General features: G+C 70.3%; 58 protein-coding genes and 1 tRNA gene (1 of these 59 cut by a window edge). 27 read left to right on the top strand and 32 right to left on the bottom strand.

Features of this window, described 5'->3' with window-relative positions:
* Window positions 1-167 precede the first annotated feature (167 nt).
* From ACOTKD_RS30175 to ACOTKD_RS30205, 7 genes are all read left to right on the top strand, one after another.
* Window positions 168-293: a hypothetical protein gene (locus ACOTKD_RS30175; protein ID WP_424892163.1), complete on the top strand. Its 126-nt coding sequence runs from the start codon at window positions 168-170 to the stop codon at window positions 291-293.
* Window positions 294-1,179: 886 nt separating this feature from the next.
* Complete coding sequence (locus tag ACOTKD_RS30180; protein ID WP_424892164.1) at window positions 1,180-1,440, top strand: hypothetical protein; 261 nt, start codon at window positions 1,180-1,182, stop codon at window positions 1,438-1,440.
* A 3-nt stretch (window positions 1,441-1,443) separates the two neighbouring features.
* Window positions 1,444-1,884, top strand: a complete 441-nt coding sequence (locus ACOTKD_RS30185) for a DUF4262 domain-containing protein (RefSeq protein WP_424892165.1) — start codon at window positions 1,444-1,446, stop codon at window positions 1,882-1,884.
* 75 nt (window positions 1,885-1,959) lie between these two features.
* Complete coding sequence (locus ACOTKD_RS30190) at window positions 1,960-2,334, top strand: hypothetical protein (RefSeq protein ID WP_424892166.1); 375 nt, start codon at window positions 1,960-1,962, stop codon at window positions 2,332-2,334.
* Between the two features lie 242 nt (window positions 2,335-2,576).
* Complete coding sequence (locus ACOTKD_RS30195; protein WP_424892167.1) at window positions 2,577-3,383, top strand: hypothetical protein; 807 nt, start codon at window positions 2,577-2,579, stop codon at window positions 3,381-3,383.
* A 479-nt stretch (window positions 3,384-3,862) separates the two neighbouring features.
* Window positions 3,863-4,342 (top strand): hypothetical protein, encoded by a 480-nt coding sequence (locus ACOTKD_RS30200; RefSeq protein ID WP_424892168.1) that lies wholly within the window; start codon window positions 3,863-3,865, stop codon window positions 4,340-4,342.
* Between the two features lie 367 nt (window positions 4,343-4,709).
* Window positions 4,710-5,072, top strand: coding sequence for a hypothetical protein (locus ACOTKD_RS30205; protein ID WP_424892169.1), 363 nt, complete (start codon window positions 4,710-4,712; stop codon window positions 5,070-5,072).
* Window positions 5,073-5,390: 318 nt separating this feature from the next.
* On the opposite strand, the gene ACOTKD_RS30210 is transcribed toward ACOTKD_RS30205, so the two are convergent.
* The 3 genes from ACOTKD_RS30210 to ACOTKD_RS30220 all read right to left on the bottom strand — a co-directional run bounded on the left by ACOTKD_RS30210 (window position 5,391) and on the right by ACOTKD_RS30220 (window position 11,011).
* On the bottom strand, window positions 5,391-5,657 hold the full coding sequence (locus ACOTKD_RS30210) for a hypothetical protein (protein WP_424892170.1): 267 nt from the start codon (window positions 5,655-5,657) through the stop codon (window positions 5,391-5,393).
* A gap of 228 nt (window positions 5,658-5,885) precedes the next feature.
* Entirely contained in the window at window positions 5,886-7,106 is a 1,221-nt protein-coding gene (locus ACOTKD_RS30215; RefSeq protein WP_424892171.1) for a hypothetical protein, read from the bottom strand.
* Complete coding sequence (locus ACOTKD_RS30220) at window positions 7,103-11,011, bottom strand: SNF2-related protein (protein ID WP_424892172.1); 3,909 nt, start codon at window positions 11,009-11,011, stop codon at window positions 7,103-7,105. The genes ACOTKD_RS30215 and ACOTKD_RS30220 overlap by 4 nt, the downstream gene beginning before the upstream one ends.
* 254 nt (window positions 11,012-11,265) lie before the next feature.
* Between ACOTKD_RS30220 and ACOTKD_RS30225 the strand changes: the two genes are divergently transcribed.
* From ACOTKD_RS30225 to ACOTKD_RS30240, 4 genes are all read left to right on the top strand, one after another.
* Window positions 11,266-11,901, top strand: coding sequence for a hypothetical protein (locus ACOTKD_RS30225; RefSeq protein WP_424892173.1), 636 nt, complete (start codon window positions 11,266-11,268; stop codon window positions 11,899-11,901).
* 65 nt (window positions 11,902-11,966) lie between these two features.
* Window positions 11,967-12,347 carry a hypothetical protein gene (locus ACOTKD_RS30230; protein ID WP_424892174.1) on the top strand — a complete coding sequence of 127 codons (381 nt, stop codon included), beginning with the start codon at window positions 11,967-11,969 and terminating at the stop codon, window positions 12,345-12,347.
* Between the two features lie 1,116 nt (window positions 12,348-13,463).
* Window positions 13,464-14,000: a hypothetical protein gene (locus ACOTKD_RS30235; RefSeq protein WP_424892175.1), complete on the top strand. Its 537-nt coding sequence runs from the start codon at window positions 13,464-13,466 to the stop codon at window positions 13,998-14,000.
* A 255-nt stretch (window positions 14,001-14,255) separates the two neighbouring features.
* Window positions 14,256-16,136, top strand: a complete 1,881-nt coding sequence (locus ACOTKD_RS30240; protein ID WP_424892176.1) for a hypothetical protein — start codon at window positions 14,256-14,258, stop codon at window positions 16,134-16,136.
* A gap of 313 nt (window positions 16,137-16,449) precedes the next feature.
* Here the strand turns inward: ACOTKD_RS30240 and ACOTKD_RS30245 are convergent, their stop codons facing one another.
* From ACOTKD_RS30245 to ACOTKD_RS30295, 11 genes are all read right to left on the bottom strand, one after another.
* Window positions 16,450-16,863 carry a DUF6354 family protein gene (locus ACOTKD_RS30245; RefSeq protein WP_424892177.1) on the bottom strand — a complete coding sequence of 138 codons (414 nt, stop codon included), beginning with the start codon at window positions 16,861-16,863 and terminating at the stop codon, window positions 16,450-16,452.
* Window positions 16,864-16,910: 47 nt separating this feature from the next.
* A complete protein-coding gene (locus ACOTKD_RS30250) occupies window positions 16,911-17,243 on the bottom strand; it encodes a hypothetical protein (RefSeq protein ID WP_424892178.1) in 333 nt (110 codons plus the stop codon).
* 141 nt (window positions 17,244-17,384) lie between these two features.
* Window positions 17,385-18,614 carry a PQQ-binding-like beta-propeller repeat protein gene (locus tag ACOTKD_RS30255; protein WP_424892179.1) on the bottom strand — a complete coding sequence of 410 codons (1,230 nt, stop codon included), beginning with the start codon at window positions 18,612-18,614 and terminating at the stop codon, window positions 17,385-17,387.
* Between the two features lie 404 nt (window positions 18,615-19,018).
* The gene (locus tag ACOTKD_RS30260) at window positions 19,019-19,669 is read right to left on the bottom strand and encodes a hypothetical protein (protein ID WP_424892180.1); all 651 of its coding nucleotides are present in this window, start codon (window positions 19,667-19,669) and stop codon (window positions 19,019-19,021) included.
* Window positions 19,670-19,788: 119 nt separating this feature from the next.
* The gene (locus ACOTKD_RS30265) at window positions 19,789-20,208 is read right to left on the bottom strand and encodes a hypothetical protein (RefSeq protein ID WP_424892181.1); all 420 of its coding nucleotides are present in this window, start codon (window positions 20,206-20,208) and stop codon (window positions 19,789-19,791) included.
* A gap of 85 nt (window positions 20,209-20,293) precedes the next feature.
* Entirely contained in the window at window positions 20,294-21,076 is a 783-nt protein-coding gene (locus ACOTKD_RS30270; protein ID WP_424892182.1) for a hypothetical protein, read from the bottom strand.
* Window positions 21,073-21,708, bottom strand: coding sequence for a 2'-5' RNA ligase family protein (locus tag ACOTKD_RS30275; RefSeq protein ID WP_424892183.1), 636 nt, complete (start codon window positions 21,706-21,708; stop codon window positions 21,073-21,075). The genes ACOTKD_RS30270 and ACOTKD_RS30275 overlap by 4 nt, the downstream gene beginning before the upstream one ends.
* Window positions 21,705-22,319: an AAA family ATPase gene (locus ACOTKD_RS30280; protein ID WP_424892184.1), complete on the bottom strand. Its 615-nt coding sequence runs from the start codon at window positions 22,317-22,319 to the stop codon at window positions 21,705-21,707. Before ACOTKD_RS30280 ends, ACOTKD_RS30275 begins: the two co-directional genes overlap by 4 nt.
* A gap of 131 nt (window positions 22,320-22,450) precedes the next feature.
* On the bottom strand, window positions 22,451-22,861 hold the full coding sequence (locus ACOTKD_RS30285; protein ID WP_424892185.1) for a hypothetical protein: 411 nt from the start codon (window positions 22,859-22,861) through the stop codon (window positions 22,451-22,453).
* Window positions 22,858-23,889, bottom strand: coding sequence for a protein kinase domain-containing protein (locus tag ACOTKD_RS30290; RefSeq protein ID WP_424892186.1), 1,032 nt, complete (start codon window positions 23,887-23,889; stop codon window positions 22,858-22,860). Before ACOTKD_RS30290 ends, ACOTKD_RS30285 begins: the two co-directional genes overlap by 4 nt.
* Window positions 23,817-24,422, bottom strand: coding sequence for a serine/threonine-protein kinase (locus ACOTKD_RS30295; protein ID WP_424892187.1), 606 nt, complete (start codon window positions 24,420-24,422; stop codon window positions 23,817-23,819). Before ACOTKD_RS30295 ends, ACOTKD_RS30290 begins: the two co-directional genes overlap by 73 nt.
* Window positions 24,423-24,740: 318 nt before the next feature.
* Between ACOTKD_RS30295 and ACOTKD_RS30300 the strand changes: the two genes are divergently transcribed.
* The gene (locus tag ACOTKD_RS30300) at window positions 24,741-25,082 is read left to right on the top strand and encodes a hypothetical protein (protein ID WP_424892188.1); all 342 of its coding nucleotides are present in this window, start codon (window positions 24,741-24,743) and stop codon (window positions 25,080-25,082) included.
* A gap of 192 nt (window positions 25,083-25,274) precedes the next feature.
* A complete protein-coding gene (locus tag ACOTKD_RS30305) occupies window positions 25,275-25,739 on the top strand; it encodes a hypothetical protein (RefSeq protein ID WP_424892189.1) in 465 nt (154 codons plus the stop codon).
* 102 nt (window positions 25,740-25,841) lie between these two features.
* Here ACOTKD_RS30305 and ACOTKD_RS30310 read toward each other — a convergent pair.
* The 3 genes from ACOTKD_RS30310 to ACOTKD_RS30320 form a co-directional block, all read right to left on the bottom strand.
* Window positions 25,842-25,915, bottom strand: a tRNA-Met gene (locus ACOTKD_RS30310).
* A gap of 54 nt (window positions 25,916-25,969) precedes the next feature.
* Complete coding sequence (locus ACOTKD_RS30315) at window positions 25,970-26,173, bottom strand: cold-shock protein (protein ID WP_424892190.1); 204 nt, start codon at window positions 26,171-26,173, stop codon at window positions 25,970-25,972.
* Window positions 26,174-26,331: 158 nt separating this feature from the next.
* Window positions 26,332-26,613 (bottom strand): HU family DNA-binding protein, encoded by a 282-nt coding sequence (locus ACOTKD_RS30320; RefSeq protein WP_424892191.1) that lies wholly within the window; start codon window positions 26,611-26,613, stop codon window positions 26,332-26,334.
* 417 nt (window positions 26,614-27,030) lie between these two features.
* Between ACOTKD_RS30320 and ACOTKD_RS30325 the strand changes: the two genes are divergently transcribed.
* The gene (locus ACOTKD_RS30325) at window positions 27,031-27,591 is read left to right on the top strand and encodes a hypothetical protein (RefSeq protein ID WP_424892192.1); all 561 of its coding nucleotides are present in this window, start codon (window positions 27,031-27,033) and stop codon (window positions 27,589-27,591) included.
* 109 nt (window positions 27,592-27,700) lie between these two features.
* Here ACOTKD_RS30325 and ACOTKD_RS30330 read toward each other — a convergent pair whose 3' ends face one another.
* The 3 genes from ACOTKD_RS30330 to tap are packed head-to-tail and all read right to left on the bottom strand — an operon-like array spanning window position 27,701 to window position 33,245.
* On the bottom strand, window positions 27,701-30,094 hold the full coding sequence (locus ACOTKD_RS30330; protein WP_424892193.1) for a Helicase associated domain protein: 2,394 nt from the start codon (window positions 30,092-30,094) through the stop codon (window positions 27,701-27,703).
* Window positions 30,095-30,132: 38 nt separating this feature from the next.
* Window positions 30,133-30,714, bottom strand: coding sequence for a telomere-protecting terminal protein Tpg (gene tpg, locus ACOTKD_RS30335; RefSeq protein ID WP_424892194.1), 582 nt, complete (start codon window positions 30,712-30,714; stop codon window positions 30,133-30,135).
* Between the two features lie 23 nt (window positions 30,715-30,737).
* On the bottom strand, window positions 30,738-33,245 hold the full coding sequence (gene tap / locus ACOTKD_RS30340; RefSeq protein ID WP_424892196.1) for a telomere-associated protein Tap: 2,508 nt from the start codon (window positions 33,243-33,245) through the stop codon (window positions 30,738-30,740).
* Window positions 33,246-33,584: 339 nt separating this feature from the next.
* Between tap and ACOTKD_RS30345 the strand changes: the two genes are divergently transcribed.
* The 10 genes from ACOTKD_RS30345 to ACOTKD_RS30390 all read left to right on the top strand — a co-directional run bounded on the left by ACOTKD_RS30345 (window position 33,585) and on the right by ACOTKD_RS30390 (window position 39,430).
* Window positions 33,585-34,142: a hypothetical protein gene (locus ACOTKD_RS30345; protein WP_424892197.1), complete on the top strand. Its 558-nt coding sequence runs from the start codon at window positions 33,585-33,587 to the stop codon at window positions 34,140-34,142.
* 39 nt (window positions 34,143-34,181) lie between these two features.
* Window positions 34,182-34,901 carry a hypothetical protein gene (locus tag ACOTKD_RS30350; protein WP_424892198.1) on the top strand — a complete coding sequence of 240 codons (720 nt, stop codon included), beginning with the start codon at window positions 34,182-34,184 and terminating at the stop codon, window positions 34,899-34,901.
* 75 nt (window positions 34,902-34,976) lie between these two features.
* Entirely contained in the window at window positions 34,977-35,621 is a 645-nt protein-coding gene (locus ACOTKD_RS30355; protein WP_424892199.1) for a hypothetical protein, read from the top strand.
* Between the two features lie 161 nt (window positions 35,622-35,782).
* Window positions 35,783-36,130 (top strand): hypothetical protein, encoded by a 348-nt coding sequence (locus tag ACOTKD_RS30360; RefSeq protein WP_424892200.1) that lies wholly within the window; start codon window positions 35,783-35,785, stop codon window positions 36,128-36,130.
* A gap of 73 nt (window positions 36,131-36,203) precedes the next feature.
* Window positions 36,204-36,788, top strand: a complete 585-nt coding sequence (locus tag ACOTKD_RS30365) for a hypothetical protein (protein WP_424892201.1) — start codon at window positions 36,204-36,206, stop codon at window positions 36,786-36,788.
* 313 nt (window positions 36,789-37,101) lie between these two features.
* A complete protein-coding gene (locus ACOTKD_RS30370) occupies window positions 37,102-37,530 on the top strand; it encodes a hypothetical protein (protein ID WP_424892202.1) in 429 nt (142 codons plus the stop codon).
* 46 nt (window positions 37,531-37,576) lie between these two features.
* Complete coding sequence (locus ACOTKD_RS30375; protein ID WP_424892203.1) at window positions 37,577-38,026, top strand: hypothetical protein; 450 nt, start codon at window positions 37,577-37,579, stop codon at window positions 38,024-38,026.
* A 97-nt stretch (window positions 38,027-38,123) separates the two neighbouring features.
* Window positions 38,124-38,483 carry a hypothetical protein gene (locus ACOTKD_RS30380; RefSeq protein WP_424892204.1) on the top strand — a complete coding sequence of 120 codons (360 nt, stop codon included), beginning with the start codon at window positions 38,124-38,126 and terminating at the stop codon, window positions 38,481-38,483.
* 116 nt (window positions 38,484-38,599) lie between these two features.
* Window positions 38,600-39,040 (top strand): hypothetical protein, encoded by a 441-nt coding sequence (locus ACOTKD_RS30385; protein WP_424892205.1) that lies wholly within the window; start codon window positions 38,600-38,602, stop codon window positions 39,038-39,040.
* A 243-nt stretch (window positions 39,041-39,283) separates the two neighbouring features.
* The gene (locus tag ACOTKD_RS30390; protein WP_424892206.1) at window positions 39,284-39,430 is read left to right on the top strand and encodes a hypothetical protein; all 147 of its coding nucleotides are present in this window, start codon (window positions 39,284-39,286) and stop codon (window positions 39,428-39,430) included.
* 465 nt (window positions 39,431-39,895) lie between these two features.
* Here the strand turns inward: ACOTKD_RS30390 and ACOTKD_RS30395 are convergent, their stop codons facing one another.
* The 3 genes from ACOTKD_RS30395 to ACOTKD_RS30405 form a co-directional block, all read right to left on the bottom strand.
* A complete protein-coding gene (locus tag ACOTKD_RS30395; protein WP_424892207.1) occupies window positions 39,896-40,525 on the bottom strand; it encodes a hypothetical protein in 630 nt (209 codons plus the stop codon).
* Between the two features lie 784 nt (window positions 40,526-41,309).
* Entirely contained in the window at window positions 41,310-41,792 is a 483-nt protein-coding gene (locus ACOTKD_RS30400; protein ID WP_424892208.1) for a macro domain-containing protein, read from the bottom strand.
* A gap of 86 nt (window positions 41,793-41,878) precedes the next feature.
* A complete protein-coding gene (locus ACOTKD_RS30405) occupies window positions 41,879-42,340 on the bottom strand; it encodes a DUF6233 domain-containing protein (RefSeq protein WP_424892209.1) in 462 nt (153 codons plus the stop codon).
* Between the two features lie 992 nt (window positions 42,341-43,332).
* On the opposite strand from ACOTKD_RS30405, the gene ACOTKD_RS30410 reads away from it, so the two are divergent.
* Entirely contained in the window at window positions 43,333-43,887 is a 555-nt protein-coding gene (locus ACOTKD_RS30410; protein WP_424892210.1) for a hypothetical protein, read from the top strand.
* A gap of 45 nt (window positions 43,888-43,932) precedes the next feature.
* Here the strand turns inward: ACOTKD_RS30410 and ACOTKD_RS30415 are convergent, their stop codons facing one another.
* On the bottom strand, window positions 43,933-44,253 hold the full coding sequence (locus tag ACOTKD_RS30415; protein ID WP_424892211.1) for a hypothetical protein: 321 nt from the start codon (window positions 44,251-44,253) through the stop codon (window positions 43,933-43,935).
* 287 nt (window positions 44,254-44,540) lie between these two features.
* Here ACOTKD_RS30415 and ACOTKD_RS30420 point away from each other — a divergent pair, with 287 nt between their 5' ends.
* Entirely contained in the window at window positions 44,541-45,131 is a 591-nt protein-coding gene (locus ACOTKD_RS30420; protein WP_424892212.1) for a hypothetical protein, read from the top strand.
* A gap of 116 nt (window positions 45,132-45,247) precedes the next feature.
* Here the strand turns inward: ACOTKD_RS30420 and ACOTKD_RS30425 are convergent, their stop codons facing one another.
* The 7 genes from ACOTKD_RS30425 to ACOTKD_RS30455 all read right to left on the bottom strand — a co-directional run bounded on the left by ACOTKD_RS30425 (window position 45,248) and on the right by ACOTKD_RS30455 (window position 52,208).
* Entirely contained in the window at window positions 45,248-46,021 is a 774-nt protein-coding gene (locus ACOTKD_RS30425; protein WP_424892213.1) for a Ku protein, read from the bottom strand.
* A gap of 236 nt (window positions 46,022-46,257) precedes the next feature.
* On the bottom strand, window positions 46,258-47,337 hold the full coding sequence (locus ACOTKD_RS30430; RefSeq protein WP_424892214.1) for a hypothetical protein: 1,080 nt from the start codon (window positions 47,335-47,337) through the stop codon (window positions 46,258-46,260).
* 280 nt (window positions 47,338-47,617) lie between these two features.
* Entirely contained in the window at window positions 47,618-48,304 is a 687-nt protein-coding gene (locus ACOTKD_RS30435; RefSeq protein ID WP_424892215.1) for a DUF6882 domain-containing protein, read from the bottom strand.
* Window positions 48,305-48,482: 178 nt separating this feature from the next.
* Entirely contained in the window at window positions 48,483-49,106 is a 624-nt protein-coding gene (locus ACOTKD_RS30440) for a hypothetical protein (protein ID WP_424892216.1), read from the bottom strand.
* A 399-nt stretch (window positions 49,107-49,505) separates the two neighbouring features.
* On the bottom strand, window positions 49,506-50,099 hold the full coding sequence (locus ACOTKD_RS30445; RefSeq protein WP_424892217.1) for a DUF7711 family protein: 594 nt from the start codon (window positions 50,097-50,099) through the stop codon (window positions 49,506-49,508).
* A gap of 40 nt (window positions 50,100-50,139) precedes the next feature.
* Window positions 50,140-51,312 carry a hypothetical protein gene (locus ACOTKD_RS30450; protein ID WP_424892218.1) on the bottom strand — a complete coding sequence of 391 codons (1,173 nt, stop codon included), beginning with the start codon at window positions 51,310-51,312 and terminating at the stop codon, window positions 50,140-50,142.
* A 230-nt stretch (window positions 51,313-51,542) separates the two neighbouring features.
* Window positions 51,543-52,208, bottom strand: a complete 666-nt coding sequence (locus ACOTKD_RS30455) for a hypothetical protein (RefSeq protein WP_424892219.1) — start codon at window positions 52,206-52,208, stop codon at window positions 51,543-51,545.
* A 203-nt stretch (window positions 52,209-52,411) separates the two neighbouring features.
* On the opposite strand from ACOTKD_RS30455, the gene ACOTKD_RS30460 reads away from it, so the two are divergent.
* Window positions 52,412-53,320 (top strand): TnsA-like heteromeric transposase endonuclease subunit, encoded by a 909-nt coding sequence (locus ACOTKD_RS30460; RefSeq protein WP_424892406.1) that lies wholly within the window; start codon window positions 52,412-52,414, stop codon window positions 53,318-53,320.
* A 66-nt stretch (window positions 53,321-53,386) separates the two neighbouring features.
* On the opposite strand, the gene ACOTKD_RS30465 is transcribed toward ACOTKD_RS30460, so the two are convergent.
* Window positions 53,387-54,400, bottom strand: the 3' portion of a protein-coding gene (locus ACOTKD_RS30465) for a hypothetical protein (RefSeq protein WP_424892220.1). The gene runs 804 nt beyond the window's last position; 1,014 of the gene's 1,818 nt are visible here — the last part of the coding sequence; the start codon falls outside the window, past its right edge — the gene reads right to left on this strand; its stop codon occupies window positions 53,387-53,389.

Here is a 54,400-nt window from a genome sequence, read left to right on the forward strand (position 1 = left end):
AAACCGCCCGGGGCCGGGAACCCCACCCCCCTCCAACCCGGCCCCGGGCACCCCCCACACCGGCACCGGCGGCCCCCGGGGCGGCCCAGCCCCCGGAACCAGGCAGCCCCCGGGCCGAGCATCCCCCGGGCAGGGGCCCCAGCGCCCAGCCAACCCCAGGAGCAGCAATGGACACGTCCTCGTGGCTGTGCCCGAACCGCCCCTTCGGCCACCGCTGGACCACCCGCCCCTTCCCCGAGATCCAGACCCCGCACTGCGCATACTGCGGAACACCCAAGAACGACACCGCGTAGCTTCGAACACACCCAACACCAACACCCCGCCGGGACTGTGACCCCAGACCCCGGCCACGACCAGGCTCCTGTAGCTCAGGCAGGGACAGAGCGGCCGTAAAACGGAACGGCGTCATGGTGGGACGGTTGCGGATGCACCGGGACCGGGCCCTGGCCAGCCAAAAGCACCAGGGTTGGGGAACCTCAACGAGAGACCGTCCAGCGGTCTCGAACCCCCGGCAGGGAAGCGCGTTGTCCAAGCCCACCTACTCGGCACGGGTTCGAATCCCGTCAGGAGCACCAGCCAGACAGCCCTAACGCCCCCATGCAACCAGGGGCGGAGGGCTCCGGTCCGGGACCCATCGCGGACCGGCCGGAGGACACCCTCCACACCCCCAAACCCTCGGCCCCGGGGCAACATCCCCACCCGCGGGCCGGGCCCCACGCCACAAGCCGGCCCCACCCTCACGGGCCAAACCTCAGCCGAAGCCCCCACTGGCCGGAAGACACCTGGCCCTGGAGAGACGGAGCAATTCTGATGGCCATCTACCGACCCGGCGAAGTCAACTGCGGGTTGTGCAACGAACCAACGGGCGTACTGGTTGATGACTGGACAGGGCCGACTCGCGACGAAGGCTGTGGTTACGTCGCCTCGGTCGCACCTTGTCTGCGTTGTCAGGTACACAGCCTCGGCACGCTGGACCGCTGTCCAGATGACTGTCCCGATTGCGCCGAGAACGACGATATTGCGCCCTGAGGGGTTCTCCCCGCAGGCCTGAGTCCTATTCCCAAAGCCGGAGAAGCGATCCGGCCACACCTACGACGTCTTCCGATGACGCCCAGCCCTCGCGCATGCAGGTCGGATGGGCCTCACCTATCACTCGATGACCTCTCTGGAGGATTGATCATGGCCACCTTTCGCGTGCGCCCCCTCGGACACGGCTGGTCACGGACCGCCCTTCCCGACGGCGCCAACAGCGCGCAAGAGCAACTCGTCACGCTCTTCTTCGATGCTCTGGAGACGGTTCCCGAACTCAGGGACCTTCCGCGCGACCCCGACGTCTATGACGTGCGGACAGTCGGTGACGGAATCGCGGTCTACCACCCGGATGTGTATCAGCATGTCTTCCGTGCCGAGCCCGTGCGCGCTGACGGTCAGAGGCGATGAGTAATGTTCGGTGAGTTCATGGTGAATTATGTCGCTCGACTGCGACGCGTGATTTTCAAACACGGGTTTGCTGTGCAAGCGGTTCTCGGTGATGGAGATTCGGCTCCCTTCTGCTACACCATTGGGCTGCACAAGTCGCGCGGCTATGAAGTCGTGATGACAGGTCTCGACGTTAGAACCCTTCAGAGCATCATCCATTCCGTTGTTGACAAACTCAGTGCCACGGAGCCAACTCCTGACGCGCCGTTGGATGGCCTTCTTCCCAACGATTATCAGCTGCTCATGCGGCGGGTCGATTCGTTGGACGAATTCTCCATGTTGCGGGCGGTGTACGGGGCAGAGGTCGCTGTGCCGTTCTGGCAAGTAGTGTGGCCTGACCGCTACGGGGTTTTCCCGACGGAGCCCGCTTGTTCACTTTCGCTGGAAACTCAGCCACTTTTCTAGCTCACGCTCAGCGTTTCAGTTCAGTATCTATTGCGTTGGTCTTCACTACCGACGGGACTCCAGAGGAAAACTTCCATGAGTAAACCTGAGCCACGAAACACAATCGATGAGTTGCGGGATTTCCTCGCGTTCGCGGTGCCGCTACGTTCCGCCGAAATGGCTCACAACCTCCGGCGATGGGGGCACTCGCGGGACCAGGCTGCGACTTGGCTCCAGGGCGAGGCGCAACGTGCCGGGGTGAGCGTGGGCACTTCGGGCGATGTCCTGCAGTTCGCCGACGGTCGGCCTCGCAATGGCCGGGCGCAGTGGCGGGTCGCACGCACGGCCGGCGACCTGGCCAGTGGTGTTGCCGCGGCTTGTCTGCTGGCGCAGTTGGAGGGCGAGCGGGGTGTCATCGCTCTCGGCGACTACTACGGGGTTGCGGACGAGCTGTCCTGTCGAGAGCAGTAGGGGCCTCGCTGTGCGGTTTGGAATCGCGGTATTCGGCCAATCACCCGGCATGAGTGCGGGTTATGCGCTTAGGTGGGTTCGGTTGCGGGAATCCAGCACCGCAACGTCGGTGCTTTCACCGGATGTTGGGGTCCACGGGGAGGGGACGGTAGTTGTCCAGCGGGCGTGTGCGGTTGAGTGGCGGGTCGTCTTGGCAAACCGATTTCCGGCGCCGTACGACAGGGCGTCCGGTGCGGTCCGCTATGGAGATCGCGACGATCCGGCGGGATTTGAATCACACTCTGACGGAGCTGGGGCGGGCGGTCGACAAGCTCGCCGTGGCGCGGGCGGCTGACCTCTATGCCCTGGCCTGGCAGCAGGCCGCGCAGGCACCGCCGAGCGAGACTCGGCAGCAGCGCGCTCGGTTGGCGGAGTACAAGGAGATCCTCTCTTCTCGTCGCTGGCAGGAAGAGGAGCGTCGGCAGGCTGCGGATCAGTCGTCTCAGCCGGTGCTGGAGCAGGAGCCCCGTACGGTGCGCCGACCGCGTCCGTCGGCCAAGCCAACTTCGGGGCGCCCGGCGGTGGTGTGGTCTTCGGGCAGGGTGCCGGAGCAGTCCATGCCGTCGAGCCGCGGTTCACGACGGCGGCCAGCAGCGCGGACCGACCCCGCGGCCACTGCCTCGCGGCGGTCAACGCAGGGGCTGGAGCCGGCGCTGCTGGAGTCCGGTGCGCTGTGGGAGATCGCCACTCAGTTGCGGTCCTTTCTGGAGCAGGTCGCGCAGGCCGGGACCATGACGAGCTGGCCTGCGATTCGAAAGCGCCTTCCGGCCCTGCCTCGTCTGCATCGCGACGACGAGAGTGTCGTTCTGTGGCTGGTCGATGAGGAGCGCCGCGACGGCGAGCCGCTCCTCGCAGCCCTCGTCACCGTCGGAGACCGGCAGATGCATCCCCGTTTTCCGGCGATCGCTGAACAGCTCGGCTTGTCTACCGGGCAAACCCCGGCGCAGCAGCGGGCTGCGTGGGGGGTCGAGGTCTTGCGGGCGCATCAGCACTGGCGTCACCGTCGTTGAGTCACGGCGCGCTGGCCAGAAACACTCGGGCAGCTGAGACGTACGGCGGGTGCTGGAGGGCCGTGACCCGGGCCTGTATTGCTGGAGACCGTCGTCCTGTCGAGCTGGTCATCGTGGACGACGCACTTTGCGCGGAGGTCCGGAGGTCCTGGTGCAGACCGGTGGTCCCAGCTGGTCCCAGCCCGACGGCTCAGTACGTCTGTATGCGGCGTGAATGGATGGCGGGGGTGGAAGGGGCCGCCGGCAGTGGCTTCCCAGGCTTCATGCCGCTGGTGCAGGGGGAGCCGGCCGACCGCTGGATGTGTGTACGTGGCCGACCCGCCGCCTGCGCCTGCTTTCCGATGTGCACAGGAGCGATGGACACGTGTCGAGTGGCGGCTTGCCCCAGCTTTCGTAGGCGCCGACGCGGGGCGGCGCCTACGAACCCATGGTCCCTGGGGTAAGCACTCTAGGAATCACACGGCTCGTAAGGTAAGCGTGTGGACATTGAGGAGCAGATCACTGCGTCGCGGAACTGGCAGCCGGGCGACGCGGGGCCGCGTCCGTACGACCCGGATTCGGCCAGCATCATGCGTATGGCGGCCTTCCTTGAAAGCGCTGCGCGCGTGATCAAGCAGGACCCCGAGGTCTCCGCGGACTTCCATCGTCGTATGGGCAGCGACCCCGAGCAGTACCGGGACCTGGCCTCGACGGACTCCGGCCGAGAACATCTGGCGCGGCTTCTGCAGAAGGACCCGGGATTGGAACTCTTCCTGGCGTCTACCGAGCAAGGGCAGGAGGCACTCGACCGCGTCTATGCCGGAACCGGCGGAGGTGGTGCGATCTCGCCGGAGGCTTACGATCGGATACGTGCCTCCGGGCTGGCCCTGGTCCGAGATCTGCGAGCGCAAAGGCGCGCCCGTGACGCGATGCTCCGCGAGTACGAGCGGCAGCAGCAGCTGGGCACCGGGCAGGCGTAGGAGGTGTGGCGGCCCCGCAACGACGTGCGAATGGGCCACGGGGCCGCCTGTGCCCGCGCGTCCTGTCTGTCGCGGGTACCGCGACCATACGGCCAGCCGCTCTTGCACGCTGCTCGGTATCGCCCAGCCGAGTGTGTCGCCTGGTGCTCGCCACCCGGGGTTCGCGGCGGTCCTCGGACGTGCGTCATGCCCCACCGCGCCGGTCGCCGTTGTTCCTCTGACCCTCTGCACGGCACCTCGCATGAGCGAACCCGGCTCGGGCCGGCCCTGGAGGGGCCCGTCAGGTGCTGCGGACGTTCGGCACTGTCGGGGACGGCGGCGGGCAGCCGCCGGTAGCGTTATCGCAGAGCGACATGGAGGAGGAGTCATGACCGGCCTTCCGCACGACCTGGACGAGGAAGCCGTCGTCCGGAGGATCACTGCCCAGAAGGCAGCCTTCGCCGAGCTGGACAGGGAGCAGCGCGAGTACCGCATCAGTGGCCCGGTCCGCGTCCGTTTCGGCGGAGAGGATTTTGAGGTTCCCCTCACGGCGAAGGACGTCCGGGCAGCGCTCGACTCCGAGCGGCAGCTCGTGTTCGACGAGGAGTTTTCCGCTGCTGGGCCAGGCAGGGTGGGCTCGGTCATCCGCAAGTGGGCGCTCGAACTGATTCCCGGTGACGAGCTGGACCGTGTGGACATTCTGCTGCAGGCCGAGCGTCAGGCCAGCGTTGCTCCGGCGGCCGCCGCGTGAAATATCGCGTCGCCTACGCACCGCTCGCCGAGGAGGCCTTGGGCAAGCTGCCTGAACCGAAGGCGTTCCGGGCGCGTGTGGAGGCCACGATCGGGGCGGACCCGTACGGGCAGGCATCGAGCCAGGTCGGGTCGGACAGGGATCGTCGCGAGGCCACTGTTTCCGGGGTGATCTTGCGCTACGTAGTCTCGGCGGGAATTCTCACCGTGACCGTCGTTCGCTTGATCCCCCCGCCGTGAGCCATCGGCGTGTGCGAGGTCCAGGGCGCGTGGAAGCGCTCTCGTGTCCGGTCCGGAAGACAGATGGTCGGCACCCGGGTCAGTGTCTTGGGATGCCGGCGGAGACGACCGAGTAGCCGGGGTGGCTCTTCCACTGGTCGGCCATGTCCATCAGCTGGCCGAGGAAGCGGCCGGCTTCTTCGGAGTCGCCGGCTTGGACGGCGCTGGCGTAGTTCTGGCTGAGGTCGTGGGCCTCGTGCCATGACTCGACGTAGGCGTGATGGCCCTGTGGGTGCTGCTCGTCCCGTTGCTCGTCCTGGCGGTCACGCACGAACGTGTAGACCCGTACGCCGGTCTGCAGATCCACGGTTCTCCCTCGCTGTCTGGGCGGGCGACGACTGTACCGCCTGGCGTTGCGCACATTCTCTCCGTGGCGTTCCCGGGGGCCGGCGTCGGGCGGGCGGCCAGCGGTCAGCGTCCCGATCGCGGAGGACGCCGATACCGACCCCAGTCGCTGCTCGGGCACCGGTCCCCTCGTCGGGGCTGATGTGTTCATCCCGCAGGAGGGATGCGGCGACCGCAGCACTCGGTCAGGTCATCTCGCTGCTGGTCGGGCCGTGCGGGCCCGGCGGGCAGCCTGGTACGCCGCGACCGGATCGGCGGAACATCCAGCGGCAGGACGCCATTCTTCGTTGAAGGAGGTGAAGGGAAACCACGCGCCGTCGGGCCCTGGGCGCAGCTGGATGCCGGCGGTGGTGTCGGTCAGCGTGCCGTCGATGATGTCGATGCTGCTGAGGGCGAGCAGGCGCGAGGCCCGGATCGCTTCGCGCGCGTGTTCCAGGGTGGTGGTGGGTGTCGGGGTCGGGGCGTGGGCAGCGTGGGCGCCGGCTGGTCCGCCGTGGCGGTAGCCGATCATCATCGTGCGCAGGGTGGATTCGGTATGGCCGGTGGTGTGGGCGACGTCGGGGAGTCGGCGGATTCCCTCAGGAGTGGCCAGGATGCGTACGGCGTCAGCGAGGGGATCGTGGGGCTGTCCTGTGGCGCCGGCGCCTGTCAGGAGCGCGCGGGCGCGGTCGGCGGCGTCTTTGGTCATCCACGCCAGGTCCTGGGCTGAGGGGCAGGGGGCGGGCGGGTCGTCCAGGGTGTCGGTGATCGGGGCGACGGTGTCGAGGTCGGGCTCGGGCGTGGGCTGCTGTGGGGGGCGGTTGGCCCATAGGGAGTAGAGCTGGTCGGCGCGGACGGTTCCGCTCGCGTCTGCGGGGAGGGAGCCGGGGTCGGTGTCGGTCAGGCGGTCGCGCACGAGGGCGGCGAAGGACCGGGTGGGCATGCCGCGTGCGGCGAGCAGGACAGATGCGGTGCCGGCCAGGCGTTCCGCGATGGCGTGGCCGAGGGCTGCGCTGTGGTCGCAGACGCGGCCGGTTCGGCCGGTGGGGCAGGAGCAGGAGAAGGAGATCTCGTCGGCGCTGGGGACGATGGCCATGCCGCCGGCGTGGCCGGGGTCGGCGATGGCGGCGGGGACGCGGTTGGCGAGGAGGTCGGCGACGGCTTGGGGGATGTCGGCGAGCCGGTCGGCCAGGGTGTGCCATTGCGCGTCGGTGAGTTCAGGCAGGGCCAGGACAGCCTTGTGCGTGGCTTTCTTCGCGCCGATGGCGGCGGCGAGCTGGCCGGGGGCGGCGTGGATCTGGCCGACGGCGCCGTTGCGGTGGAGGTTGAGGCCTTTGGTGTAGGAGCCGGATCCGCCGGTGGCGAGGTGGAAGTTCTGCTTCCACGCGGCGACGAGGGGGCTCATGCTGCGGGTGTTGCTGGGGCTGGTCATCGGGTCCCCTGCAGGGTGACGAGGGCGGCGAGCTCGGTGTCGTCGAGGTCGGCGAAGGCGCTTTCACCGGAGGTGAGGACGGCTTCGGTCAGGGCCCGCTTGCGGTCGAGGAGTTCGGCGATGTGGTCTTCCACGGTGCCTTCGGTGACCAGGTGGTGGACCTGGACGGTGCGCTGCTGGCCGATGCGGTGCGCGCGGTCGGTCGCCTGGTCCTCGATGGCGGGATTGAACGGGCGGTCGAAGTGGACGACGTGCTCGGCCCGGGTGAGGTTGAGCCCGGTGCCGGCGGCCTTGACGGACAGGATGAACAGCGGGGCCGGGTCGGGGTCGTGCTGGAAGGCGTCGACGAGGTCCTGGCGGCGGGCCGGTGGTGTGCCTCCGTGGAGGAAGTAGACGGAGTGGCCGCGGGCGCGCAGGTGGTGCTCGAGGATGCGTCCCATCTGCACGTAGCCGGTGAAGATCAGGGCGGCTTCGCCGCGGCTGGTCAGGGTGGGCAGGAGGTCGTCCAGGGCGGCGAGCTTGCCCGAGCGGCGTGCGAGGGCGGCCGGATCGGTGTTGTCCAGGGGTTCCTTGAGGTAGAGGGCTGGGGTGTTGCAGATCTGGCGCAGGGCCTGGAGGAGCTTGAGGACCAGGCCGCGGCGGGCGATGCCGGTGCTGGTGGCGATCTGATCCATGGTGGTGCGGACGGTCGCCTCGTACAGGCCGGTCTGCTCGTCGGTGAGGGCGACGATCCGGTGGTGGTGGACCTTGCCGGGGAGCTCCGGGGCGATGCCGGGGTCCGACTTGCGCCGCCGCATCATGAACGGACCGATAAGCCGGGCGAGCTGGGCGGCGGCCGGTGAGGCGGGGTCTTTCTCGACGGCGCCGTAGCGGGCGCGGAAGGCGGCTCGGGTGCCGAAGAGCCCGGGGTTGGTCCAGTCGAGGATGGCCCACAGCTCGGTGAGGTTGTTCTCCGCGGGCGTGCCGGTGACGGCGAGTCGGGCCGTGGTGGGCAGCCGGCGCAGCGTCTTGGCGGTGGCCGATGCCGGGTTCTTGATGTGCTGGGCCTCGTCGGCAATGACGAGGCCCCAGTCAATGCCGGCCAGGGTGGTGGTGTCGCGGCGCAGGGTGCCGTAGGTGGTGACGATGACGGTGTCCGGGCCGAGGGTGTCGGCGTCGAGGGCCCGGTCGGTGCCGTGGTAGCGGACGACGGTGGTGGTGGGGGCGAAGCGGGCGATCTCGCGTTGCCAGTTCGTCATGAGGGATGCCGGGCACACCACCAGGGTCGGCCCGGCGTCACCGGCCATGGTCTCGGCGCGGTGGAGGTGCAGGGCGATGGCCGTCAGCGTCTTGCCGAGCCCCATGTCGTCGGCGAGCAGCGCTCCGAAGCCCAGGTGAAGGGTGTGGGCGAGCCAGGTGAGGGCGCGCGCTTGGTAGTGGCGCAGCGTCGCTTTCAGGGCGGCCGGTGGGGGGACGGGCTGGGGGCTGTCGGGGGCGTGGCGCAGTGCGTCGACGAGGGTGGCGAGGGTGCCGGCGGGCCGGGCTTCGAGGGTTTCGCCGTCGAGGGTGAGGGTGCCGGACAGGGCGGCGGCGAGGGCGTCGAGGGAGGGCAGGGGCGCCAGGGTGCGGTTGCGGGCGCGGCGGGCGGTGGCGGGGTCGATGAGCAGCCAGCGGCCGCGCAGCTGGATCAGCGGCCAGGCGGTCTCGGCGAGCGCGGTCATCTCCTGCTCGGTCAGTGGCTGGCCGTCGAGGTTGACGTGCCAGCGGCAGTCCACCAGCCGCTTCAGGCCCAGGGCGCTGCCGGGCGTCGGTGCGGTCTGGTTCTCGTGGGTGCCGATGACGGCTGTGGTGGTGAAGGCTCCGAGGAGGGAGTCGGGCCAGTGGAGGGTGATGCCCGCGTTGGCGAGCGGGGCGGCTGCGGTCAGGTGGAGCTCGGCCAGGTCCTTTGCCGTCAGGGTGGTGCGGTGGGGGCGTTCCTGCGCGGCGAGGTCCTCGAGCGGCGGGAAGAGGCGGGCGGCGCGGCGCAGCGCGCGGCGTACGCCGGGCAGGAGCGCGGGGGTGAGGTCGCGGTGGGGGGACGTGCCGTCCCAGATGCTGATCGCCGGGACGGTCTCGTCTTCGCCGCCGGTGGCGAGGTGCAGGGTGACCGGCGCGGCGGGGACCGGGTTGTCGGCGTCGGGCTGTTTGATGCGCAGCACGAGGCCGGGGACGGGGTGGGGGTCGGTGGTGTCCTCGATCGCGTCCGCCCACGCCCACATCTCCGGTCGCGGCGGAGTGTGCTGGCCGGCGGGGCCGCTGTAGGGGCCGGGGCCGAGAACGACGGTCGCGCCGGGGGTGCGGAGCATGGTGTCGGCGACGGCGTCGAGCAGCGTCCACACGGCCGGCTCGGGAGCGGTCACGCGCAGGGGAGTGCTGCCGGTCAGAAGGCAGTGGCCTTCGGGGGCGAGCTGGGCGGCGACGGCGGCGACGGCCTGGCGCAGCGGCTCGGTGATCGGGCCGGCGCGCCAGCAGTCCTGGCCGTCGGCGGTCAGAGCGGGGTGAACGCGTTGCTGGGCAACGCACTGCAGGGCGAGGCGGAGGGCGTGCCGCCATCCGGTCACGGACGCGTGCTCGTTCGCGCCCGGTGCGAGGAGGGCCGGCAGGGCGAGGCCGAGGGGGACGGCGATGCCGGTCACCGTGGCGCGGCGCGGCATGATGCCGCTGGGGCCGGGCAGGGCGAGGGCCCGGGTGACCGGCTGGAGCGGCGGGGGCAGGGGTCCGGTGTCGGGGAGCGGGGCGCCGTCGGCCTTGAAGACCATCCAGGTCGTGCGGGCAGGGTGGCGGGAGGGCAGCAGGGCCAAGGCCGCACCCTGGTCGAGCGCCTGCTCCAGGATTCCCCGCGCGCGGAACAGCTCGGGAGCGCTGGCCATGGGCGGTGGTGGGAGCTCCTGCTCCAGCGCGGGGGCGGAGCCGGTCAGCGGTATGACGGCCGGAGCGGGGGGCTTGGGGCTTGCGGCCGGCTCGGAGGGCGAGGGCGCGGCAGTGGGGGTGTCGTCGGTGGCCAGATGCTGCTGCAGCTTCTTCAAGAGGCGGTCGGCAGCGAGGGCGCGGGCGCCCTGCTTGCTCGGCGCATCCCCCGTGCCGGTGAGCTGCTGCTGGCGGTGGACGGCGGTGACCGTCGCGGTGAAGCGGGCGGGGGCGCTCACGGTGACGCGGAAGTCCGGCCGGGTGATGTGGCCGGCCTGGGCGTATTCGTTGAGGACCATGAGGGGATTACGGCCGCCTGCGAGCGCCGCGCCAGGGGCGGTGCCTGTGGGCGGCGCCAGGGGCGGGAGATCCGGGTCGTGGAACCCGTTCCACGTCTCGGCGGCGTGCTCGGCGAGTGGGTCGGGCAGGTCGGCGAGCGCGGCGATGAGCGACGCCATGGCCTGCTGCCGGGCGCCTTTGCGGGTGCGGGACCGCTGGATGCTGCCGCTCGTCTCGCGGCCGTCGGAGGCGAACGTGGCCTGAGCGGCGAAGGACGGCTCGCCCGTGGTGTCCTGCCCTTCGCGGACCGTTGCTGAGGGCAGGCGCAGGACTTGGGCGTGCATGGAGATGATGCTGGGCGCCAGGGCCGGGCTGGCGGTGACGGCGGACAGCGCGGCCCTCCGGAGGGCGGCCCACGCGCCGGTGTCCGAGGTGGCCAGCAGCAGCCGCAGGTCGGGGACCGCGAGGTGGCCGCGGGCGAGACGGCGACCGGCTTCGTCGGCGACCAGAGCGACCAGGGGGCCCGAGGCGTTGTGGGCAGTGGCCCGCTGCAGGGTGCGGTGGAAGGCGTCGGTATCCAGCACCTCCAAGGATGAACCGACAGCGCTCTGGCCGGTACGGGAGTGCGGGATGCCGGGTCCTTGCGTGCGGGTGGCGCGCGAGGTGGGGGTGATGACGTGCTGGAGACGGTCGATGGACAAAGAGAACTCCCCCGGGGACCGGATGCCGTCGATACCGTTTTTCATTGTCGCTTGAACGTGCGTCAGCCCGAGCAGCCACACAGGAATCCGTGGCGAGGCTCACCGGCAGGGCTCTGATTCAGGGAGGATACCCCCACTCCCTGCGTTGCATTTCTCTATTTTCACGCGTACTTTAATCCTATCGAGCCGGACACTCCGGCACTCCCCCTCATCACGGCTGCCCGCTTGCGGCTGCACGGAAAGGCGAACTTGTCATGCCCTGGGAAACTCACAGCTTCACCATCTCCGCCCCCACCCTCCTGACGGACGACCCCGCCACCAACACCCTCGCTGCCGCACTGACGGCGATCGAAGACGAGCTGGGCGAGCGTCAGGGATGGGACCGCCCCGCGCGGTTGTTCACACTGCGCGCACTGCCCGGCGGGCGCGTGGAGGCGGCATTCGTCCCCGAGCGCCTGTGGAACCCCGGTGACGACAACCCCGCCGATGCTCTGTGGCGACGAGCGGGCGCGCTTCCGCCTGTCCCGCCCATCGTCCTGCCCGGCGACGTATACGGGGCGCGCGTCAGCGCGATCGGGTTCATGTTCGAGGGCTGGAGCAGGCGCGCCGACACGGAACTGCCCGAGCCGCTGGCACAGCTCGCGCAGCGGGGCGCGCGCGTGAACCACATGCTGCCCAGCAGCCAGGAAGTCCGGCTCGTGCACGCCGTCGATCTCAACCAGCGCACCTTCCACATCGTGCGCAACCGGGGCGAGCAGCCCCAGGTGCACGCCGCCGGTCAGCGCGGCGGCAACTCCACGGAGATGCAAGGCGTCATTCCCGCCGCCCTGTCCCGCATCATGCACGCCATGCGCCGCCGGGTCCGTGTCTTCCCCGGCCAGCCCGCCTGACCACTCTCCGCCCTCTGGCCGCCGGGCAGCGAGCCCGGCGGCCTCCGCCAGCACCGAGGACTGCCATGTATCCCATGCTGTACCGCTTCATTGCGAGCGGCCCCACGCCGGAAAGCGCGTTCGCCGCCTTCGCCGCCGAGGACGCTGCCCGGCCCCGTGACCCCTTCCACCGCCGGGCGGACCTCACGAAGGTCAAGGGTGTCGTGGTCGTCGCGGACCGGGCGCCGCTCCGCGCCATCGAGGCGGGCTACTTCGGCGATTCCTACACCGCGTTCGAAGGCGCCGACGGCGGTCCGCTCAAGGAGGAGGACGCCGACTGGCTGGCGGACCGGCTCATTGAGGACGACGACCGCCGAATCTCCGGTACCGCCGGAGCGCTGCTATTGGACGACCCCATGGCCAAGCCGACCTGGCTCTTCTTCGGCTGGGCCGTCCAGGCCGACTAGCGCACGGCTCCTCTCCCCCAGGCTTGCGCCAACACGTCCAGGGGCTTCTCACGCTAACCGGCCTCCCATCCGGCTAGGGGGTCCCGGCCCGGGGCAAGCGCGCTGCCGCCCGGCCTCGCGCCGGGCCTGCCCTTCGCGGGCGTCTTCCCCTCCCCCAGATCTGTTCGGCCCGGACGACGACCGCGCCCGCGCCATCGAGGATGTGGCCGACTGCGCTCGCGCGCGCTTCGGCCCCGGGGCCCTCAAGCCAGCCGCCTTCGCCGGGCGGCCCGGTATGCGCCGCAGCCTGCGCCAAGAGCGGCGGGCCCCAGTTCACTCGTTCGGCCGACCATGGAAGTCAGTGACCAGCCTGGGCCGTGGCCGGCCGGGTCGTCGTTCTCGCGCGGCCCGACAGGCCCGGCTATGGTGGTGCCAGACGTTGCGGCACCACCTCGGTGGCGCAGCGAAGCCCGACACCATGGGCGTGGCGCCGGGCTTCAGGAAGTTCTACCTCGTGGTCCCCCGCCGGATGTATCCCGGCGGGGCACTCACAGTGTGTGCCCCACCTCCAGCCACCACTTAGCCACTGCCCCGGCGACCGCCGCCGCAATGGCGATGATCAACCGGAGAAGCCAGCGGAGGCCGGCCCTAGTGAGGCGGGCACGGCTTTCCTTCCTTTGTGCGTGACGGCCCATGATCGCGCCGTTCTTCCGGGTGGGCGTACGCCCACGGTGGTCGGGCCTCCGGCTGGAGAGCCCGGCCATGGGCGCGGCCGCTCCGGCGTGCCAGGGCCGCGCCCCAGTCGGGCTCGCCGCAAGGGGCGGCCGACCGGCTGCGAGCGTCCCGGACAGGCACATCGCGGGTGTCACACGAGGTGGATGCTACACGCGACCGTCTGGCGACGCAGCGTGAACACTGGTGCGGGTAAGACTCCCCGTCACCGGCGCCACCTGGCCGTAGGGCGGAACGCTCGAAAGCGCCCAGCCCCCGCCAGTCTCGACACACGCGCCGGGTCGACCGTCACCTCGCGCCACCCTCGCGGCGCGGGGCATGGGCACCGGCCCGTTCGCTGGGCCAGACGCGCCGAGGGCCGTGCCCAGACGCAGGGGCCCGGGTGCGGACGCGGAAGCTTGGGGTGTGACGATCAGGAGCGAGCACCCTGTGGGGCCGGACGCGATCTGTGCGGCGCTGGCCGCCCTGGGCGCAGCGCCGGTCCTTGACCCAGAGATGTGGCCGGAAGGACCGCAGGATGAGGATCGCGTGCGGCTGCTGGGCAGTCTCCTGGCGAAGGTCGAGCTCGAGCTCACCGCGGCCATCCGGCTCGGCGACCAGGAGCTCGACGATCTCGCCGATGCGGTCTTCGGCTGGCTGGACCAAGTCGGGACCGAGGGCGCTCTAGCGACCAATGTGCTGCTCAACCGCTTGCAGCGCACGGCGGTGCAGATCGTGGGCCGCGGCGAGGATGAGGAGACACCTGCCGGCCGGGTGGCGGCCTGGGCGTGTGTGGTGGCCGCGGTGGATGCGCTGAGCGCCGAGCTGAACTTCCAGCAGGGTGATGTCGAAGGTGTCCGGCGCGCTCTGGGCCGGACGGAGACGGCGCTCATCACGGTCCTGGAGGGCATGCACGACCTGCGCGTGGCCATCGGCGACGCCGAAGAGGAAGAAGAGGAGTAGCCGCCCGGGTCCAGGTGCCGTGGGAGGGATGGCTCGGCGTTGCGCGGGCCGATGCGTGCGTGGGACGATCCTGGCGGTTTTCGGAGAGCCATGCCGTACACGTTGCCGCCGGCCCGGTGACGTCGACATCGCGGCAAAACGGGGCACGGCCACGCCGCAGTAACAGGTGGAAGCACATCTGGCGACATGACGGTGCTCGTTTTCTTCGACTTCCTTCGCTGCGCAGGGCCGGATGCTGTAGCGGAAGGACTTCTTGTGCCGAACGACGTGTTCAGGGACCGCGCGCGCCTGCGGATCCAGTCCACCGGCGAGCCGCATGCCACCGCCAAGTCCGAACTGCGGGCCTTCGATGCGAACGCGCCGGTGATTCCGCCGGCTGCCGATCCTCAGCAGGCGCTGTTCGAGGCTCAGGTCTTCGCGCGGTTGGTCCGGGCGTTCGGCGGCCTCGTACCCGCCTCGGTCTCCGCCGTCGGCCGGTTCGGCCTGCGCCATGTCTCTCCCCGGCCCAATGAGCTGGAGGTCCGGGTTGATCCGGAGGCACTGCCCGATGTGCTGGGGGTGCTGGCGGGGCACAACAGCCCGGTCATGGCGTCGTACGGGGTGCCCGGGCTCCGATGCCGCTACGAACGCCGCCGGCTCATGCTCCGGCAGCCCGGGCTGTGCGGCCGCATCGTTCTCGCCCCGGTGCCACAACCGGCGTGGGCGAAAGCCCTGGAACGCCTGGAGAAGGGCGTGCCGCCCCGGTCCCGCCTGCTGTTCACCGATTCGGATGACTGGACCCCGGACGAACTCGACGCCCAGGACGCGGACGAGGAGCAGCTGGGCGGCTACGCCGGCTACCTGTCGGCCCTGTTCCGGCGCGTCGCCACGCTCAGGGATCAGGAGCTGCGCGTCTGCCTGGACCAGCGCCGTTTTGAGGCGGTGGTGGACAGTTCGGGTGCGGCCCTGCGGCCGTGGAGCGGTGCCCAGACTCCGGTCGAGCTGTTGTCCGCGGACGAGGCGGACGATGCTGCGTCGGCCGGGCCGCTCGAGCAGGATGAGGGGAGCGTCCTGGAGCGGGGGCTGCTGCAGGAAGTTGCGCGTTCGGCGCTGGAGCGGGCCGCGCATCTGGACGCCGTCGGTCCGGCGGGTGGTGAGCTGTTCGCACTCGTCGACCCCCGGCAACTGCCGGCCGAGACGACGTCGGCGCTGCGTCCTGACGTGGAGGCGGTGATCAGCGAGCGGGACGGACGACTGTGCGAGATGCCCCTCGCCGCGGAGTCCGGAGACTACCTGCGCATGACCTCCAGTCGGCATCTTGTGCCGGTGGCCGGGTATACCGAGCAGGAGCGGGAGACGGCCCGTGCGTGGGTGGTGCCGGTCGACTTCACCGATCGGACCGACCCGGCTCTCTTCGCAGCGCCGCCGGCCCGGCGGATGCCCAACGGTGATGAGCTCTTCGGGTTCGACTCCCCCGAGGAGCTATGGGCACGGACCGCCGGCGCGCGCATGGGCCCGTCGGTCCTGGCGCTGCTGTTCCTCCGCCCGCAGGAACGCCCTCCGCACCCCGACAAGCCGGAAGGCGAGATCGGGGGATGGCCGAACGCCATCGTGCTGTCGCGGTCGGGGCAGTACGTCAACGCCTACCGCATGCCCACCGGGTGGATCGAAGTCACCTACCGCCGCATGGGCGACTCCCGCTTTCTCGGCGACGACGTCGCACACGAGGTGTGCCGTCAGCTCTTGTCCCTGCCGTCCCCGGACGAAGACGTGGTCAAGCCGAGCTGGGCATGGGTCCTGCTGTGGATGGAAGCGCTCAAGGGGCGCCGGGCGCCCCTTGAGCCCAGTCGGGCCACCCCGCCGGAGCGCCTCAACGACTACCTCTACGGGCGTGTGGCGCTCGAGGGGCAGGCCGCCTGGCAGCCGGTGTGGGAGGCCGTCGAAACCGGCCGACTGCGGCAGTGGCGGCTGGGCACCGAGGACGTGGCCTGGCGTGACGGGCCCGGGTTCCTGGTCTTGCTGACCCACCTCATCGACGACGTCGTCGTCCGGGTCGAGAGGATGCTGGCGGAACCCGGGCGGTTCACTGACCAGGGCGCGGCGTACGTCCGCGAGGTCACCACCGAGCTCGGCCTGGACCTCGGAGCGCCCCAGTAGCGTGGCCGCCACTGGCTGGGCATCCGCCGTGTGGGCCGCTCGTCGCCGCCGGCACCGGGCGCTGCCCAGCTGGGCGCACCGGGCGGCCCGGTGGCGCCGCGTCGGCCCGCTGCGGAAGGCTCGGTGGGCGAGCCTGGCTAGTTGGTCCCGTCGGCCTTGTGTGCCTCGCCATGGGTGGAGTGGTCAACGGTGCTGCATCGGGGCGACGCGTCCGTGTCCTTGGCTGCGGCCGGGACTGTGGACAAGGCCGGACAGGCGGGCTCGACGCCGTCGGGGATGGCCATCTTGGCGTTGCTGCCGTAGAGCTGGGCCGTCAGGCGGCTCCGGCCGGTTCCGCGTGCCGGTGTGCAGCATCTCCAGGGCCTGCGGGTTTGGGGCACTGCGCTGCCTGGAGGGGAGAGGGCAGGGCGTACCACGCGGCGCGGGCGTATTCCGCCGCAGTGGTTTGCGGGTGGTGGATCGCGGTGATCGCGGCCAGTATGGCCGTGTACCGAGGGTCGGCGGTGACTTCGTCCGCCTCTTCGAGGAGCTCGTATTTGGATGGGGAAGCCAGGGCTTCGGTCTTGATGAACCTCTTGCCTCCGGTCGTGCCGTGGTGGTCGTGCTCGACCAGACACTCGGCGCGGCCGTCGTCGCCGATGGCCAGCACGCGCAGCTGGCGGTCCCGGTCAACCATGTCGCGCGCGAGGTCCCGGTAGAGCTGTCCGGGCCGCACGGTTCGCTTCATCGTGTTCCCTCTCCTGGTCTGCATATTGCGTCTGGGCTGGTTGATGCTCATGCGGCGCCTTGCTCGACAGCGTTGAGGGAGGCGGCCTCGGCCGTGCACACGTCGAGGACGGGGCCGGTGAGCCGCCCCGCCTTCCAGGACTCGCGCAGGCCCGCGTCGAGAAGGTCCGCTCGGGTGGCCAGCAGCCTCATCGTCCCGGCAAGGCAGCCGGTCACGGCGGCATCGGGGGTGACCACGCTCAAGGTGCCGGCACGGTTGGCGACCAGGACGGAGCGGTCCCAGTCGGGGTCGGAGGAGAGCGTGGTGAGGGCTCGCAGGTGGTCCGGCTTCACGACGACGGGCGCCCAGCCTGTCTCGGTGGGCGTGTTCTCAGCGGTCATCTGCTCCCCCCTACGCTGTCGGGCCGTCCCCAGGTTGAAGGCTGCCTGGTCGGGCTGAAGAGAGCGTAGCCAACCGGGAGGCGCAGCCCGCGGGCTCTTTCAAGGACAGCACGGGCACTGGAAGCGCCAGGTGTCGACGACTCACAGATGGACAGCCTGGATCGCCTTGCCGGCGATGCCATACATGACGCCCGATATGACCTCGAAGCTGCCTGAGTAGGAGTCACCGGTAGCCACGCGCCACGTCGGCTTGCCGGTGCGGGCACTGTAGGCCCACCATGCCGAGCCATGTGCGACGATCACGTCCTCGCCGGCTGCACAGGGGGCCGACCAGCATGTCTCCAGGCGATCGGTGCGCCACAGCTTCTTGCCGCTGTCCGCGGACAGCGCGAGCACGTAGCCACGCTCGCCCCCCATGCCGAACAGCTCACCCAGCAGGTCACCAGCGCTCTCATGACCGAGTCCCTCTCCCGATGTGAGGAAGACGCGCCCGTCATGCTGGACGGGGATGGGGCGGCAGACGTCGTTGGTGACGGTCCGCCGCCAACGCTGTTCACCGCTTGCGGCGTCGTAGGCGGCGAGGTCACCACGGGAGGTGCAGACGTACACCGTGCTGCCGTCCTTCGTAGCGGTGATCACCCCGTCCATGGCGTCCGCCCGCCACCGGCGTTCACCGGCTTCGGTGCTGTAGGCGCACAGCCGGTGCTGTTCGTCGAGCAGGTAGACGGTGTCACCGTCCGGCGCGAGAGCGACGGCGTCCTCCTGGCCGAAGGCGGGAGCCTTCCAGCGTGCCGTGCCCGTGCGAGGGTCCAGAGCCCCGACGGGGCGGAGGTCGCTCTGCCCGCCGGCGAGCTCACCGGTGCGAGCCAGGAGAAGCTGCTGCTTCGGCAGTGCCATGAAGATCCTGGAGGGCGGGGCCGTCCAGCGCTCGCGCCCGGTGTCGGCGTCCAGGCCGCACAAGACGCCGGGCGCGAAAGGCCCGTCGTCGTCGGTGCTGGCCATCAGGTGGACACAGACGGTGGAGCCGAGTACCACGGGCGTCCATGGAGTCCCGGTCCCAACCGGCCCGGCAGACCACGACTCCTGCCCGTCCTCCGCCCGGTGCGCCCGCACCACGCCGTCTTCGGTGACCTGATACACGGTGCCATCGGCCACGGCAAGGGGCCCGCTCTCCCGGTACTCCTTGCCCAGCTGCACCTTCCAGCCGGCCCGCCCGCTCGCGGCATCCACGGCGAGGAGGCGGGGAGGGTACTCGGTGGAGGCGAAGAATCTGTGTTCGTCGCGAGCCCAGTCGGAACGCAGGTCATCGTCGGCTTCGAAGGTCCACAGTGGTGTGCGCAGTGGAGGGGCCGGGACGTCCTCGTCCTGCATGAGTTGCCACCCCGTGCAGGTGCCGGCGCCAAGGGCGCCGACTGCTGCGGTGAGCAGGAAGGCCCGTCGCGACGGGCGGCGTATGTTCGGGGTCAAGGACACGCGCGCCTTACCTTTCAGCTTGGTGTTGACGAGCCGGCGGGGCTTGTGGGGCCGGACTGGACCTGAGCGGCGCCGGCAATCTTGAGCGCTGAGGCTGTCCGGAAGGGCCGCGGGAGGGAATCGCCTGCGGCTGCCGGGCAACCCGTGCGAACCTGAGCACACGGCGACCAGGCGGCTCGGCAACCAGGAGCTCGACGGCCTCGTCACCGCGTTCTTCAGCCAGTGGGAACCCGTGCATCAGCTGCTGTTTCACCATGGATGGCCACGGCGGCTGCCGGGCTTGGGCTTGTCGGGTGGCTGGCTTACTTGTTCGCGTTCTTGGCTGCCTCGTCTCCCGCTGTGGCTGTGGCGCGCTTGCCGTCCTGGACCTGTTGCAGGCGCTTGAGTGTGGCGGCCAGCATGTCCTGCATGCCGGTGGTGTCCTCCCCGGCGCCCTGCAACGTGATCCGGATATTGACGGTGCCCGAGCGGATGAAGCCGTGGATCTCGTTCTCGCTCAGCCCGGGGTTCATGACGAACACGGACTCCTCGCCCACCGGCTTCTTCGGAGCGCGTTCCTTGTTCGACTCCGTGCCTTTCCACGCGGTGTAGGCGCTCTTGGCGTCTTCAGGCGTGTCGAACTGGCAGATGTCGATGTCCATCATGTTGTCGGTCGAGCCGTCGTAGATGAACCACGCACTGCCGCCCCTCATCCATCCCTTGGGAGATGCGCCCTTCTGCTCCGACTTCGTGCAGTACTGCCCCTCGCTGGTGACGCGCTTGCCCTTGTAGGGCTCCCACCGGGGAAGCACTTCGCCGGCGCCGGGAAGGGCCTGGGTGATCTCGCCCTGTTCGAACTGCTTGGTGAGGGGCTTGCCCGCTTCGTCTTCCGAGTCCGTGGAGGAGCAGCCGGTCAGGGCAGTCAGACCCAGGACGGCGGTGAAGGCGGTGGCGGCGATACGTGTGCGTGACATGGACATACCTTAGATTGTGGTGATCGATGAAGAGATAAGTCGGTTTCTTGGAACCGGAGGGCACCGGGCGCAGTACCTGACATTCGATAGTCGGCAGCGGCCCGGCCCGGGGACCGCGTTCAGGCCACGGCCGCCAGATAGCCGGCCGCCTGCTGCCTGGCGTCCATCTGGTCGAACAACGCCTGTTGTACTTCCCTCGCGGTCAGCTCCCGTGCCGCCTGGCCCACGGGGAGGCCCCGCGAAACGGCTTGGCCCCGCCACTGCGGCCTCTGCACGTCGAGCTCGCTGTAGTCGCCGGCCACTGCTCGCATGTTGTCGGCCACGGCTGCCGCGGTACGCAGGGTGGCCCGGTAGTAGCGGTCGACCGCCTCGGGGACCTGGTGCCCGTGGCATTCGCCGCACACCAACGATCGTGTCCCGTCCGTACGGGTGCCCCAGACGTAGGGGCGGCGGTCGTGTTCGACCAGCACACCGCAGAACAGGCAGGGGCGCGGCTTGGTCGTCTCCAGGAAGGCGATGTCGAACAGGACAACGGACATCACGCTGGTCTCCTTCTACAAGGTGCGGTGGTGCGGTGCGGTGCCCTGCCGTGGCGGCGGCCGCCGGTGGTCCAGTCGGTTGTGCTCACGCGCTGGGCGCGGGCGGCAAGCTCCGCAAGACGGCGGAGAGCGCCTGGTGGTCGTGCGGGGCTATACGGATCAGGAGGTGCGCCAGGGCGTAGCCGTGGGCGCCGCTCAGGCGATCGGTGCGGGCGTTCAGCCAGGCGGCCACGGCGTTGTGCAGTGCCCGCTGGGTGTCCCCGGGCGGGGCGGACAGGCGGTGCCGGCCTTCGGCCACCGCCGTGTACAGGCGGACTGCAGCCGTCCAGTCGCGTGCGTGGAGCGCGAAGAAGGCCTCGAATTCTGCCGCCAGGACGGTGTGGGGGTGGTCGTCGCCGAGCTCGGCGCGTACGTATGCGGCCATCCGGCTTGCGGCGACCTGCGCGGCGCGCCAGTCGGTGGCGCAGTGGGCGGCGCGGACCGCCTCCACCATCGGGTGCTGGTTGAGCGCGCCGTCCAGCCACCGCGAGTCGAAATGGTCGGGCATCGCCGGCTGCGGGTGAGTGGGAGCCGGATCCAGCCGTCCGTCCGGGTACACGATGTAGGCCGTGATCGTGCCGTCTTGCTGTCCGACGCTCACCCGCACCGGCCTGCCCAGCCGCTGGGCCTCGGCCTGGGCCAGCGGCCATGCGGCGTGCATTGAGCCCATCAGTGCGCCGGTCCCGGCCGCGGGGGCGTTGGCGCCGTGGACGGTGCCGTCGGACAGCACGAGGATCGTCAGGTGCAGGTCGGCCGGTATGTCCGCGGCCGAAGGCAGGGGCAGGGTGGCTATGGGGGTTGCTTGCTTGCTGGCGCGACGGAATCTCACTGCAGGGTCACCTCTGCTATCGGGGTCCAGGTGATGTGCCGACGGTCGTGGGACTGGGCGACCAGGCACAGGCGATCGGCGCGCAGGACGACCGGCTCGCCCGGGTGGTCGGACAGGGCCTGCTTCAGTTCGCGCCGGTCGGCGCGGACGTCTCCGGTGGTGCCGTAGGCGAGGGAGACGTGCGGGTAGTAGACGGCGGGGATCAGGGGATAGCGGCCGCCGGTGGCTTCGGCGTCGACGCGGGCCGTGATTTCCCACAGGCGGCGCGCGGGCTCGCCGGGTCGGGCCGCGCACTCGACGGCGACCGTGCCGACTCCCGGGCGATCGAAGGTGAGATCGAACGCGGCGACGTCTGCGCACTCCTTGGCGACCCGCTCGACGATGTCCGCGATCTGCTGTTCGCGGTATTCGGCGACCGGGCCGGCGTGGAGCACGGTGCAGTGCAACCACGGCGCGGCCACGGGGGCCAGCCCGGGCCGGTGGGTTATCGCCCGGTACGGCGCCACCAGCTTCTTGTGCACGGTCTCGGTGTCGAAGAGCAGGTGCCAGTGGAGGTCGGCGCGCCCTGCGGGCCAGGCGTTTTGGCGCGACTCGACGCCGGCGAAGAAGTCGTTCACGAGCGTCCCGCTCATCGCGTCCTCCCGTCGACAGCAGCGAGGTCGCCGACACGGTGCACAGCGTCGAAGCCTTCGCTGCGCAGTTGTCCGGCCGTGGGAAGCTGCGGGTGGAGGTCGCGCAGCACGCTCGTGGGCACGACGCGTGCGCGGTTGGCGTTCTGGGCCTGGGCCGTCTCCAGGGGGATGTCGAACAGGATCGCGGTGGTGGGGCGTTGCCAGTAGCGGGCGCGGGCCAGCAGGCCGGCGCGGACGTGGGGGTAGATGTTGGTCGCGTCGACCAGGGTGGTGAGGCGGCGGGCGAGGCGGGCGTCAAGGAGCAGGGTCTGGATCTGGGCGGCGACGGGGGTGGCGGACTGGTCCGTCATGTCGTCGGTCGCAGCCAGGCGGTATTCGTCTAGGGACACCCGCCAGCTGGCCGGGTAGCGGGCGGCGAAGCGTGATTTTCCGCAGCCGGGGATGCCCACCAGGACGACGAGGGTCCCCGGGTCGAAGGGGAAGGGGCGGGCCGAAGGCGGGGCCTGCGCGGTCGCGTCGGTGGCGGTCTGGCGTGGCGCGGCGCGATCTGCGTCGAGGGTGGGAAGGCCCCGCTGCCGGCGGGGCGTGTACGGCGTCAGGTGGGTTGTCACGTGCTGCTCCCAGGGTGGTTTTCCGCTCTCACCTGCTACAGGTGTGCGGAGAGCGTGCGGTGTGACAGTGGGAGCGCACGAGTTTTCCAGTGGCCGTGGTGCGGCCTGTGCCTACGGGGAGTCGGGGAATATCAGTGTGGGGATGTGCGGGGCGTGGCCGAGAGAGTGGCGGTGTCGGTGCCGTTGGCTCCGGAGAGATCCCGGGCGATCCGCGGGTGCAGGGCGGCGCAGGCTGCGTCGATGCGTTCCCACTGTGGTGCCGTCAGGTCGGGCAGTAGTGCTCCGAGGTGGTGCAGTGCGAAGGCGACGGCTGCGGGGACTGTCTTGCCGAGGAGGTTGCTGATGCCGGCCTGGTGAGCGTCGGCATGGAGGTCGCCGCCGCCGGACAGCCCGTGTGCGAGCTCGTAGGCGTACGCCGCCTCTTCGGTGAGAGTGGTGTTCGCGAGCGAGCGCGCCCCGAAGTCGCAGTCCGCCGTGGCCAAGAGCTGGTCGATGGCGGTTGCGGGCACGGTGTCGCCGGTGATGGTGGTGGGATCCTTCATGTCTGGATAACGGCAGGTCTGGCAGGGGTGACACGCCGGGTTCGGGCGCCGTCGGAGGTGGCCGCGGTGCGGCCGGGCCGCGCGGGCTCGGCGCGTTCGGCGTGGCCATCTCGGGTCCTGCGGGAGGTGGCGATCGCGGTGATCAGTGCGGTGGCGGGCCAGAGCACGAGTCCGGCGGCCAGCATGGTGAACCCGGAGGAGCCGGCGTGGCCGGCGGCGAGCAGCAGGGTGGTCGTGTGGAGAGCGCCGGCGGTCGAAGCCAGGTCGGCGTGCCAGGAAGGACGCTGCAGCATGTGCTGAACGGTCCGGCGTACGGCGCTGGAGCAGGCGACGAGCAGGGGGCCGCCCAGGACAGCCGTGGCGATCTCCGCCCACCACATCGTGGGGTGAAGGAGTGGGAGGGCTACGGCTGTGCCGGAGGCGAGGAGCAGCGCGGCGAGCAGGCCGGCGGTCGTGATCCGCAGTTCTCCCGGACGGGTCGGCTGGGGCGGGTCCAGGAGGTAGAGGGTGCTCAGGAGTATGCCGCCGAGGGTGCCGATCGTGGTCGGCCACGGGGAGGGCAGGGTAGTGGTCCAGGCGAGTTCGCCGGCGAGCGCGGCTGCGGTGACGGCGCCGGCCCAGAGGGCGGTGGTGCGGGGGCCCAGGCCACGGCGGCGGCCGGCGGCATGGGGGGTGTCCACGACGGTGGGTACGTGCGGCCGGTGGGGTGTGGCGGTCGGCGCTGCGGCGATCGCAGCGAGGGCGGAGTGCAGTTGGGTGAGTCGGTCGAGGGTGTTGGCGGCGGTCGGCCGGCGGGCCGGGTCCTTGTCCAGGAGCTCAAGGACCAGGTGCTCGAGCTCGCGGGGAACGTTGGGGCGCAGGGTGGACAGGGGGGTGGGGGTTTCGTGTAGGTGCTGGTGGAGGATGTGCCAGCTGGGTCCGGTGAAGGGGGCGGTGCCGGTGAGGAGCTGGTGGATCAGGCAGCCCAGCGCGTACAGGTCGCTGGGGGCGCCCGCGTTCTTGTCGCCGCGGACCTGTTCGGGGGCCATGTAGGCGGGGGTGCCGAGGGGGCGCCGGTGACGGTCAGGGTGTGGCTGGTGGTGTCGGTGAGGCGGGCGATGCCGAAGTCGCACAGTAGTGCGGTGCGCCGGTGGTCGATGAGGATGTTGGAGGCCTTGACGTCACGGTGGGCGATTCCGGCCTGGTGGGCGGCGAGCAGGGCCTGGCTGATCTGGGTGGCCCAGGTCAGGGTGTCCGCGAGGGAGAGCGGGCCGGTGGTGAGGTCGCTCAGGGGCGGGCCGTTTACGCGGTCCCTGGCGTGGACGAGGGTGCGCCGGCCGCCGACGTCGGCGGCGCCGTGGTCGTGAACGGTGACAACGTGCGGGTGGGAAAGGCGCTGGGCGACGCCGATTTCCCGGCGGAAGGCGGCCTCGCGTACGGCACCGCCCTCATCCAGTTTGATGATCTTGAGTGCGACCCGGTGGCCTTCCTGGAGGTCGTCGGCGCTCCATACCTCGCCCATGCCTCCGCTGCCGATCGCGTCCACCAGCCGGTAACGGTCGGCCACCGTTGTGCCGCGCATCGTTCCTCCCGTTCTTCGTTCTCCGCCCCGAGGCTGGCCGCCCGGGTGCACCGCCGGCCGTGGAGGCGAGCGGGTGGCGCGGAGCATACGTAAACGGTGCAGGGCCGCCCGATCGAGCGGTCTGGTGACAGGCCGATGGCCCTCATGGTGTCCCCGGTCTCGCCGTAACGACAGGGTCCACGGAGGCGCGCGCACCCTGGGGCCGCTTCGCGGGGAATCGGCCTTCCTGGTTCAGGAATTGGCTGGTCGGCTCCCGAAGGCTTCGCCATCCGGACGAAGTCGACGCTGCGGGTCGGGCCGGGCCGGTAACGTGCACGGGTGGACGAACTGCAACTGGACGCCGACGGGCATCCCCTCGGGCTGACCGGGGAGGAGTCCCGCCTCACCTCCGACTATCTCCAAGTCCTCGACCTGGTCTCCCGCGCCGCACAGGCCCTGGAGCGCGGGCAGTGGACCTTCCTCAAGGAGAAGGCCGAGGATCTGTCCCAGGCAGCAGCCGACCTCGCAGGGTCGGCCGCCAAGGCCGCGGAAGACGTGACGACCCCGCGGACCGGTTCCGTCCTCGCGGCCGTCACCGCCCGCGGATGGGAGCACCGGGTGGTGCGCGGGCTGCACCCTGGTCCGTACGCGCAGCCTCGAGATGATGATCCCGCGCGCTGACGCCGGCCGGGGCTCTCAGACTCGCCGGGACGTGGCGAGGGTCTCGGTCACGTTCTGGCCTAGAGGCCCGGCCGCCACTTCGCTCCCCAGATCCTGTGGCGCGTGCTGTCGGCCCATTGTGGGGCAACGCGGACGCCGTCAGCACCAGCACGAAGGGCGGGTACGGTGAGCCGACGATCGCGCAGGGGTGCGGTGCCCGACCTCGTGGTGAACGGGCTGCGGCCGGAGATCACCAGGGACGAGAACGAGGGCCCGGACCGGTTCATGCTCGAGTGCCCTCGGTGTGGCGTGGTAGGCCGGTACCCCTTCGCGCTGCTCGCACGGCGGGCGTTCGAAGCGCACGCCGACGAGGAGCATCCAGTGGTGGAGAGCCCGCTGGACCAGGTTCGTGCGCTCGTTGATCTGGCTGAGACCGCGCCGGGGCTGTGGGAATGTGAGCTTGGGTTGGAGACCTACGTAGTGCGACAGCGCGCCAACGACCGGTACGAGGTGGAAGTGGTCGGCCGCCGTGCCACGATCGATGCCCAGCTGAGCACCCTGGATGATGCACGGATCGTCATCGGCGGCCGCGCGAAGGTGATCGGCGCTGCCCTGGCCACAGCCGCGGCCATCCAGCTGCGCCACGGCGCGCCGGTCAATGCCGTCCCCCTGGAGTGATGGCTGCCAGCGCGGCAGGGCCTGGTTCGGCTGCGCGGTGTCACGGTGGCGCAGGGCCGGGGAAATGCGGAAAGACCCGGCCGGGGCCGGGCCTCTCTTCAGTAGCGGGGACAGGATTTGAACCTGCGACCTCTGGGTTATGAGCCCAGCGAGCTACCGAGCTGCTCCACCCCGCGTCGGTGCTGCCACTCTACACAGCAGTCCGTACAGGGCGTTGCGGGGGTGTGGTCTCAGCCGCGGACGATGTTCTCGGCCTGGGGGCCCTTCTGGCCCTGGGTGATATCGAAGGTGACCTGCTCGCCCTCGGTCAGCTCCCGGTATCCGTTGCCGGTGATGTTGGAGTAGTGGGCGAAGACGTCCGGGCCCCCGTTGTCCTGGGAGATGAACCCGAAGCCCTTCTCGGCGTTGAACCACTTCACGGTGCCGCTGGCCATGCTGATGTCCTTCGATCTCGCCGGGCGGGCCCGGCTGGGATGAGTGCGGGGGCCCTCCTGTACGGGAGGGCGCCCGGCGTCCGTTCTACCCCAGCCGTGGCCCGGGCATCCGGCCTTCCGCCCGCGGCGAACCGTGGACGCCGGTCCGGGAACGAGGGCTACTTGCCCTTGGCGGCTTCCTTGAGCTTCGAGCCGGCGGAGACCTTCACGCTGTAACCGGCAGCGATCTGGATCGGCTCGCCCGTCTGCGGGTTGCGCGCGCTGCGGGCGGCACGGTGGGTGCGCTCGAAGGTCAGGAAGCCGGGGATGGTGACCTTCTCGTCGCCCTTGGCGACGACCTCGCCGACGGTCTCGGCGAGCGCGGCCAGAACGGCGTCGGCGTCCTTGCGGGTCACCTCGGCGCGCTCGGCCAGGGCGGTCACCAGCTCACTGCGGTTCATGGGGGTGGTACTCCGTATCTGTGGATCGTCCCGACCGCACCACGGGCGGGACAGGTCACGGGTAATCCTGTCATTGACCTCTGACAGTGCCGCATAACCGGGCGCGTGCCGTGGACCACAGCTGGCAGCGTGCCGGAGGGTCGCGGTGCTCGTCGCGGTGCGGTTTCGGCCTTCTTCCACAGGATGCGGTTCTGAGTCGGCCCCAGCCACCGCCGGCGGACCAGGCCGCAGCCGGACCTCGTCCGGTCCGGCCCGGGAGCACCCCGGCGGCCGGCCCGCGCGAGGACGAGGGTGTGCGGCCGGTCTGAGAGCCCGGGCATCGGTTCCGCGCCTCCCGGTCCGGTCTGCGCAATCCTGCCCAGCCGGTCCATGCCGCCGGTACTGTCCTTTGAGGTCCCATCGAAGGAGAAGAAGCGGATGCCGCAGCCGCCGAAGGACACGAGCGCCGAGGTCCTGGCCGAAGTACGGGAGCTGTGCCGCAGGTTGGCTGCGAGTGACTTCGAGGACCCACAGGTCCGCCCGCGGCTGGACGTCGCTGCCGCCTGCCTCTGGGCCGCCTACGGGCTGACCTGCCGGGTGACCTGCGGCGCCCCCGAGAGCACAGCGCGCCTCGAACGCGCCCAACACCACTACCAGGAGCAGGACATCCCACTCCATGAGCAGCTCCAGGAGCTGGTCGGTCAGATCACCAGCGAGTTCACCGACCTGACCGGCGAGCACCAGAATGACCCGCAGACCCGCGGCCTGCTCGATGCCAGCGCCGACAGCCTGCGCGCCGCCATGGGGTTCCTCGTCTCCGTGCTCGGCGACGTGCCCCCGCGCCTGGGCGTGGACCTGGGCAGCGAGTACCTACGGCGCGCCGATGACGCCTACCGTGATCTGCGGGGCACCCGCGGGCCCGCTGGAGCCGACCCGGTCCACGTACACCTTGAGATCGCGAGGGACATCACCCGGGACCTGGCAGCGGCACCCCGCTGAACCACAGACGCCACCCAGCCAAGAGCCCCCGGCCGCCACCACCCGGCCGGGTGAGGGCAGGCGGAAGGCGTCACTCCGGCACGTGCGTGCGTGTCCGCACGCCGGACGCTCACTGGCCCGCGTCGCCGCCGGGCTGGGCGTGTCGGGTAAGACCGGCTGCGGTGACGGCTTGTAGGTGTTCGGCGGGCAGGGTGTCCCAGCGTTTGCGGAGGTTGTTGAGCCACTGGCCCACCTTGTACACCTCGCCGTCGAGGAGGACGGTGTCGCGCTGGCGGATGTGGACGTGTCCTTCGCGGGCGCGGAAGGCTTCGACACCGGCCAGGCCCTTGTCGAGCTGGCGTTGCTGGCGGGCGGCGCGGCCGGCGGGCTGCGGGGGTTCGTCGGGGGCGGGTTCGGTGGGGGTGATGCCGAGTTCGGCGATGAGCTGTGCCTGTTCGGGGTGGAGGGTGTGGAAGGTGAGGCTCTGAGTGCGGACCCATTCGCCGAGGGGTTCGTCGTCGTCGGTGAGGAAGTCGCTTGGTAGGTCGTCGAGGGTGATCCCCGCCTCGGCGTAGGTGCGGGCGGTGTAGTAGAGGCGTTGCCAGCTGATCGGCCACGGGGGGTTCCACCAGGGGTCGAGCTCGGCGAGAGCGGTATCGGTGGCGTCGGGCGCGAGTCCTTGTGCGGCGCGTTCGCGGGCGGTGCGGCGGCGGTTGGTGAGCCAGCGGCCGAAGGCGTAGTCGCCGATCGTCTCGTCGGTGGGGACGGCGAGGTGGCCGTGGCGCTCGGCCCACTGGCGGGCGTGGAGCAGGCCGCGTTCGGCTGCCTGGGTGCGGAGGTTCCAGATCATGTGGATCTGTTCGAGGGCCTTGATCTGGCGGGGCTCGAGGGTGCCGGCCGCGTGCGCCTTGCGCATGCGGTTGATCCAGCGGCCCAGGGCGAAGCCGTGCTCGTCGTCGTGGAGCTGGGGGACGTCGAGGTGGCCGTACGTCTCGTAGTAGGCGGTGGCGGCTTCCAGGCCGCGGCGGAAGGATGCCTCGCGCGGGTGGAGGACGCGCAGCCGGAAGGCCTGGGCGATGGTGTCGGCGGGGAAGGGCCGGTCGAAGGCGACGTCGACCGGGACGGTCTCGATTTCTTCGTCGCCGGGGATGGTGAGGGCGGGCTGCTGGGGGACGGCGAGCCGGTCGGCGATGCGGTCGTCGTGGGCGCGAAGGGCTTGAAGGACGCGCCAGAGCGGCTTGTAGAGGTTGGAGTTCAGCAGGTCGTCGGCGTCCTCGCCGGGGGCGACGTAGACGGGGACGATCAAGGTGGCCTTCTTGCCCTGGCCGGGCTTTTGCCGCAGGGCGCGGCCGACGGCCTGGACCGTGTCGACGATGGATTCCTTGGGGTCCGCGAAGATGACGGTGTCGATGGCGGGAATGTTGACGCCTTCGCCGAGGAGGCGGGCGTTGGCGATCAGCGTGCGGTGCGCGGGCTCCGAGCCGTCGCCCGGTCGGCCGTCGAATCGGTCGAGGAGGTGGCGGCGCACGGCGGGGTCCATGGTGCCGTCGATCGCGGTTGCCCACAGCTCGCCGGGGTCGGGGCAGGTGGTGCCGGTGTCATCGAGGGCGTAGAGGCGGGCGGCGGTCTTGGGGAGGGTCGCGGCGAAGGCGTGGGCGTCGGCGCGGCGGTGGTGGAAGGAGACGGCGCGGCGCAGGTCGAGTTTGGCCATGGCGCGCAGGACGGCGATCTGGAGGGCGGCCTGGCGCAGTTCAGCTTCGGTGGCCCGGTCGGAGATGCCGAGGCGGGTGCGGATGGTGGTGTGGTGGACCTCGGTGACCACGATGCGGTAGTCGGCCAGGAGGTCCATGTCGATGGCTTCGGCGAGGGGGAGGCGATAGCAGGTCTCGCCGTAGAGGGCGGGGTCGTCCATGGAGGCGACGAGGGTGGGGTCGTCGTCCTCGCCGGGCTCGCCGGCGGACCAGATCCGCGGGGTGGCGGTGAGGTAGAGCCTCTTGTGTGCGGGGACGAGGGCGTCGTCGTGGACGGCGGCCCAGCGTTTGCCCAGGTGACCGCTGGTGCGGTGGGCCTCGTCGACGGCGATGCACGACCACGGTGGCAGGGCGTAGTCGTGGTGGGCGGTCACGACGCGGCCCAGGGAGTGGTATGTGGCGAAGACGGTGAGGTCGGGATGCTGGTGGGCGGTGGCGGTCAGGACGGCGGGATCGGTGGTGTACGGAACTGGCTCGGCGGTGTTCGGGCGCTTGGAGCACAGGGCGAGGACGGGGCTGGTCATGCCGGCGATGCGCCAGTCGTCGATGGTTTGGGCGAGCAGCTCGAGGGTGGGCAGCAGCACCAGGCGGGTGCTCTGGGGGGCGACGCGGGCGGCGATGCGCGCGGCAACGTAGGTCTTGCCGGTGCCGCAGGCCATCACCACGCTGGTCCGGGCCGTGTGCCGCAGCGCGGTGTGGGCGGCGTGGACGGCCCGGGATTGGTGCGGGAACAGCCGCACGCGCGGGACGTGGGCGGTGGTGGGTGCGGCCACGGTGGTCGTCAGCCTTTCGGGCGCGGTGGGCTGGTGGGTTAGTCGGGCAGGCCGAAGCGGATGTGGTCGATGTCGGTGAGCTCGACCTGCTGCAGGGTCTGGGCGCGGGTGCCGCCGTCGGTGAAGTAGTCGTCACGCAGCCCGTCGGCGACGATCTGAGCGAGGTCGTCGTCGCTGGCACCGGCGTTCTTGGCCTCGTAGAGCTGACGTGCGACGTCGGCGTCCAGACGGCGGGTCAGGCGCCGGTAGCGGGGGTCGTTGGTGGTGCCGCGGGGGGAGGTGAAGCCGAACTTTCCGCGGACGTCGACCTTGATGCCTTTGGTGGTGATGGCCTCCTGGAGGCGGCGGGCGCGGACGAGCGGCTGCCAGAGCTTCTTGACTTCCGCCTCGATGACGGCGGCGGTTTCCGGTTTGGCGGTTTTGATCTCGTTGTCGCGGTAGCGCTCGACGGTGCGCTGGCTTTTGCCGATCTTCTCGGCGACGGCGCGGGCGGCCTCGGCGCGGCTGAGGTCCTTCTCCTGCTTGAGGAGGAAGCGGATCCGGGCGCCGAGGGTCTTGGGGATCGGCTGGGAGAAGGCCGTGTCCGCGGCTTCCTCCAGGCGGTCTTCGAACAGTCCCACGATGGGTCACGGTTCCTTATGTCTCAGGCGGCCAGCACGAGGCTGGCGTCCTTGATCTCATTGGCGATGTTCACGTTGTCGGCGAGCAGGTCCAGCGCCCAGGCCATCGTCTGGGAGCCCTGGTGCTTGACGGAGCCGGGGGTGACACCGAGGCGGAAGCCTCCGCGTACGGGCTGGCCGTCGGGGCCGAGCAGGATGGGCAGCGGGGAGAGGCCGTCGGCGGCGTAGACGACGCAGTCGGTGTTGACCGCGAGCGGGTACCGGTTCGCGGTGTTCGCGAGGTTCCACATTTTGCGGTGCATGTTGATGCGGGCCTTCGACAGGATCATGGCGCGGATGTCGGGCCGCCAGGTCTTGCGGTGCAGGGCCGGCCACGGGTCGCCGAAGACGTAGTCGAGGCCGGTGGGGCGCTGGCGGAGCTTGCCGATGCCCGACTTGGCGGTGGACTTGATGGCGTTGGCCAGTGTCACCAGAGCCGGATCGCCGTCCTTGTAGGCGGCCATCGCGGCGAGGAACTCCTCGTCGCTGAGGTCGGCGGTGACGCCGAGGCCGGCCATCGTGGTCAGGTAGGCGGCGCGCAGTCGCTCGTACCAGGGCTGGAGGTAGGGGCTGTGAGTCTCGCGGACCCAGGCTTCCAGGGGGCGGACCTCGGCACCGAGTTCGACGGCGTAGGCGACGGTGGGAGTGGCGTACCAGGCAGGGCCTTCGGGGCGCTGGCCGCTGGGGGTGAAGGGATTGGGCAGGCGGGGGTCGAGCTCAATGTGGGAGAGGTCGACGTACCAGGAGCCGGGCAGGTCGGGGTCGAAGTGGGGGTTGCGGGGGCGGTGGATGGCCGGGCCGGTGCCGACGTGGAGGCGGCGGCAGGCCGCGAGGAAGGCGACGGAGACGTCGAGGGCGACGACATTGGGCCGGGCGCGCTCGTCGTCGGTGATCAGATCGACGGGCCGGACCCAGATGCATGCCTCCTCGTCGATGGCCTCGTTGGCGGGCCGGCTTCCCTCCTCGGGGTAGTCGGCGGCGACCAGCGGGTGCTCGTCGGGGGCCTCGCACGGGGCCGGGTCGACGACGGCGTTCAGGGTGTCAGGCACCAGGGCCGAGACGTACTTGCTCTTCTCCTCGTCCCAGACGGCCTTGGTCGGCGGGCGCAGCGCGGTCATGAGTTCCTCGGCGGTGACGGCGACCGTGCCGCGGGGGGTGATGACCAGGTTGGCGAAGGAGCCGAGGAGCCGGGCGAGCTCGGCGGCGGGCAGTGCGCCGGCGTCGCCCCAGGCACGGGTCTCCAGGGCGTTCCAGGGCACGAGTGCGAGCTGGACGCAGTGGCGCTTGCCGTCGAGGCGCTTGAAGATCCTTGCCCAGGGGCCGAAGCCGGACTTGGTGAGTTCCCATCCGGCGCGGGTGAGGTTCTTGACGGCCTTGTGGTCGGCGGGCAGGCGGAGGTCTTCCTGGTCGTCCAGGTGGGTGGGCAGGCCGAAGTGCGCCACGGCGGATTCGGTGAGCACGAGCAGCGGGTCCTGGTCGAAGCCGTTGTCGTGGAGCTTGGCGGAGCCGAGGCGGATCTTCTTCTTGTCCAGGGCCCAGGTGGCCAGGGCTTGGAGGGTCTTGGCCGGGCAGGCGACGGTGCGGCCGTCGACGAGGTGGGCGGTGAGGGTGGCGTCAGTGATGTCGAGGACGGCGAGCGGACCGTCGGCGTGCTCGGGTGCCACCTGGTGCACGGGCGGCTTGGGGGTGGTCCTGCGGCGGGACGCGGATGCGGGGGCTGCGGTTCGCCGGCGCGGCGGGGCCGCCACGCGAGTGGGCTCGGCGGCCGGGGCAGTTTGCGTCGGGGCCGGAGCAGGCGTGGCGGAGACTACCGGAGCGGAGGCGGGGGCCGCCGTGACCGGCGCCGGGGCGGCAGGCACCGGCGAGGCGGGGGCCGGGGCTGCGGGTGCCGGTTGGGTGCCGCACCGCGGCATGCCCATGCGGGCCATGACCTCCAGGTAGATGTGGCGGGGTCGGCCGGCGACGATGTACGGAGTCGGCTGGCCGCACCGGGCGCAGGGCCGGGTAACGCCCTCGGGCAGCTCCATCCAGGAGCCGGGAGCGTCGTATTCGGGCTCCGCGACGGCCTCCGGTACCGGGGAGTCCTCCCACGTGATGTCGGGCGGCTCCTCGATGTCGTAGTCGAGCTGCGGCTGGGACTCCTCATCGGGGGTGACGACGGCCGTCTCCGGGGCAGCCGACTCGGGCAGCGGGGCCGAGGAGTGTGTCATGTCGGCGGCGCGGGCGAGTTCGGTGGTGAAGTGGGCCAGGAGCCGCGCGTAGAGCTGCCCGGTTCTGCCGCGCGGGGTGCGCGGCGGTTCCTTCTCCCAGGTCCATACCGTCTCACGCGACACCCCCAGCGCGTTGCCGAGCTGGGTCTTGGACCAGCCCCACTGCTCACGCAGCCGCGTGCGCTCCGCCGGATCCGGCAGCGGCGGCACAGGCCCTTCCAGGGAGACCTGCGCGAGCACGGCCAGCTCGGGCGCAAGCGCCGTGTCCTCAGGGTCGGGCATCGTCTTCCTCCACTCGCCGATCTAACGCGAATCTAACGTATCGATGTCGCCACCTCGCGTCAAACTCTAGCTCGAAGCTCACGTGTATTTTGATTATTGCAATTCTATATTTCTACGTGTATCTTCATTCGAAGGGCCAGGGAGCGACCCGCGAGCATCCAGGAGGAACCTCTTGTCCAAGTCGGGCTTCGTCGCCTCGGCGGCCGAACGGCTGCGCGACGGCGCCCACATCGGCACCCGCGTGCGCGGCAAGGTCGCGCGCTTCATAGAGCAAGCGGCCTCGTGAACGGTCACGACGTCCCGCCCGCCCTCACCCGATCACCCCGGAGAAACCCCCTCATGCCCCTCTTCACCCCCGGTACCACCGACCACGACCCCGCCATCCTGCTCCCTAACCGCCACGACAACTCCTCGGGACTCCCAGTGGCCAAGTGCCCGTGTGACAACACCCCGAGCGTCCGGGACGGCAGGCTGGCCAACCACTTCCCGCCCATGTGGCAGGGACGCCCGGCGACCCTCAAGGACCCGTTCTGGCCGGGCACGGCCCTGTGCCGCTACAGCGGCCGGACGGTCACCCTCGCCGCTGCCCTGGCACGCGACGAGGCACAGACCCCCGAGGAGCGGAAGACCGCTCTCACGGTGCGCGCCAACCCCTCCGCGTGGCTGGGCCTGCTCGACTGGGTGCCCTTCGAGGACGTGAAGGCCGGCGACCGCATCGGCTTCACGGATACCGAAGACGACTACGAGCGCCGCTTCGTACGGCACGAGCGGGAAGGCGTCGTGGACCGCAAGGGCGCCACCTTCGTAGCCGTTGCCTGCGTCCCCGACGCCCTGGGCGACAAGACCCGTCTGAAGAAGAAGGACTGGAAGGGCCTCCGCGTCCGCCGCAAGCACTGACCGCCCCACCCCGCCATCGACCACGAGGAGACCCAACCCATGCAGCTCACCACAGATACCTCCGCCATCGCCATCCCGGCCGACTCGCTCGATACCCACCACGTCACCGACCGCCAGGGCGCCGTTCACACGGCCCTGTTCAACTCCTACACCGGCTTCCTGATCGATCTCACCTGTGGCGCGGGCCGCTACCAGGCCGTGCACCCCTACGAGAAGTTCGACCCCGCCCGCCTCACCGACGCCCCGCTGTCCTGCCTCACCTGTGCAGCAATCGACGCCGGTGGCCCCAACGCCCCGCGGAGTGTCGCCGACACCACCCGCGAGCTGGCCGCGAGGGTTCTCGCGCACGCCGACCGCCGTGGATACGCACACGGGAAGGACAACGAGGCGCTGCGTCGCTCCTTCGTCGCCCTCGGTCTGGACACGCCCGAGAAGCTGTACCCGCTCGTCCAGGAGCACTTGACCGCCGCCATGACGCAGCGCGCGCTCACCGTGCCCGACGGCACCCCTCGCGTGCTGGTCAAGTACACGCGCTTCACCGGCGGCACCCTCATGGTCCCGGTGGGCGTCGGTGACCGGCTGATGCGTGACGGGGTCGCCAGTGGAATCTGGTACACGGGCAAGGTCACGGCCGTCGAGGAGCGTCCGAACGGCGTCGTGGTCACCGTTCTGGAGAAGGATTGGCCGCACCCGCGCGAGTGGAACGCTGCGGACGTCACCCGCTGGTTCTTCAAGCTGGACCGCGGCCCCCGGGCGTGATCGGGCCGGCCGAACGCGCAGGCCCCGCCCGCCCCGCCTGTCCCCCGTTTCCCGACCGCACGGAGCACACCGATCATGACGCCCCGACCCCACCTCCCCGCCGAACCTGGCGAACCGGCCGCCCCCGGGTCGCTGATCGTCGTGGAGGACGACGACATCCTCATGCGCCGCGGCATTGACCACTACGCCCCGTCCGCACAGGGGCACGTGATGGAGGCCGCCAAGGCACTGGAGGACTTCCGGCTCGGCCACGGCCCCGGTGCCCTGGAGAGCGCCGAGGCAAGCGCAGACCGGGCCATCACCACGTTCCAAGTCCGTACCGGCGAGCGGGACGTGGCCGCGTGGCAGATCGCCGTCACCTTCATGGTGGAGCTGAGAGCCGCGCGCTACAGCGCGGACCGCATGCCGGTCTTCGACCCGGCCCCACCCGTACCGTCCCTGTTCACGTCGGTCAGCCCGATGCGACTGGAGAGGATCAGCCACGAGGGGTATACCCGCATCCTCGACGCCGGCCGCGGGCTGGACCGGGCACGGCGTAGCGGCAAGGAGTTGGACATCGTCCGCACCCAGCACGCCATCGGCGAAGCCGCCCGGCTACTCCACGACGAACTGGACGGCCTCTCCCTGCCACTGTGGGTGCTCATCTGCCGCTTCTGCGCTGAGACGTACGGGGAGAACCTCCGCCTGCGCAGGTCCCTCGGCCGGGCCGGCACCGGCTGAAGTCCGGTCGGCACATGCACCCGCGGGATGGTCGGCCCGCCCCGCAATACCCGGCCCTTGTTCCTTGTCCCTCTTCTCCCCTTCGGCGGCCCATCGGCCGTGACGGCCGGGCAGACCGACTCGTCTGCGCCGCCTCCGCTTCCCGAACGGATACTCGCCCGATGCCCACCATCACCGGCCCCCGTGACTGCCCTTTCCTCGTCGAGATCAGCGGCGCCGGGTTCCGCCACGCGGCCCTCCACGCCACCAGGCACGCCGCCTACACCGCCGCGCGGGCGATCCGCGAGCGCGCGCAGGCGGGTGAGCCCGTGGTCTTCACCGACCGGTTCGGACATACCGGCGTCTACCTCGTCCTGAGGATCGCCGTGCTGCGCCGTAATCCGCTGACGGGAACCTTGCTCTCCCACGCCCGCAACTGGCGCCGTAACGCCCCGGCCGAGGACGCGTTGACCACTCTTCCGGACGACTGGCACGACGAGCCCTTGCCCGCCCAATGGCGGACCCCATAGGGCTCTTCCCCTCTGGCGCACGAAGTTCGCGTACGGGGGACGGGCGGGCGGTGCGGGGGCGACAATGGCGGCCATGTCACTTTCTCTGGCGCGCTGCGTGGAGGCGATCGCCCGGCTGCTGGATGCCTGCGGACCGATGGAGCCCGTACGGCTGGGACTGAGCGCCCGGGACGCACAGGTGGAGGTGCACGGCAGCGAGCCGGCCGCGCGGGCAAGCCTGGACCGGCTGGCCGCGATGTCGGGTGGAACAGTCGCCTCGCCGCCTGGTGGGGACCTGGCGTCCGTGACGGCCGACCTCGACGACGGCCTGGTGCTGGTCGCCGGCCTCGCCGAGCCCGTGGAGAGCGCCGGAACCTCGGGCCGCACGACGTCGACAGCGGGTGCCGCCGCGCTGCTGCGCACGCTGGTGCCCTGGGCGCACGGGCTCGACCAGGACGTGCTGCATGCGGCAGAACTGTGGGTGGACGACCAAGGGCACGCCTTTACCGTGCGGCTGCTGACAACCGCCGGGCAAGGAACCGATCTTGAAGCGGTCGCCGCAGCCGCTGGCAAGGGGCTCGGCCGGCTCAGGACACGGCGCACCGACAGCGGCATCGACGGCGCGGGGCGCCTTCCGTGCGGCCGCATGGTGCAGATCGGCGTCGTCCGCCTCTACTAGAGACCTGCTTCGCGATGCCCGGATTGCTGCTGGTCTTCTCGTACGGGCGCTACTTCTTCTTGGCGGCACATGGCGGGCGCGCCGAGCCGCGCGGCCGGCCAGCCGACTGCCGGGCCTGACGCGTCCTCTGGGCTGCTGAAGAAGCTACCGAAATCCTCCGTGCGGACTGACGCCTTCGCGTACGTTGCATTTCTCGATTCTCGCATGTAACATAGTTCTTGTTGGGGGCGAGGAGCTCCCTCCAACAGAACCCCGACAGCGCTGCCTCACGCGCGTCGACCCCCCTTCTCCCCCGCTTCCCGAGGAGCCTCGCATGCGCGGCATCGACATGCCCACCGCCCCCGAGACCATCCGCAGCCGGTTTCTCGCCTATCACGCCGCCTGGCTAGTACGGGCCGAAGCCGAACGCGGCGGCTGCGCAGGCCCGGAGATCCAGTCACTGGCAGCACTGCTCATGCGCGTGGAGAACGGAGAGGGTACTCCTGAGGTCCGCGTGTACTGCTTCTCCGACAGCGGCACCGGCTGGATGAAGCGAGCTGTGATCACTGCCGGGCTGTCCATCGACGGCACCCACATCGCCGCACACTCGCCCGTCACCTACGGCCCGGCGCGCAGCCGCGACGGGCGCCTGAAGGCCCACGAGTGGATCAAGCGCCGGATCTGGCGCAAGGACCCCAAGCACTCCCAGCTCGTCGTCGACGAGCGCGTGCCCGTCCGCTGGGAGACCGACCCCCGCCCCTGAACGCCGCCCAACCCTCCCCATCCCCGTCTCTTGAAAGGCACTCCTCATGAGTGACCGCCTCGAATGGGCCCACACCACCAGCAAAGCCGAGCTCCTCTACCCCGGCACGGACGTAGATGAGGCTGTAGTCGACCCCGGCGAGATCGCCGTCGCCATATGGACCGGCAGCAACGGCATCGCCCTCCACGGCCCCAGAGAGCAGCTGCGGGACCGGCTACTTCAGCTGGCCGCCGCCGTCCATGACGCTCCACCGGTGCCCACCACCGAGGCATGCATCTCGGAAGACGTCGACCCGCGGCGGTGGGAGCCCGGCCTCCCCTTCGAACTCGTATCTCGCCCCACCACCTTCCCAAGCATCGCCAAGTGCAGGTACACGCACCGGCCCGTCACCAACGACCCCCGCATGGCCACCTGTCTGGACTGCATCGACCAGTGGAACCGCGAGGACCCCAACACCCACCTCAGCCTGTCCCACCCCATCCCCTCGCTGTCCTGACACTCCGCCCTCCCGCATCCGCCACTCCCCCTCTCATCCGGGCAGGAGCGGCTGACGGGAGAGCCCCTTTGTCCTCTCGTACTGCAGAAGGTTCTCCATGCCTGCCACAAGCGCCCACTCCACGCCGCGCCGCCGCCCCCTGCCTCCGATCGGCACCCATTACGCGCTCACGTCACCCCTGTGGCGCTACCAGGTGCTGGGGGACCGCAAACCCCACACCCACGAGGTCACCCACCACCTCGACGGCCGTGTCGCCTTCGACGGCGACACCGAGCACACGTTCTCCACGTACTGGATCAACAAGTACATGACCCGGTGCCAGCCCGACGGCTCTTCGCTGGACTCCTCGTATGTCGAGCGGCAGCGGGAAGAGCTGCAAGGCCAGAACACCACCGCTGCCGCCCTCCCCTCGCTCGACAAGGTGATCGACCAGTTGATCAAGGGCGCCCAGGCATAGCGGTCTTTCAGTCGCACCCCATCATCCCCACACATCGAGTGTCCGTCCGGGCCGTCCCGCGCGGCCCGGACACCGAGAAAGGCTCCACATCCATGACCAGCGTCATCAACACGACAGTGGCTGACACGCTCTACCAGGCGCTGTTCGATGAGGCATCCGCATGGGCATGCGACGACGCCGACGACCAGGCCGCGCTCGACGCGATCGGCGCGGCGGCCACCGCCCCTGCCAAGCTCCGGGTGCTCCAGCGCTCCTCCCTGGTGCCCTCGGCGTTGTGCGAAGCAGCTATCGACGCCTTGATCGCCCTGGACCCCGGCACCTATGCGGACGCGCCGCCGACCGCCACGCCCCTGACCCCGGCCGCTGCCGCCCCTGTAGCGGGCGCACCTGCCGCGCTGCTGCCGCCCGAGGTCCGCGACAGCATGCGCCGTGTCATTGCCTACTGCTGGGACAGCGAGGAGCAGGACTTCGCCGAGCAGGACCAGGACGGCCGCGAAGCCCACATCTTCACCTCGCTGCGCCGGCTGAAGACCTACCTGGACCAGCCGTCGGCATAGGAGGCGCCTCCGCCTCACCGGGCCCACTACCCCGTCTTCGTTGCCTCCAGCTCCAGGAATATCCCCACGCCTTTCACCGATCACAACAACGTCTTCATCGGCTCGACCGACGACACCCACCCCTTCGTCTTCCTCAACCGGCCCGTTCCCGGCGGCCACCGCATCCTGACGTCGGCCGGGTTCAGCCCGCACGAACACCTCGGCCGCACGGTCTACCTCCTGCCGCCCGAGGACTGCGGCAGCGTGGCTGCCGAGCGGGCCGGTACCGCGATGACGCAGCTGCTCCCGCACACGCTGGACATCGTCGAACTCGCCTGGACCACCAGTCAGGGCACCCTTCCGGCCAGTGGCCCCGAGGCCCGTATCCGGATCTGCGGCAAGTCACCCTGAACTGACCTTCCCCCGAACACCCGTCACAGCCCTGCCCGCGCTGACGAGCGCAGGGCAGGGATGCGCTGTTTCCAGCGCCAAACAGGAGGGTCCAGCCCGCCGGGCAGAAATGGCGGAGCTCTGTCGCGTGCGGCCGGCCCGCTCGCCTCGGTCGTCGCCGGACACAACCACGTTTACGCGGCCGGGGAAGCAAGCACGGGGCCCGCATTTCGCCCGTCGCGACGCACGAGCCCGCGTTGCGGATCGGTGGGGACAGATGCCCGCACCGCGAACGTCCGAGCCAGTGGCGGTGCCCCTCCGCCAGAGAGACCAGGCTCGGCAGAGGCCGCTGTACTGGAGGCTGACTCGCAACCGTGCGTGCGGCTCTGGGCCAAGGCACACGACAGGATGCGCCGACAAGACGCCAGGTCCGCGGCCAATGGCCCGTCCGCGGAGAGGGCCTCTCCGTAGCCCTGCCGAACGCCGTCACCGCCCATGCAAACCCGCATCCAAGGTTCTGGCCCGCGCGAGCCTTGCCTTGTGTTTCCACCCTGTCACGGTTTCCCGCGCTATTGAGTCGTAATAGAAATCGAACCGCAGGGCTTGAGCCTCTTGCCCGCCGGGATACAGCCTCACGTGGGCGCCACCGACAAGCTCTCCAGTTGCCGGGTCTTCGCGCTGGAAGTACGGCTTGTAGAACCCAAGGAAGCGATTCTTCGCATGCACTCCAATCCAGTTATCAAATTCCCCTGGAGGGGTTACCACAGCTGGCGCCGCAAGAATGAGCAGACCAGTTCCCGAGGCGGCCCAGTATTTGACTGGATCGACCGCGTTTCGAAGAAGCTCGAACACGACTAGGAGGATTCCGGCATAAATCAAGACGATAGCCGTTGACCAGAACGTGATCACCTTAAGTTCCAGTGCGCGGAGAGCTACCACCGGGTGCGAAACGCACGTCGCCTCCTCAACCAGATAGGCTATCAGCGCCACGAACATAAATGAGGCACCCACTGCCAATGCGACCGTCCCGTAGCCAGCCTGCAGGAACCCTGCTACCGCCACCCCTAGCAGCCTCAGCCCCCAGTCCCTCGCTTGGCAGCTCCTCTTGGAGACCACGAGAACTCCTCAGCGGCGATAGCAGTGAGGTTGCTTGTGACCGCAGCACCACGTCAACTCGTCAGGCATTCTCTGATAGGGGGATTCAGGGACCTCCCTATAACACATCCCGCCTTCTGCGGCCATCCTCAGATAGCCCATTGCAGCCCTTACGTAGAAGGCGGGGCTTCCCCGAGTCTCTATCCAACCATCAGGAACTGCCCGCTCAAATCCGGATTTCACAAGACTCCCAGCTGAAATCCCTGATTCGATCTCATCGAGCCTCTTCATTACGTCATGAAGCTCTGCCGAAAAATTTTCAACTACGGGAGCCATGAGCGCTTCGTGATTCGGATCCCAAACTTCGGATGACAACTTCCTTCCACTTCCTCGAACATCATCGGAGTTCGGGGCCACGGGACTTCACCAACTTTCTGCTACTTGACCATAAAAGAGACACTCCACCTACGCCCTCTTACCTTCACGCTAAAACCCGCCTCCACGAACCGCATTTCGCGACATGTTCATGAAAAGCCCAGGTGAGAGGTCAAGAGGGTCCGGTCCTTCGCCCGTGCATCACGACGAGGCCGCATTACCGGAGGCCCGCCGTCCCTTGCCCGCCCGAACCAGCCGACGGCTTCGACGGTGCCTCTCAGCCAGGCTGCGGGGGTGTCCTACACACGTCGCCCACGAGCGAGTGAAATCCCGGGCTCCCCTGCGGCCAGGTCCGTTACGGTCCGGAACGGGCTTCTCGTCCCGGCACGGGCCCGTGAACCGACATGGCTGGGTGCCCGGTCGGCGGCGGCTACTGGAGGTCGTAGACGGTGACCGGGACGCGCTGCTCGGTCAGGCGGTGGGCAATGAGCGGTTCGACCTTCTCCCATCGGCCGCCGGCGAGCCCGCACCCGATCCGGGGCATATGCACTGATGCCGACAATGCCCGTGCCTGCTCCGACAGCGAGGCCAGAGCCTGGTCGATGGCGTCGTACCGCACGGGTGCCTCGGTGGTGGTGCGGCTGCGGATGCCATGCTGTCCCACCAAGTTGGCCACCCACAGGTCGTCTTCGACCTCGACGAGCTGGATGGCGCCCAAGCCGAAGTCGTTGGTTGCGCGGTCGCGGTACCACTGGCGGTAGGCCGCCTGCGGCTGCGGCCACCGGCTGGAGAGGGCGGCCACGAAGCCCGCGCCCCATCGGCCGGCGTCGTTCACCACGTGGGCGATGATCTTGGACCCCGGCTCGGGTGGACGGGTGGCGTCGCCGTGCGTGTAGACGATCTTCTTGCTCATGGGCCGACGCTATCGACCGGGTGTGACACCGCCGCCGGGGACGAGTTCAAACGTGACGGGGGCGGATGCCGTTTCGGCGACGGTGGTCAAAAAAGACGGCCGAGAACGATGTCGGGGCGGCAGACCGCACAGGTGACGGCCTCCTCCGGGTCGGCCAGCATGCGCAGGGCCTCACGGTCCGTGGCGAGCTGCTGGGACATGCCTGCCTGGACGCAGTCGAGTCGGTGCACGACCACCTCGTGGCTGCTCCCCGGCGCAGCCTCGGACAGGCGCCAGCGGCGGCGCTCTTCGACCGGGGGCGGGTCCAGGACCGTGTAGTCCTCGCCGGCAATCGGCTGGACGTCCGGGTAGGGGGCGGAGAAGGGGACCTCCAGGACATCCCGGACAGGGCCGCGCGGGGTATCGCGCCGGTTCGGGAGGGTGAGCACGAGTTCGTACCACCACGTGCCCCTGAAGTAGCGGCGCCCGGTGACCCGCGCCTCCAGAACCTGATCGTCGGCGAGGCAGACGAGCGCGCGGGGAAGCCGATCCCGGGGAATGCCGTCCATATATCGAATATTAGTTCCATTCGCATGCTCTGGACGGAGTGCCGGTTCCGGCCTATCAGGGGCGGCCCGAGACCAGCCGCCAGCTCCCACCACACGCTCGCCCGGATTGGCACGCCTGGCGCCACACCGTCCGGCACCTGACCGGCGGCCAGGCCGGAGCTCGCGCACGCTGAACCGCCGCGGCGCCCCGGCGCCCTTGTCCACTCGGCCCCCGGCCAGACGATGACCTGGGAGCAGCCTCGCTACTCCCGTCACCGCCACTCCCCTCGCCGGTGAGCGGCGCACCACGGCCATCCATGACGGGCGGGGCCGACCGGTGGTGTCCGTCCCTGACGGCATCATGGGGACCGGAGCCGCAGGACAGCCCTGCGTGGCTGCGGCGCGATACAGAGGGGAGGCAAGGTGGTAGACGCCCCGGCAGGCTTCCCTGTGCTCGTCGGCGACGAATGCCCTTCCGACCTCGGCCACAGGCCCGACGCCCGGGCGGCCGCCGTGCGGCAGGCCGTGGCGGGGCTTCGGCAGATCCGCGAGATCACGAACCCGTCAGCGGGCCGCGCGGTAGATGTCCCTGCGCAGTGGGAGCGTCTTCAGCCCCTGCGGGCGATCGCTCTCGCCCTGGAGACGGCCGGGATTCCCGCATCCGCCGTCGGTCCCGACGGTCGGCGCACCGCGACCGGCTACCGCGTGAGCTGTTGCGACGGAGTCGTCCGCGTGGAATGGCTCGGCCCGCCCGGCAGCAAGGCCGTCTACTTTTCCCGCACGAGAGGCTCCAGCAGTGCGTCCGGGCCCTGAAGGAGTTCGGCTGGCAACCACTGGAGTACCGCGGAGCGCGTCCGCACCGGTGGCTCGAAGTCGAGGCCCCATCACCATGAGAGCGCGGACCGGGAGGCTCTGCCCGCAGCACGGGTGTGCCCGGTCTCCTTGTGCTGTCAGTGCTCTCCCCTAGAGTCGGCACGGATGTTCGAGACAGGGGCGGGATGATGAATACGGTCATGGCGATCGGAGTGACCTTCGGCTGGCTGGTGGCCCTCGCCTGCGCAGCCATCGCGGTGGCCAAGGCCCTGCCGCCGCAGGACGTGGACTCCTACCGCCAACCGCTGGTGCCACGCGGCCCGCTGCAGTGGATGGTCTGGACTGCCCTGGCAATGGGCACCTTCCAGGCCGGTCTCGCCGTCGACCTGATCCCCTTTTCGTCCGCCGGGGTGACGATGGTCCAAGCCGTGCTGTGGATCACCGGGGTCCTCTTGATGGTGCCCGTGGTGCGGCGCGTTCGCTTCACCCGCCGCTGGGACGCCTTCCTCGCCCCGATCGTGATCGACGAGCTCCTCCCCGAGCTGACCGCCGTGCAGCGGCGCGTCCCCGACACCTCAGCCGGCGACCTGCTGGAGAAGTCCCGCTCCGCCGCCGCCGAGGGCCGCGGGCTGCAGGCTCTGAGCGCCCTGTGCCAGGCTGCCGAGCAGGTCCAGCACCTCCAGGCGCCTGCCACCGACGAATGGGCCGCGCTGTACAAGCGTCTGGAGCATCTGCGCCGGATCCACGCCGTCTGAGTCGGTAGCCGCCCGACCCCTTCGGCACCTGCCGCCCGGGCTGGTTCAGCGGGGCTGGCCACCCATGGGGGTGCTGATGGTGCGCACGGGCTGATTGCGGTGGAACCGCTCGGCGGTCCGCCGCACCTCCAGCAGCTCGTCGTAGAGGGGCCAGGCTGCGGCGAATGCCTCTGTGGCGGTGGGGTAGTAGTCGGTCGAGCGCGAGACGCCGTACGCGAATCCGCGCAGCTCGGCGGTCCACCCCTCGTCGGTGTCGTCCGGGTCGTCCTCGTCGCGGCTGACGTAGAACAAGCTGCCGACGCGGCCGCTGTCGTCGTGGATCTCCACGAGCAGCGGGTCGTCGGTGGTCTTCAGCTGCATACCCATCGGCAGTCCTCGCACATACGTCTGGTCCTGGTAGGGCGAGGGTAGCCGGGCCCGGCCGCTGGCCCTTCCCTGTTTTCCAGGGGCATGGCCCTGGTCGAGGCTCGGTAGCCCATACTGGACGGGCCACTTCTCCCCCGCCCTCGCGGGGTCACAGGTCGTCCAGGGACGCCTCCTTGTGCGGCTGCCTCTTCCCCGCGCTCGCCGGGGACGCAGGGCCGGCTCGACACCGGTCTTGGCTTTGCCGCGCCAATGCGGCGCGGTGTTCCCGCGAGCCCTATGGAGATGAGATGAACTACCGAGGCGGCAGCCTGTCCCCCGATGGCCACGGCGAAGACCTCTCTGGCATTGAGCGTCTGGAGCTCGAAGAGGCTATGGGCGCGCTCAACAACACGGGCTGGCTCAACGCGCCTCTGTTGTACGGCAAGAGCCTGGATGCGGCGGTCGCGCTGATCGTCGCCCAGCTGCCGCCGGGCATCGATCAGCACTCCTCGTACGCTGTGAAGCTGCTGACGGCCCTGGGCTTTGGTGCCCTGCCGACGGGCGGGCCCGAAGAGCTCCGCCATCAGGTCCTCGCCCAGACGTCACCGCGATGGCGCAGCTCCTGGCGAGGCAACCGGTCCGTGGACGTCTTCTACACCAGGCAGCACGAAGACCTCGGGATCGACGCGGCGACACCGATGTTCACCACCGGGCCCCGCCTGCCGGATCCCCGTTGGGGCTTCGTGATGCGCCAGAGCGGTGTCGTCGGCGTGGTCTTCCTGCCCGGCCCTGTGCCCAGGGCGACGGGCGATGAGCTGGCCAGGGCTCACCTGGAAGCAATCTACGACGGGAAGGGGCTCGTGGTCTCGACAACTGTGCCGGCGGAGGCAACCTCGTAGAACGGCAGCCGGGCAGGCGCTTGTGCGGCTGCGCCCGAGCGGCGAGCCGGATGTCCCCGGGAAGGCCGACGGGGCAGCCGGGAGCGCGCACCGTATCCCGGCTACGCCGCGCGGCATCAGGGATGCTGATCGCCGCGCGCCGCACGGATCGAGGCCTCCAGCGCGGCCATCAGATCGACCGGCGGGACGGGTTCGGGGGGTGGCTCGAGCTGCCCGCTGGCCGCCTTCGCCTCGGCCAGGCGCTCCAGGGCGGCGACGTATTCGTCGTGCTGCTCGGGTGGGGCGTCCTGGGCCATGGCCTCGACGAGTACCTCGGCCATCGTCAGCTCGCGATCTGTTGGCGCCGCCGTGGTCACGCGGTCTTCGGGCGGCTCGTTACGTTCGTGAGGCCAGTACAGGGTGTGGACCAGCAGCCGGGAGCCGGCATAGGTCCGCAGGATCGCCGGGCGCTCGCGCAGGCGGATCGCGATCTTGCCGACACCGACACGGTCCAAGCGTGTCAGGGCTGCGGCAAGGAGGGTGTACGGTCTGTCGGCCCCGGGCCCGAGCGGCTCGACGTAGTAGGAGCGGTGGAAGAGGGCCGGGTCGACGCTGCCTGCGGGGACGAAGCCGGCCAGGTCCAGGACTTTGCGGGCGGGCAGCGGGAGGCGGGCCAGGTCCTCGTCGCGCAGGACCACGGTCCCCCTGGGTGTCTCGACCCCGTGCGCGACCTCTTCGTAGGAAACCTCGTGCCCGTCGGTGTCGCACACGCGGCGGTGTCTGATCCGTCCGCCGTCCACCGCATGGATTTCGTGCGTCCGGCCCGGGTGCTCGGTACGCGTCGCGGGATACAGCTGGACGGGCAAAGCGATCAGGCCCACGCTGATCGTCCCGCTCCACACCGACTTCATGCCGTGCCCCCGCTCACGGGCGTCTGCGCGGCCGGGCGCCCAGCGCGGCGCCGGCCGTGGCCGGTGAAGACGAGTGAACAGCCATGGCCTCCAGCATCTGGGCGGCACGCGCCATGTGCACGCCGAAGGCCGCCGACGGGGCACGCCGCGCCTCCGTGTGTGCTGTGGTACCCGTGACCGGCACGGGGCCGCCGCGCGTGCAGTGCTGGTGGTGTGCGCGGCGGCCCCCGGTGGAATCAGCGGTAGGCGATGGGGTTACGCGACGGGTGCGGGGTCGGGGTGGGCTTACTGACCCGGGCGTCGCCGCTCAGCAGCCGGCCTTGGAGGGCGTGGCGGTCCCCGTGGCGGGTGATGCCGGTGATCCGGGCGACGGCGAGCACCGTCTGGTCGGGAGCGATGATCTGGACTTCGTCGCGGGCCAGGGCGCGCGCCGCATTCAGCCTCCAGATTCCGCGGCCTGCCTCCCAGGCTTCTGTCTCGGTCATCCCGGGGTGCCAGCCGATCACGGTCCGGCCGAGCAGGTCGCCTGTGGGCGCCGGCCGCTTCCGTCCGAGACGGATCTGCAGCAGGGATGCCGCGCCCGCCCCCCAGAGGACGGCCGAGGACCGGATGAGGCGGAATGTCTTGGCGAGCAGCTCGGCGCACGCGGTCCATTCCTCATCGCCGCGCCAGGGGATCGCAGCGGCTTCCTGGAGGGCGACGGCCACGGCGCGCGCGGCAGTGGCCGGCATTGTGTCGGGGCCATCGAGCGGCGGAAGGAGAACGGCGTGGTCACCGCGGATGGCGTCCGCGGCGGATTCGGCGTCGTCCTCGAACTGGGCGATGACACGGGCTGCCTGGCGGGCAAGGGCTGGGGCGGCTCGGCCGCCCGCGACCAGGGCCATGGCCTGAGCGGCCGCGTGGAGTTCGGTGCGGCTGTGGCGGTGGTAGTCCCCGTCCACGAAGTCCATCAGCGCATCACCGGCTTCCCTCGCCGCGGCTTCCACACGTGCACAGTGGGTTCGGGCGAGCCCGTTGTCGTAGGCCGCGTACCGCTGCTGTTCGGCGGCCTCGAAGGTTTGGTCGAGGCGATCGCATTCGGCTCCCCACGCGAGCGCCGCTTCGAGCTCGGCGGCTGCGTCGACGGCGCCGGCGGCATGCAGGGCCCGGGCCAGATCGTGGGCCGGGCTCTTCGCCACCGTTCCGTCGCCGGCGACCGGCGGCGTGGCCGCGGTCATGGCGGCGGTGGTGTGGCGCAGGAGGGCGGTGTATTTCCCGCCGGCCTGGCGCTGGATGGCCCGCGCTCGCTGGGCCGGTCGGGGCTGCTTCCTGGGCATGCTGCACTCTTCCTCCGGACGGCCCGCGCCTGTCCGCTGAAGAAGGCGTACAGGGTGAAGGGGGCGGGCCCGGAGGGGGACCTTGGCCGGCGGAGGCGTCCGGCGCGGGCGGACGGCTACGGCGGTCGGCGTGCGCTTCCTGCCAGCGTTCACCGTAGCGCAACAGCCGGTCCTGCTGTGGCGGTTCGAGAACGCGGTGCCGTCCGGCGCTCGACGGCAGCCGGGCCCCGCGGGGGGGGCGCTTGCCGTCGCGGCGGACGGTGGCCGGGTGCGGGCGGCTTCAGCGGAGGGTAGGGAGGCGGATGGCGGTGATGCGGCCGGCGGTGTCGAAGTCGACCTCCGCCGTGGTGTTGCCGGGGAGCTCGGCGAGGACCTGGTGGTCGTCCTCCCGCCATGGCACGCGGTGGTGCTCGAAGTAGCCGGTCACCACCCGCCGGGGCGAGTGCCCGATGAGCGAGGCGCCCGTCATCAGCGTCCTCGGCAACGTGACAGGGTCCAGGCCGGCGCGGGGGACCTGCGGGTCATCGGGCAGGAAGTACACCTGGGTGGTGGGGCCGGCGGGCATGCCGATGTATCCGGGAGCGCCGACGACGCCCATCCCGGCGAAGGCCAGCGTCTCGGCCGCGTGCCGCGGATCGGCGAAGCCGGACAGATCGAGAGTCCCCGCGGTGAACTCGGCTATGTGCCCCGACCGCCCGAACCGCTCGATCGTCTCGGTGAGCGCCACGACCGGGGTGCCGCCCAGCCCCGGGTTGGCCCATCCCCACATCCACGTCTGGTCTTCCGCGTCGTAGGTGCCGAGCACGGCGATGCGCATCTCCACGGCTCCTTGCCGGTAGAGGCATGCGGGAAGGTCCGCGCTCCATGAGGCCTGGGGGAGGAAGTCGCTGAGGGCCTGGAGCTGCGCGGCGCCCCAGGCCGCGTGGGCTTCGGTCTCGTACAGAAATGCTGCACTGAACTTGATCACGGCCCAGAACCCTAGCCGCGGTGCTCCTCGATGACCGATCGGTGAGGCCAGGACGGGCCTGCCCGGGCAACGCACAGCTGCGGCGGGCCCCGATGCCCCTGAATCGCCGCCGGAGCTCGCTCCCCATCACGGGTCAGCCCCCGGCCAAGGTGCCGCCCGTCGGCGCCCTCCCCTTGGTCTACTCCGCCAGCTCTGGCTGCCCGTCGGTCGTGCTGTCTTGACGCGCGGCGGCGCGTTCGGTCTTCTTCTGCCGCAGCCACTTCGACAGGCGCACTCCCTGCGGGCACTCGCGTCCCCACTGCACGACCTCGGCGGCATCCGCAGCATGCTGTGCGGCGTGCTGCGTCGCAATAGTGGCGTGGTCCAGCGCCATCCCCACCGTCACCAGGACGGCGCTGGCGAAGCGGGGGTCGCTCCGGTCCGCGGTAGCCACGGTGTGCGCGGCCGGGAAGATCATTTCCGGGCGTTGGTTGAGCATGGGCCACTCAACGTGACCGCGCACTTTGGTGTCCTCGGCAGCGGTGACGCTCGCGGCGAGGAGAGCGGCGTGCGCGCGGACTTCCCTGTGCAGTGACCTGTCTTCCGGGTCGTCGCGGTTGAGGTGGTCCTCGTGGCTGACGTGGACGAACACCGTGTAGAGCTCCCAGGTGTATCGCGCGGTCAGACCATCGGCTCCGGGTTCCAGCTGGACATCAGCAAGGGGCGCCCCGATGACGCGCGGGTGGGACTGACGCAGCCCGGGGAAATCGGCGGCCAGTGCGGCAGCAGCCTGCTCGGCAAGGTCAGTGACAGGATCGGTCACGGCAGATGGGCCCTTTCGGCGCGTCAGGACATGGGACGTGTGCGCCCTGGGCCCGAGGCCCGGGTGCTGTCCCTACACCGGTAGGGAGCGCCGTGACGAAGACACGGTCGTGGAACCCCGCGCCGCGGGGAAGAAGCCGCTGGTCTACGGACCGATCGTCGCCTGTGCGGGCTGGATTCAGCGGAGATGCCCAGGGTATCGGCTGGTGACGGCAAGGGAAATGGGGTCATCAGGAATCGGCCATTGCCCATCGGCGCCGCGTTGACGGGCCCGTGAGAGGCGCCAGCGGGCTGGAGCCCGGCCGGTGGCGTGGCGGCGGCATCGGCCGCAGCGGCCATGGCGACCTCCCGGGTGGCCTGGTCCGCGATCGTCGGCCAGCTCGTTCAGCTCGGCGGGGCGTCAGGTCACCGGGGCGTCGTGTAGTTCGAGGAACCCGTCGAGGGCGTGCCACAGGTAGTCGTCGGGCCGCTGGCCGCAGTGGCGGAGGGGGCGGCGCCAGAGCGGGTCGTGGTAGTGGTCACGGATGTGGCGGAGGTGGGCCAGGGCTACTGCGCGCTCGGTCTCCCGTTGTGCGCGGGCTTCGTGGGGAGGGGGGTCGTCGAGGCGTAGGTGTTCGGCCTGCCGTTGGGCCAGGGCGTTCAACGCGGTTTCGTCCGACCCGGCGGTGGTCCAGATGCGCAGCGGCCGGTGGATCAGGTGGTTGGCCACGGGTCGGCTGGCGGGTCTCCAGACGCGACGGACGGGGGCTTTGCCCAGGCTGAGCAATTCAGCAAGGGCGTGGCAGAGGGGCGGCTCGATGCCCCAGGGCAGCTCGGACGGGGGCATGGTGAGAGCGAAGGCGACGTCGAGGATCTCCACCTCGTCGCCTGGAGCGTCGAGCACTGGGCCGAAGGCGTAGGCAGCGGCGAGCGGGATGTCGCCGGACGAGGTCAGGGCGCGGGCGCAGGAGTCGGCGATGTTCCTCAGGCGGCGGACGGCGGTGGCGTGGCGCATGCGGCGGTATCCGGGGGTTGGTATTCGGGTGGGGGTGGGGTCAGAGTCCGGCCGCGTCGAGTTGGCGGAGCAGGGCCTTCTTTCGCGAGTGCGTGAGGCGGAAGCGCTGGTATCGCTGGTCGAAGGCGTCGCGGGTGTGGTTGCGGTCGGCCAGGGCGGCGAGGTCGCCCAGGAGCTGAACGGCGTCGGGGTAGTGGGCGCCGGTCCGGTTCGCAATCAGCTCATCCAGGCGCTTCCAACCGCCTTCCGGGTCCTTGGCGAGGTGGGCGAGGCGGCGGAGCTGGGCGGCCCGGGCCGCTGCCTGGGTCTTCTCGCGGCGGGCTTCGGCTTCCCGTTCCTCGCGTGCGATGCGCTGGGCGGCCTGGGCGGGGACTGCGGCGCGGAGCTCGGCGGCGGTACGGCCGGGGCGGGCGGGTGCGGGGCGGGGGTGGTCGTGGTGGAAGCGGCGGCGCAGCTCGGTCAGGGCATGCGGGTCGTTGTCGTGGAGCAGGCGCGTCAGCGTGGTGTCCTTCTGGGCGGTGTCCAGCCGGCGGATCCACGTCTCGTAGTCGGTGCGCGTGGGTGCGGGCGCCGGGTCGGGGAGGGGCTGGGCTGCGGCGTTGATCAGGTCGGGGTTGATGCGCAGGAAGACGGTCAGGTCGCTGAGGCTGTCGGGCAGGTCTGCAAGGCCGGCCGGCAGGGGCGGTTCGGTGGTGTCGTCGTCCACCTCGCCGGCTTGCAGGCACAGCAGCCAAGCGAGGTAGAGGAGGCGGAGGTCGCCGGCGGCGACGTCCGGGCGGGCCCGGGCGATGGAGGGCAGCCACTGCTCCTCGCGGTCATTGTCGACGTCACCGCAGTCGAACAGGTCGTTGAAGTCGTTCAGCTCCCCGGTCTCGTCGTCGGAGAATAGGGTGAGCAGCACATGGTCACCGCGGCGGTGCACGGTGGCCGAGTCGCCGGCGCAGTAGAGCTCGGCAACGTCGAGGGGGAGCTGATCGGCGGGCCAGCGCAGGATCACGCGCCGGGTGCCCCAGTTCGCGAAGTACAGGTGCCCGTCGTAGTAGTCGGCCACCAGGTCCTCGGGGCTGCCCTTGAAATCCCCCCACTGGTAGGTGTTGACGAAGGAGGTCGGGGTGAGGCAGGCGCGGGTGGTCAGCTGCCGGATCTCGGCGAGCTGCTCCCGGTCCAACGGCTCGTCGAGGGCGACGAATTGGTAGAACTGGAACTCAGACACAGCGCCTCCGATCCGTGTGGTGTGCCCCTTCTTCTCATCCTGGAGCAGCGCGCGCCACGCCGGAGCGGGAACGGAGGGATCGGCCGGTGGTCAGCTGACGGCTCTGCTCGGTCAGGGGATGCGGAATCCGCGGCCGGGGTCATGGGCCGGGCCGCCCCGAAAGGGGTGAACCAGTCCATCGGCGCAAGGTTGACCGCCTCGACGGGTGAGCCGGCTGTGGAGGCCGCCCGTCAGTGGCGAGCCTGTGCAGCTGCCTTGCGCTTGGCCTCGACCTCGGGCGGAAGCGGGAGAACCGGCACGGCGGACGGGTGGGTGGGCCCCTCCTCCTGAACGCCGTCAGGTCCGGTGACGATCGACCAGCGGCTGACCTCGCGGGCCTGGTGCGAGGAGACCTCCCACAGCGAATAGCCCGCTCCCATGGTGTTCGCACCCCCCATGTCGAACCAGTTGATGCGCATGTACCCGCCGTACAGGGCCAGTGCCGTCGACAGCCACTCCACCGCCCGCGGGTCGACGTCGGCGGCCCATCCGCCGCAGTGCGGATGGGTCCGGTACTCGAAGTAGCCGAAGCCGTCGCACCGGGCGAACGCGGGCAGCGGGCCGGATGCCGGCAGACGGCCGCTGCCGTCGCTCGTGAGGTACATCTCGCGCGCCTCGCACCGGGGATCGTCACAGGACAGCTCGGTGTTGGACAGCCTCAGCCACAGGGCCACCGTCACGTCCTGGCCGTTCTCGGTGGGGAGTGACCACAGCTGCTGGCGGCACTGCGACGCCTGGTGATCGCGAAGCCGCCACTGTTCGGGGAGCTCGTGCGACAGATGGTGGAGGTAGTGGCCGACCAGGCGCCACGCCTCCTCGGCCGACGGTGTGATGACGCGGGCGGTCTCGGCGGTCATGCCCGGAGTCTAGGGCCCGTGGAGGGGCCCTTTGTGACGTACGCCACGGATGGGCAGATCCTTGCACGGTGGGTTCGGCCAAGCACAGCGCAGGGGGAAGCCGGCTCTGCCAGCATGAAGCAGTGACACGACTGAGGCCCCACCGTCCGCTCGAGGGCGTACAGCTCGGACTGCGGTTCGAGGAAGGGCGAGCGGCGCAGTGGATGCCCGTGACAGACATCGACGTCCGCGAGCTGGCCCGCGCCCAGCCGTGGCGACGCCACCTCACCCACCGTGGCGAGCAGCTCCACCTCGGACAGTACGCCGCGATCAGCACCGGGCAGGGGCCGGTGGCCACGGACGGCATCTGGGAACGCATGGAGCTGGCGGACTTCGACCCCACGGTGCGGTCCATGATCGGCCAGCCGTTCAAGCTCCGCGCCGAAGACGGCCCTGGGAAAGCCGGCTACGTCCCCGACCTGATGCTGATCGGCGACGACGGCAACGTCACCATCGTCGACAGCTCCCCGACGGCCGGCGAGCTGTGCCCCTCGGAGCGGGTCCTGGACTGGGCCGAAAAAGTCATCCGGGCCCGAGGCTGGACCTACGAATGGTGGGAAGGCGCCAACGACGCGCAGCACTACACCAACGTCAAGGCCCTGAGTGGCTTTTGCCGGCCTATGCACCAGGTCCAGCAGGCACTGATCGAACCCATCCTCGCCTTGTGTGCCGACACCGAACGGCCCATCGCCGCGGTGGAGGAGATCCTCGCGGGCGAGCGGATGCCCAAGCCCATGGTGCGGGCGGTGATCCAGCACCTGCTGTGGTGGGGCGACCTGACAACCGACCTGTGCCGCCCGATCACCACCGGCACCCGCGTTCGTACCGACGCGGCGGCCCGCCGGCCCGCTCCAGGCCAGTGGGATGTCGGGACGCGCCTGATCCTCGGGTACGACCGCGGCACGGTCGTGCGCCGCGAGGGCGACCAGCTCGTCGTCGACGTGGATCCTTCCCCGTTCGGGCACGGCGAGCGCAGCTTCAGCCGCCAGGATCTCGCCGAGACGGCCACTGCCCTCCCCGCCGCCTACCAGCGCCCTCTCTTCCCGACCCAGCCCTTCACCGTGCCCCGCTGAGCGGCCTCCCGCGGCACGCGCCGGGAGAGGTCGCTCAACTGCGTCAGCAGGCCGAACCCGATGCTGTCACCGTCCCCCCTCGGGCATGGGGCAGGGCAGGACGCGCATGTGGCGCTGCGGAGCAGCGCTGGCCGGCGCCTCGACCACAGGTACGGGCTCGTATGGTTCCCACAGCGGGGCCGGCTGGTAGGGGCGGTCCTGGTCCCAGCGGGGTGCGCCGGCCAGCGCGACCACCCGGCTGAGGGGGATCCGGACCGGGTGGTGCAGTCCGCCGGGTTTGAGCGCCAGCATCCCGTCACCGACCTCGTCGAGGGTGCCGTACAGGCTCGCCCATCCACCCTCACCGTCCTCGGGCCCGCACCACATGTCCAGGCGCAGCACGTGCCACCTCAGCCAGGGTCCGAGCTCCTTGAGAACGTCGGTCTGCTCGCTCGCGCCCGGGATCCAGCAGCCGTAGCCGTCGCGGAGCGAGGCCGCGATCCGCGAGGCCCGCTCGCCGTCGTCGCCGTGCTCGAGCCGGTAGCTCGTCGCGGCGCGGGCGCAGCGCTGCTCCTCGACGGCCGGCGGTACGGTGTCCGGGCCGCTGTCGGCATCCGCGGGCAGCACGGGGAAGGCGGTGCGCAGCAGCTTGAGCGCTGCCGCCTGATCGGTTCGGCGGCGGCCGGTGACGGGCCCGCCGGCCACGAACCGGGGCGGGTTGTGGCGGCCTTGGGCGGCCTGCTCCTTCTCCAGCTTGGCGACGATGTGCCCGGGCGCGGCAATGACCGCCGAGTAGGAGGGTCCGGGGGCATCTCCGGGCTCGCTGAAGTAGTCGCGGCGGCGATAGCCGAAGGGGACCAGCGGGCCGATCACCGGGGAGGCGGCGAGGTAGGCGATGGGCGTATCCCGCCCGTTGGTGAGCGGCCAGTCGTGGACGAGCAGCAACCGCGGCGCCGCCTGCGCGGACTCGGCTTCGAACTCGGCCTCCATCCGCGCACATGCCTCGGCGACCGCGCGGGGCCACCACAGCGCCAGCTCCGCATCCGCCCAGGAGGACGGGCTGTCGTGCTCCTCGCCCAGGGTTTGCGGTGCCGGGAGGCG

It is taken from the genome of Streptomyces sp. XH2 (assembly GCF_049725035.1).
GTDB classification, from domain to species: Bacteria; Actinomycetota; Actinomycetes; order Streptomycetales; family Streptomycetaceae; genus Streptomyces; species Streptomyces roseoverticillatus.

Bases quoted from the DNA above. Each gene is read 5' to 3' on its own strand.
- ACOTKD_RS30205 (WP_424892169.1), top strand. From the start codon at position 4,710: ATGACCGGCCTTCCGCACGACCTGGACGAGGAAGCCGTCGTCCGGAGG.
- ACOTKD_RS30175 (WP_424892163.1), top strand. From the start codon at position 168: ATGGACACGTCCTCGTGGCTGTGCCCGAACCGCCCCTTCGGCCACCGC.
- ACOTKD_RS30255 (WP_424892179.1), bottom strand. From the start codon at position 18,614: ATGCAGGACGAGGACGTCCCGGCCCCTCCACTGCGCACACCACTGTGG.
- ACOTKD_RS30225 (WP_424892173.1), top strand. From the start codon at position 11,266: ATGCCCTGGGAAACTCACAGCTTCACCATCTCCGCCCCCACCCTCCTG.
- ACOTKD_RS30275 (WP_424892183.1), bottom strand. From the start codon at position 21,708: ATGAGCGGGACGCTCGTGAACGACTTCTTCGCCGGCGTCGAGTCGCGC.
- ACOTKD_RS30215 (WP_424892171.1), bottom strand. From the start codon at position 7,106: ATGACCAGCCCCAGCAACACCCGCAGCATGAGCCCCCTCGTCGCCGCG.
- ACOTKD_RS30230 (WP_424892174.1), top strand. From the start codon at position 11,967: ATGTATCCCATGCTGTACCGCTTCATTGCGAGCGGCCCCACGCCGGAA.
- ACOTKD_RS30455 (WP_424892219.1), bottom strand. From the start codon at position 52,208: ATGACCGCCGAGACCGCCCGCGTCATCACACCGTCGGCCGAGGAGGCG.
- ACOTKD_RS30360 (WP_424892200.1), top strand. From the start codon at position 35,783: ATGCCCACCATCACCGGCCCCCGTGACTGCCCTTTCCTCGTCGAGATC.
- ACOTKD_RS30370 (WP_424892202.1), top strand. From the start codon at position 37,102: ATGCGCGGCATCGACATGCCCACCGCCCCCGAGACCATCCGCAGCCGG.
- ACOTKD_RS30420 (WP_424892212.1), top strand. From the start codon at position 44,541: ATGAACTACCGAGGCGGCAGCCTGTCCCCCGATGGCCACGGCGAAGAC.
- tap (WP_424892196.1), bottom strand. From the start codon at position 33,245: ATGCCCGACCCTGAGGACACGGCGCTTGCGCCCGAGCTGGCCGTGCTC.
- ACOTKD_RS30375 (WP_424892203.1), top strand. From the start codon at position 37,577: ATGAGTGACCGCCTCGAATGGGCCCACACCACCAGCAAAGCCGAGCTC.
- ACOTKD_RS30190 (WP_424892166.1), top strand. From the start codon at position 1,960: ATGAGTAAACCTGAGCCACGAAACACAATCGATGAGTTGCGGGATTTC.
- ACOTKD_RS30365 (WP_424892201.1), top strand. From the start codon at position 36,204: ATGTCACTTTCTCTGGCGCGCTGCGTGGAGGCGATCGCCCGGCTGCTG.
- ACOTKD_RS30355 (WP_424892199.1), top strand. From the start codon at position 34,977: ATGACGCCCCGACCCCACCTCCCCGCCGAACCTGGCGAACCGGCCGCC.
- ACOTKD_RS30415 (WP_424892211.1), bottom strand. From the start codon at position 44,253: ATGGGTATGCAGCTGAAGACCACCGACGACCCGCTGCTCGTGGAGATC.
- ACOTKD_RS30180 (WP_424892164.1), top strand. From the start codon at position 1,180: ATGGCCACCTTTCGCGTGCGCCCCCTCGGACACGGCTGGTCACGGACC.
- ACOTKD_RS30250 (WP_424892178.1), bottom strand. From the start codon at position 17,243: ATGACCGCTGAGAACACGCCCACCGAGACAGGCTGGGCGCCCGTCGTC.
- ACOTKD_RS30410 (WP_424892210.1), top strand. From the start codon at position 43,333: ATGGCGATCGGAGTGACCTTCGGCTGGCTGGTGGCCCTCGCCTGCGCA.
- ACOTKD_RS30400 (WP_424892208.1), bottom strand. From the start codon at position 41,792: ATGAGCAAGAAGATCGTCTACACGCACGGCGACGCCACCCGTCCACCC.
- ACOTKD_RS30405 (WP_424892209.1), bottom strand. From the start codon at position 42,340: ATGGACGGCATTCCCCGGGATCGGCTTCCCCGCGCGCTCGTCTGCCTC.
- ACOTKD_RS30345 (WP_424892197.1), top strand. From the start codon at position 33,585: ATGCCCCTCTTCACCCCCGGTACCACCGACCACGACCCCGCCATCCTG.
- ACOTKD_RS30425 (WP_424892213.1), bottom strand. From the start codon at position 46,021: ATGAAGTCGGTGTGGAGCGGGACGATCAGCGTGGGCCTGATCGCTTTG.
- ACOTKD_RS30445 (WP_424892217.1), bottom strand. From the start codon at position 50,099: ATGCGCCACGCCACCGCCGTCCGCCGCCTGAGGAACATCGCCGACTCC.
- ACOTKD_RS30350 (WP_424892198.1), top strand. From the start codon at position 34,182: ATGCAGCTCACCACAGATACCTCCGCCATCGCCATCCCGGCCGACTCG.
- ACOTKD_RS30245 (WP_424892177.1), bottom strand. From the start codon at position 16,863: ATGAAGCGAACCGTGCGGCCCGGACAGCTCTACCGGGACCTCGCGCGC.
- ACOTKD_RS30265 (WP_424892181.1), bottom strand. From the start codon at position 20,208: ATGTCCGTTGTCCTGTTCGACATCGCCTTCCTGGAGACGACCAAGCCG.
- ACOTKD_RS30295 (WP_424892187.1), bottom strand. From the start codon at position 24,422: ATGCGCGGCACAACGGTGGCCGACCGTTACCGGCTGGTGGACGCGATC.
- ACOTKD_RS30380 (WP_424892204.1), top strand. From the start codon at position 38,124: ATGCCTGCCACAAGCGCCCACTCCACGCCGCGCCGCCGCCCCCTGCCT.
- ACOTKD_RS30325 (WP_424892192.1), top strand. From the start codon at position 27,031: ATGCCGCAGCCGCCGAAGGACACGAGCGCCGAGGTCCTGGCCGAAGTA.
- ACOTKD_RS30285 (WP_424892185.1), bottom strand. From the start codon at position 22,861: ATGAAGGATCCCACCACCATCACCGGCGACACCGTGCCCGCAACCGCC.
- ACOTKD_RS30315 (WP_424892190.1), bottom strand. From the start codon at position 26,173: ATGGCCAGCGGCACCGTGAAGTGGTTCAACGCCGAGAAGGGCTTCGGG.
- ACOTKD_RS30290 (WP_424892186.1), bottom strand. From the start codon at position 23,889: ATGGCCCCCGAACAGGTCCGCGGCGACAAGAACGCGGGCGCCCCCAGC.
- ACOTKD_RS30430 (WP_424892214.1), bottom strand. From the start codon at position 47,337: ATGCCCAGGAAGCAGCCCCGACCGGCCCAGCGAGCGCGGGCCATCCAG.
- ACOTKD_RS30260 (WP_424892180.1), bottom strand. From the start codon at position 19,669: ATGTCACGCACACGTATCGCCGCCACCGCCTTCACCGCCGTCCTGGGT.
- ACOTKD_RS30185 (WP_424892165.1), top strand. From the start codon at position 1,444: ATGTTCGGTGAGTTCATGGTGAATTATGTCGCTCGACTGCGACGCGTG.
- ACOTKD_RS30320 (WP_424892191.1), bottom strand. From the start codon at position 26,613: ATGAACCGCAGTGAGCTGGTGACCGCCCTGGCCGAGCGCGCCGAGGTG.
- ACOTKD_RS30195 (WP_424892167.1), top strand. From the start codon at position 2,577: ATGGAGATCGCGACGATCCGGCGGGATTTGAATCACACTCTGACGGAG.
- ACOTKD_RS30460 (WP_424892406.1), top strand. From the start codon at position 52,412: ATGCCCGTGACAGACATCGACGTCCGCGAGCTGGCCCGCGCCCAGCCG.